We start from the raw sequence: 48,099 nt of genomic DNA, 5'->3' as shown, positions 1-48,099 counted from the left end.
TTGTACATACAAGCATATGCAATCAAGCGGCCAACTTTGCGCGCAAGGTTTGAAGATTTTTCCGGGACGAGGGTGGAAGCCTTGGAAAACAAGGCTTCGCAGCATGATGAATTTTCTTACGGGGGATTTTTACAGTGCGGGACACTTGTCATCGAGGCAGGGCTTTGCGCCATGCTGGGGCGTTCGGTAACAAGTTGGTGCGGGAAGAGGGAAACAAAATGTGGGGGAAGAAACCCCCACCTGTTCAGGCGGCGGCAGTCAATTCGATAACGCAGCAACGGCCAGTCACACTGACATCCAGCAGGCCGGTGTTACCGTCCAGTTGCAGGCAGTCGTGACGGTTCAGCCGCTCACCGAGCACCTTCACTTCATCGGCCACGCTGAACACCAGCACGGTGTGCGCGGCACTGAAGAAACGCTGCGTGCCGTCCATCCATTGCAACCGCGCTTGATAGCGCTGCGGCGAATAGATGAGGTTGAAATCGCGGATCGGCCCGCCGATCAAGCGGCAGGACACCTGGCTGTCACCCTTGAACGGGAATGGCTGCAGCGGTAACAACCCGAGTTGTTCCTCGCCATCCACCGTCAGCACCATGCCCGAGCCTTGCAGCACGGTGATAATGCGCTGGTACCCGGCAAAGGTGGAGAACCCGCCCGACTCGGCGATATCGGCAATCGACAGGCGCCAGCCGAAACCGTCCAGGCCCTCCCCCGCGTCACGGGTGATTTCTTCAGTGCTGCCGCCACCGTTTTTCCACGGCATGCGAATGTAATCGGTAGCGCGCCAGACTTTCATCGAACTCATTTACTGAAACGTCCTTCCAGGCTATGACGGGAACCGGGGTGGATCAAACGTGCGGCCGTGACCGGCTGGCGGCCAGACCAGGTGCGGCGGCGAATCAGCAGGCATGGCTCGCTGGTTTCGATTTGCAGCAGCTTGCATTCGTCGGCGTCGGCCAGGATCGCCTCGACCACGTGCTCGCCTTCGGTCAGCGGCGCCACCTGGTTGAGGTAGGCATAGGGCGTTTGCTGGGTGAAATCCTGCTGCAGGTATTCCGGTGCTACCAGGGCGTTGACGAAACGGTCTTCGATTTGCACCGGAATGTCGTTTTCGTAGTGCACGATCAACGAGTGGAACACCCGCCCGCCTTCGCGCATTTCCAGCGCGACGGCGCGCTCGGAGCCGGCGGCTTCTTCACCGAGGGTAATGACCCTGCACGTATGGCGATGACCGCGGGAGGCGATCTCATCGGCAATGTTGTGCACTTCAAACAGCGCCGACTGGCTCTTGGGCTCGGCGACAAAGGTGCCCACACCTTGCATGCGTACCAGCAGGCCTTCGGCAGTCAACTCGCGCAGGGCGCGGTTGATGGTCATGCGGCTGAAGCCCAACTGGTTGACCAGTTCGCTCTCCGAAGGCACGCGATAATGCGGCGGCCAGTTGCCGTTGAGAATCTGCTGGCTGATCATCTGTTTGACGCGGGCATACAAGGGCGCCGGACTTTCGTCCATGTGGGCAGCCAGTGGAGACTTGGCGGGCGGAGTCGACACAGGAAATCCTTGTAGGTGAAAAAGAAGCATAGCTTGCCGGAGTTTACCGAGCAGGCAAACGTCTGTATATGTATATACAAATAAACACACGACTGGGGTGCCTGAATCATGTCCGCTTTCTTTGCCGAACGCGCGCTGCTGCCTAATGGATGGGCCAACGATGTACGTCTTGAAGTCAGCGCCGATGGCCTGCTGACCAAGGTTGAGCCCAACGCCAGTGCAGACGGTGCCGAACGGCTCAGGGGCCCCGTGCTGGCGGGCATGCCGAACCTGCATTCCCACGCTTTCCAGCGCGCGATGGCCGGGCTGGCGGAAGTGGCCGGCAACCCGAATGACAGTTTCTGGACCTGGCGCGACCTGATGTATCGGATGGTCGGCAAGATCCGCCCCGACCAGTTGCAGGTCATCGCGCGCCAGTTGTATATCGAAATGCTCAAGGCCGGCTACACCTCGGTGGCCGAATTTCACTACGTGCACCACGACGTCAGCGGCCAGCCCTATGCCGACCCTGCGGAGCTGTCGCGGCAAATCAGCCAGGCCGCCGCCAGCAGCGGTATCGGCCTGACGTTGTTGCCGGTGCTCTACAGCCACTCCGGTTTCGGCGGCCAGGCACCCAATGAAGGCCAGCGCCGCTTTATCAACAGCACCGAAAATTACCTGAGCCTGCAATCACGCCTGCAACCGATTCTGGCCGCGCAACCGGCACAACGGCTGGGCCTGTGTTTCCACTCGCTGCGCGCCGTCACACCGCAACAGATCAGCGAAGTGCTGGCCGCCAGCGACAAGGCGTGCCCGGTGCATATCCACATCGCCGAGCAGCAGAAGGAAGTCGACGACTGCCTGGCCTGGAGCGGCCAGCGCCCGCTGCAATGGCTGTATGACCATGTTGAAGTGGATCAGCGCTGGTGCCTGGTGCACGCCACCCACGCCAATCCGGAAGAAGTGACGTTGATGGCCAGGAGCCGGGCGATTGCCGGGTTGTGCCTGACCACTGAAGCCAACCTGGGCGACGGGATTTTCCCGGCGGTGGACTTCCTGGCCCAGGGCGGGCGCATGGGGATTGGTTCCGACAGCCATGTATCACTGAGCGTGGTGGAAGAATTGCGCTGGCTGGAATATGGGCAGCGGCTGCGGGACCAGCGGCGCAACCGGCTGTATCGCAGCGATCAGCCGATGGTTGGGCGTACGCTGTTCGATGCCGCGCTGGACGGCGGTGCCGAAGCGTTGGGGCAGCCGATTGGGCGCCTGGAAGTTGGCAAGCGTGCGGACTGGCTGGTGCTGGACGGTAACGATCCGTACCTGGCGACAGCGAACGAAGACGGGATCCTCAATCGCTGGTTGTTTGCCGGTGGTGATCGCCAGGTGCGCGACGTGCTGGTCAACGGAAAGTGGGTGGTGCGCGACGGGCATCACGCCGCCGAAGAAGACAGCAGCCGGGCGTTTACTCAGGTCCTGCGGGATTTGCTGGGCTGACAGACGACACATAACAAATGTGGGAGCGGGCTTGCTCGCGAAAGCAGTGGATCAGTCAATACATCCGGTGACTGTCACACCGCCTTCGCGAGCAAGCCCGCTCCCACATTGGATTGGCGCTGTTTCGTATTACTGCGAGGTCTTCGCCATCTGCTTGTCCGACGTACGCCAGATCAAACGTGTGGTGTCATACCCCTGCTGCCGCGCCCTGCTCAGCAGGTCTTCGCGGGTGTCGGCGCTGACCGTCGGTGTGCGCGACAGCAACCACATGTAGCGCCGGCTCGGGCTGCCGACAATGGCGGTCTTGTAGTCATCGCTGACGTACAGCACCCAGTAATCGCCCTTGGCCACGCCCGGCAACAGCGAGGTGAACCAGTTATTGAATTCGACCCACAGTTTGTCGGTCTTGCCGGCGACCTGCGGCGTTGCGGTGCCCTTGGCTTCCTGCCACTTCCACTCAGGGGTCAGGCAGCGGTTGAACACCGACATGTTGCCATCGGGCAACAGCGTGTAGCGGGCTTCGGACTGCGCACAATTGCGCTGGAAGTACATCGGCAAACGGGCCAACTCATACCAGGTGCCCTGGTAACGCTTGAGGTTGACGCTGCCAACAGTCTTGGGTTGCAGATCATCGCCAGAATGGCTGGCGCAGCCCGCCAAAAACAGGCTGGCGCAGAGGTATAGAACGAAACGCATCATGTTGTTTTTCTCCCGCAGGCTTTCGCCCCGGTTTACTTCAGGCCTTGCCCGGAAAAAATCAGTACTTTGTCACCGGCATATTGCACGCTGATAAAGCTGTTTTTATCGCCCCAGGTGCAACTGGACATACCCAGCGCGCCAGAACAATCAGTCGGCTTGCCCAACAACGACTCCACCTCGGCCTTTGGCATGCCGGCCGACAGTTTTGCGTAATTTTCTTGAGTGACCTTGCTGCAAGCGGCCAGAAGCACGCAAAACGACAACAGGGCGAGACGGCGTAACGACATGGAAAAACTCCTGGAGAGACGAAGCAGCTTGGGGGTCTGCCAGAAGCTTAGAAGGGAAAAGAGGTGTCTGGTTCCCGACGAGCGAAAACAAAAAAGCCCCGAAAACGCTGAAACGTTTCGGGGCTTTTGCTTACCGCAAGGACTTACGCCTTGTGGTAGCCGGTCACACGCTCAACTTCTTCCTTCGAACCCAGGAACACCGCTACGCGCTGGTGCAGGCCTTCAGGCTGGATGTCGAGGATGCGCTGGTGGCCGTCGGTGGACGCACCGCCCGCCTGCTCAACCAGGAACGACATCGGGTTGGCTTCGTACATCAGGCGCAGCTTGCCCGGCTTGGACGGCTCGCGGCTGTCGCGTGGGTACATGAACAGGCCACCACGGGTCAGGATGCGGTGCACGTCGGCAACCATCGCAGCCACCCAGCGCATGTTGAAGTTCTTCTTCAACGGGCCTTCCTCGCCGGCCATCAACTCGCCCACGTAGCGGGTAACCGGCTCTTCCCAGTGACGCTGGTTGGACATGTTGATTGCAAATTCCTGGGTGGACGCAGGAATGGTGATGTCTTCGTGGGTGAGCACGAAGCTGCCCATTTCGCGGTCCAGGGTGAAGCCCTTGACGCCGTCGCCCAGGGTCAGCACCAGCATGGTCTGTGGGCCGTAGATCGCGTAACCGGCAGCTACCTGCTCGGTGCCCGGCTGCAGGAAGGCCTTTTCGTTCAGGGCTTCGTTCTGGCTCAGGTATTCGTTCGGGCAACGCAGTACCGAGAAGATGGTGCCGACTGGCGCGTTGATGTCGATGTTCGACGAACCGTCCAGTGGGTCGAATACCAGCAGGTACGCGCCTTTCGGGTATTTGCCCGGGATCTGGTAGGCATTGTCCATTTCTTCGGACGCCATGCCGGCCAGGTGACCGCCCCACTCGTTGGCTTCGAGCAGGATTTCGTTGGAGATCACGTCAAGCTTCTTCTGCACTTCGCCTTGTACGTTTTCAGTGCCCATGCTGCCCAGGACACCACCCAGCGCGCCTTTGGACACGGCGTGGCTGATTTCCTTGCAAGCACGCGCCACCACTTCGATAAGGAAGCGCAGATCGGCAGGCGTGTTGTTGCTGCGGGTCTGCTCGATCAAATAGCGACTCAGGGTAACGCGGGACATGGAAGGCTCCGGAAATGGGGGGCTAAAAACCCGCGCAGTTTAACGCGAGTCGGGGCGTATTTCCTCCTATCAGAGGATTTAAACCCAATAGAGTTCATGGACTTTATTTAACGTGCCACCGGTGGCTTGCGCAGCAAACTGTAGGCCATGGCGCCCAGGGCCGCCACACCGAGCAGCAGCACGGCCCAAAGACCGAGCTTTTTCCAGTTCGGCCCGGCATCAACCGGGGCCGCGACCGCAGGCGATGTCACCACCGCCTCGCCCGCCACCTTGGCCTGCCCAAGCCCCGCGAGACGTTCGGCGCTGTAGTCCGGAATCAGGGTCGACAGCGGCAAGTTCGCGCCTTTCACCGACGGATTGCCGAGCACAAGGGTGAACGGTGGCTCGCCCCGCGCCAGGAACACCAACTGCGTGGCCCGCACCGCAAAGCTCAAGGTCGGCGCCTCCACGCCCAGGCCACCGCCACGTTCGTCCACGTCGAGCTTGAGCTGCGCAACAGCCTGGCCCGGCAACTGCAGTTCGTTCTGTAAAACGTCCTGGCCATTTTGCGTCAACCGGTAGAGCAAACCGCTGCTCATGGGTTGCCAGGCCTGATTAGTTTCCCGGCGGCCCGACAAGGTGACCGGCGCCAGGCTGTTGGGTTGGCTCAAGTCGATTCGCAAGCGTTCGACGTTCAGTGCGTTGGGTAACTGCCAGCTGTATTCCCCGGCCTTGAGCCGGCTGCCCGACAACGGCTGCGACCACACCAGCGGCAACGGCAGGTTGTGGGCGCTGACACTCTCCAACTGCGCCGACGTCAGCGCCGGTGCCGCCTGGCCTTTCCACAGCAGACGCAGATACCGCGCCGACTGCCCCGGCAAACTCACTTCATGCTGCTCGACGCGCTCATCGGCAAACGACAACCGCGCCACCTGCCCTTCGCCCCACGCGCGCCAGTGCTGCAAGTCGTCGCTGGCTTCGATGCTGAAACGCTGGAAGCCGTCGCGCTCGCTCGTCCAGTCGAGGATCAGTTGCTGCAACGGGGCCTTGATCGCACTCGCGTCGAGCAACCAGCCGCGCAGCACTTCTTCGCCGGCCTCCAGTTGGCTCGGCGGCTGCACTTGCACCAGCGTGCCGGTGGACGTGGATTGCACACGCACGCTGGGCACGGCTTCGGAGGAGTCAGCCGCAGCGTACAACGGGAACCACTTCACGTTGGACAGGCTGCGGCTTTCGGTGCTTTGCGCCGACTGCCGCGCCAGTGCGTAAGCCTGGGGCTCGCCAGCGGCGTTGAACACCCGCACATCACCCAGGTCGGCCTGACGGGCGCTCAATTGCACCGCCAGCGGCAGTTCCAGGCGGTACCACGGGCCTTCGCCACTGATCGTCAGCGGTACCCGCGTGGTGAAATCGGCGGGCGTCTCCTGGGCCCAGGCCGATAACGTCGTGCACAACCCCAACAGCGCCACACTCAGCTTGCCCATCAAGAGGCCACTCCTTCAGTTTCAACCACCGGCTCGGGGCGCTTGGGGGGCAGCGGGGCGAAATAGCCCACCACCAGCAACAGCCCGCCCACACCGATAAACGATACGATCCGCGCCAGCCCGCCACGGTTGCTCAATTCGACGAAGAACAATTTGGCCACCACCACGGCAATCAATGCCGCACCGATCAGCCACACCTCACGCCGATGACGCAGATGGCCGCCGATCATCAGGCTCAGGGCAATCAGGGTCCACACGATCGACAGCCCGGCCTGCACCAGCATCGACTCCAGCAACGCATCCAGATGGAACGGCACGCCACCCCAGTGATGAGCCGTGCGCATCACCAGCGCGGTGAAGAAGGCGAACAACGAGACACCGGCGACCGCCTGGGCGACCAGTTCGGCGCGCGGCCCGCGTTGCGGTGCGGCACTGCGGGACCACAGGTACACACCCAACAGCGCGAATAGCAATCCAATATCCAGCGGGTTAAGCAGCGGCACATATGGCAGCGGCTCGGCGGTGCCGTCGCTGAAGATATTCGCCAGCCAGAACCAGCCGAGCATCAACACCGCCAGCGGCAACGCGGCATACAACCGGTACTCGCGCGGGTACGCCGACACCGGCCACGGCCAACTGCGCGGCGCGGCGGCCAGCACCAGGTATAGGCTCGGCAGGATCGCCCAGCCCAGCCAGCGCCAGGCGTTGTATTCCTCGGACAGCAGCAACAGGCCGTAGCGCAGCTCCAGCGCCAGCACGCCGATCAGCAGCCAGCAACCAAGCACATGCGCGGCGCTCAGGGCTTTCTCCGGAATGACCGAAGCCAGGCGTCGCAGCGACACGAAGTGCACCGCAAACACCGCCGCCCATGCCAGCCAGGCGAAGTTCGCCGCCGGGTGATAACGCGAGCCCCACGAGCCCAGCAACACCACGCCCGCCGCCGGCATCAACAGCGTGCACAGCAAGCCCAGCGACGCCCATTGCAGCCTCAGGGCCAATACCGCCCAGATCGCCACACTCACCGCCGCTACCGCCAACAGCCAGGTGCCTTGCAGCATCGACGGTGCAAAACGCAGCACTTCGCTGACCAACGCCAGCGTCCACCAACCCGCACCCCACACCAGCAGCACGTCGGACAGCCGCTGCAAACTCAACGCCTCGAACACCGGCGCATGAGGCCTGCGCTGCAAGCGCCAGGCACCGACCAGCGCCGCCAGCCCGAGCACCATTGGCGTCCAGAAACCGCTATGGCCCAAAGGACGCAAACCCTCGCTGGTCAGCGGCCCGAGCAGGTCCGGCACCGCGATCAGGAACGAAGCGCCGCCGATCACTTGCAGCAACAACCCGAAGACAAAACTGACGCGCTGTTGCAGGTACAGGCTCAGCCAGATGATCAACAAACCACTGGCCGCCCACACGCCGCTGGCGGTCTCCCACGGCAGCACAAACAGCACCGCCAGGTTGATCAGCACCAACCCGGCGAGCAACACCACCGACAGGCCACGCAACAACCGCACATCGCTGCGCACCATGGTGTCCCGCGCGGCCAGCAGCATGCCGCCGATCAATGCCAGGCCAATCAGCGATGCGGTGAGCAAGCCGCTCCAGCCCGCACTGAACACCGCGCCTGAATCAGCACCCGCTTGCAGGCGCAGCAGGAACAGCGCACCACCCAGCAGTTGCACGGCAAACGCGGTGAAGAGGAACGTACGCGAGCCGATGCGCAGGCCCACCAGCAAGGTCGCAAGACCGGCAAGCGCCCAACTGATGGCCGTGCCTTGGGTCCACAGCAGCAACGGTGCGAGCAGGTACAAGAAGCCCAGGCCCACACTGGCCAATACCGGCAAGCCTCGACGCTCCCACTGCGCCGCGTGCTCCACCGGCGCCTTGCGCAACTGGTCGAAACTGAACAGCAAGGCCGCCCCCAGCAACAACGCACCCAAGGGTGCACCGTCCAGCAGGCTGGTCTCGCCAATCCGCAATTCGCTGAGGAACGCCAGCGCCGAACCGACTTGCAACAGCAAGCCAAACGCCCGTGCCAAAGGCCGCTGCTGACGCAGGCCGAGCCAGAAAATCCCGGCGCCTTCCACGGCCCAGGCCGCCGCGGTCCAGCGTGCGTCGAGGCCCAACGGAATCGCCAGGCTGGCGAAGATCACACCCAGCGCCAGGCAAGTTTCCGCCAGCAGCAAGGCGCGCCCGCCACTCAGCAAACGAGCCAGGCCCATATAGATAATGCCCAGGGCCAGCGCGCTGAACGCAGCGGCAAATTCCAGGTGCTGCACCAGCGCAAACTGCAAACCGAAGCCCACCAGCGGCGGACCGAACAGCATGCTGCCGTCGACATAATCGCCCTTGGCCGCCGACCAGCGCAGCAACGCGCCGCGGCTGTCATCGTCCGGCGCGTCGCGCATCTCCAGCAACTTGCGCCGGGCGAACAACAGGCCGATGCCCAGGTACATCAGGAAAAATAGAATCAGGAACGGCTCGGTGCTCCACAGCAGCTCCGGTGTATAGGAGCGCATGCCCCAGGCGAAGCCGATGCCGAAGGTGCCGACAAAACCGATCAAATTGAGCAGGCGCCAGGCCTTGAACCAGGCGATGGCGAGAATGCCTGCGTTGAGCAGGGCGAAATAGCTGAACAGCGCCACATGGTTGCCGGCGCCGGTGGACGTGAGGATCGGTGCCGCAAAACCGCCGAGTGCAGCGGCGCAGGCCAGGCCGAGGGCGTCCTGGGTAATCGCCAGGATCGCCGAGAAAACGGTGACCGCCACCAGCAAGCCGAGTGCCGCGCCGGGGTCGAGCAACGGGTGCAGGCGCATCGCGGCGAACACAGTCAGGTACAACACGGCGATGCCGGTGCCCTGCAGCATCAACCCATAATTACTGTTGCGCAGCCGCAGCCACCAACCCAGGCCCAGCAGTGCCAATGCGCAACCGGCGACACCTGCGTAACGCAACTCGATTGGCACCACCATGCCTTCAGTGGCATAGCGCAGCAGGAAGGCCAGGCCGAGGAACAACAACACCACACCGACCCGCAGCACGGTGTTGCCACCGAACAGCCAGTTGCGGGCACCGCTGATTGCGCGCTCGATAAAGTTGGGGCCGCGAGGCACCGCAGGCGCGGCAGGTTGTTCAGGGATTTTCGCGCTCGGTTCGGCCCGCCACACATCAGCCGGCAATGGCTGGCTGGGTTCGGCCACCACACTTGCGTAGGCAGGTTCCAGTTCGGCGGGTAATTCCCAGACGAGTTCAGGCGGCGCCGCTACCGGCAGCGGCTCTTCGACAAACACAGGTCCGGGGGTTTCAACGGCGGCAGGCCTTTCCAGCAAGGCCAGGCGTTGCTCGACCACTTTCAGGGCGTTGCGGGCAGACTCCAGCTGACGGCCTTGTTCCTCCGTACGCGAGGCGAACATCGACAGGCGAATCGCCTGGCCAATGCCCAAACCGAGCAGCGCTCCAATGCCCGCATCACTGAACGACTCGTCGAGTGTCCAGCCGAGCACCAGGCCAATCAGCATGAAAATCCATTGCATGGCGGATATCCCTAAGCAGCCCGAAGCGGGCAAAGGCGATGCTCAGTATATCGACACGGACCCCATGTGGGAGCGGGCTTGCTCGCGAAGGCGGTGGATCAGTCACAAATTTGTCGACTGACGCTGCGCTTTCGCGAGCAAGCCCGCTCCCACATTTTTTATTGCAGTGTCTAATCCAACGCTTTCCAGATTTCCGTCGCGTATTCGCGGATGGTCCGGTCCGACGAGAACCAGCCCATGCGCGCGGTATTGAGCACCGCCGAACGCCACCATTCCTTGGAGTCGTGCCAATGGGCCTCGACCCGCGCCTGGGCATCCCAGTAGGAATCGAAGTCGGCACAGACCAGGAAGCGGTCGTAGTCGATCAGCGAATCCACCAACCCGGCATAACGGCCCGGATCATCCGGTGAGAACACCCCGCCACGAATCGCTTGCAGCACATCATTCAAGCGATGGGACGCGGCGATCTCTGGCCCGGCGTTGAATTCGCCCGCGTGTTTGCGCGCTTCCACCTGCTGGGCGCTGAGGCCGAAGATGAACATGTGGTCGGCACCCACGCGCTCGTGCATCTCGACGTTGGCGCCGTCCATGGTGCCGATGGTCAGCGCGCCGTTGAGGCCGAATTTCATGTTGCTGGTGCCCGAGGCTTCAAAGCCGGCGGTGGAAATCTGCTCCGACAAGTCGGCCGCCGGAATGATGCTTTCCGCCAGGCTGACGTTGTAGTTGGGCAGGAATACCACCTTGAGCAACCCGCGCACGGTAGGGTCGTTGTTGACGGTACGGGCGATGTCGTTGGTCAGCTTGATGATCAGCTTGGCCTGGTGATAGCTGGCCGCGGCCTTGCCGGCGAAGATCTTCACCCGCGGCACCCAGTCGGTGCCCGGCTCGGCCCGGATCGCCTGGTACAGCGCGACGGTGTGCATCAGGTTCAGCAGCTGGCGCTTGTACTCGTGGATCCGCTTGACCTGCACATCGAACATCGCCGCCGGGTTGACCGAAATCCCCAGGCGCTCGTGAATGATGTCGGCCAGTGCCCGCTTACTGTGCAGCCGCTGTTCGGCGAAGGCCTTGCGAAAGGCTTGCTTCTCGGCAAACGGTTCCAGGTCTGCCAGGCGCTGTTCGGGGTTATCCAGCACGTCCGGGCCCAGTGCTTCCACCAGCATCGCCGTGAGCTTGGGGTTGGCCTGGTACAGCCAGCGGCGGAAGGTAATGCCGTTGGTTTTGTTGTTGATGCGGTCCGGGTAGAGCTTGTGCAGTTCGGAGAACACCGTGCTGCGCATCAGTTGCGTGTGCAGGCCGGATACGCCGTTGACACTGTGGGAGCCGAGGAACGCCAGATTGCCCATGCGTACGCGGCGACCGTTGTCTTCTTCGATCAGCGAGACGGCACGCAGCACGTCGAAGTCATGGATGCCCTTGGCCCGCAGCGAGTCGATATGCTGGGCGTTGATCAGGTAGATGATCTGCATGTGCCGCGGCAGCATGCGCTCCATCAGGCCGACCGGCCAGGTTTCCAACGCCTCGGGGAGCAAGGTGTGGTTGGTGTACGACAGCGTTTCGACGGTGACGTCCCAGGCGGCATCCCAAGGGATGTCGTGCAGGTCCACCAACTGACGCATCAACTCGGCCACCGCGATCGACGGGTGAGTGTCGTTGAGTTGAATGGCCGCGTGCTCGCCCAGGCTCAATACCGAGCCGTGCATGTTCTTGTGGCGACGCAGCAGATCCTGCAACGAGGCGGAGACGAAGAAGTACTCCTGGCGCAGGCGCAGCTCCTGCCCTGCTTCGGTGCTATCGGCCGGGTAAAGCACTCGGGAGATGCTTTCGGCGCGGGCCACCTCGGCGACGGCGCCCAAGTGGTCACCGGCGTTGAAACGTTCCAGGTGCAGGTCTTCCACCGCACGGGCACGCCACAGGCGCAAGGTGTTGACGCTGGCGCCGCGCCAGCCGACGACCGGGGTGTCATACGCCACCGCACGTACGGTTTCATTCGGCGACCAGACCTGGATCGACTTGCCGGACGCGTCCAGCACGGTTTCCACACCACCGCCAAAGCCGATCGGGTAGATCACTTCGGCGCGCTCGAACTCCCAGGGGTTGCCGAAATCCAGCCAGCGTTCGGTTTGCTCCTGCTGCCAGCCATCGACAATCGCCTGGCGAAACAGGCCGTGCTCATACCGAATGCCATAGCCATGGCCGGCAATACCCAGGGTCGACATGCTTTCCATGAAGCAGGCCGCCAGGCGGCCAAGGCCACCGTTGCCCAGGGCCGCGTCGGGCTCCAGCAGGCGAATGCGCTCCATGTCCACACCCAACTCGCTCATGGCCTCACGGGCCACGTCCAGCAAGCCAAGGTTGCTCAGGCTGTCGTAGAGCAGACGGCCGATCAGGAATTCCAGCGAGAGGTAATAGACCCGCTTCTGTCCCTTGCGGTAGATGTGCCGCGTGTGGTCCATCCAGTGGTCGACCATGTGGTCGCGGGCGGCCAGTGCGATGGCTTCAAACCAATCGTGGTCGAAGGCGTGGTCGGGGTCCTTGCCCACCGCATAGGTAAGTTTGGTCAAGACGGCATCGCGAAATGCGGCTACCTCTGCTTCTCGTACAAGCGGTTCCTGAGACATCGATGCGACCTCGGGCGAGATAGAAGGAGTTGCTAGAGCCTAGACGGTCTGACAGACGGTAGACGCTCTGGTTCGGCAGTTTTTTAACTCATTCACCTTTGCGGGAATTTGATGCAGGGGCCGTGCCCGTTTGTGGCCCGGCACAGCCTTCGAGCTGAAAGCTGGAAGATATTGTTCAAAAAACCACCAGTTCCGGTATGATCCCGCGCCGGATAACACCCCTCTTGGAAACCTGATGAAGCCTCAACTGATCGCCGCCGCGGAACTCGACCGTCTCGAGACCTGGCAGAAATACTCAAGCCATATGTGTGGCGGCTGTGTGTCGAGCTGCTGCACCCTGCCGGTTGAGGTGAAGATCAAGGACCTGATCCGCATCGGCATCGTCGATGAGTTCGAGCGTGGCGACCCGCCGAAGAACATCGCCAAGCGCTTGCAGAAGGAAGGCATCGTCGAGCGCTTCAACGCCAAATCCGAGATCTTCACCCTGCAGCGCATGAGCAACAACGATTGCCTGTACCTGGATCGTAAGAGCCGCTTCTGCACTATTTATGACAAGCGCCCGGATACTTGCCGCAATCACCCGAAAATCGGGCCGCGCCCGGGGTATTGCGCGTACAAGCCGAAGGAAGTGGTGCGCGAGACCAGGTTCAAGACCCTCGACAAGTTCTGATCCAGATTCTTTATTGCTTGAACTACCGCTTTCGCGAGCAAGCCCGCTCCCACACTTGACCTCATTCATCCTGAAAAAACGCGGTCGAATGTGGGAGCGGGCTTGCTCGCGAAGGGGCCCGCACAGTCACTACAGATATTGCAGGCATAAAAAAACGCCCCCGGCCTTTCGACCGGGGGCGTTTTTCATTCAGCCTGAGTTAACTCAGTTCTTGGCTTTCTTGGCAGCGCGGGTACGCTCGCCTTCGTCCAGGATCTTCTTACGCAGGCGGATCGACTTAGGCGTAACTTCGCACAGCTCGTCGTCCTGGATGAATTCCAGAGCCTGTTCCAGGGTGAAGCGAACAGGTGGAACCAGAGCGATGGTTTCGTCTTTACCCGAAGCACGCATGTTGTCGAGCTTCTTGCCTTTGGTTGGGTTGACGCCCATGTCGTTGTCACGGCTGTTCAGGCCAACGATCTGACCGTTGTAGATCTCTTGACCGTGTTCAACGAACAGCTTGCCACGCGCCTGGAGGGTTTCCAGGGAGTAGGTCAGCGCCTTGCCGGTTTCTACCGATACCAGAACACCGTTCTGACGGCCGGACATGTCGCCGGACTTCATGGTGTCGTAGCGATCGAAGATCGAGGTCAGGATGCCAGCACCGTTGGTCAGGGTCAGGAACTGGTTACGGAAACCAATCAGACCACGAGCAGGGATGTTGTATTCCAGACGCACACGGCCTTTGCCATCCGGCACCATGTTGGTCAGGTCGCCCTTACGCAGGCCCATCTCTTCCATGACCTTGCCCTGGGATTCTTCAGGGGTGTCGATGGTGACGTTTTCAAACGGTTCCTGCTTCACACCGTCAACCTGACGGATGATCACTTCAGGACGACCAACGCCCATTTCGAAGCCTTCGCGACGCATGGTTTCGATCAGTACCGAGAGGTGCAGCTCACCACGGCCGGAAACCTTGAACTTGTCAGCCGAGTCGCCTTCTTCAACGCGCAGAGCAACGTTGTACAGCAGCTCTTTGTCCAGACGTTCCTTGATGTTACGGGAAGTCACGAACTTGCCTTCTTTACCGCAGAAAGGCGAGTCGTTTACCTGGAAGGTCATGGAAACGGTTGGCTCGTCAACGGTCAGAGGCTTCATCGCCTCGACGTTGTCCGGCTGGCACAGGGTGTCGGAGATGAACAGCGAGTCCATACCGCTCACACACACGATGTCACCGGCAAACGCTTCTTCAACGTCGATGCGGTGCAGGCCGTGGTGACCCATCAGCTTCAGGATACGACCGTTGCGCTTCTTGCCGTCGGCGCCGATGGCGACCACCGGAGTGTTCGGCTTGACGCTACCACGAGCGATACGGCCAACACCGATAACACCCAGGAAGCTGTTGTAGTCCAGTGCCGAGATTTGCATCTGGAACGGGCCTTCACGGTCAACTTTCGGAGCCGGTACGTTGTCGACGATCGACTGGTACAGCGGGGTCATGTCTTCAGCCATGTCGGTGTGTTCCAGACCGGCAATGCCGTTCAGGGCCGAGGCGTAGACGACTTTGAAGTCCAGCTGTTCTTCGGTGGCACCCAGGTTGTCGAACAGGTCGAAGATCTGGTCCAGAACCCAGTCCGGACGCGCGCCTGGACGGTCAACCTTGTTGATGCACACGATCGGACGCAGGCCGGCTTCGAAAGCCTTCTTGGTCACGAAACGGGTTTGCGGCATAGGGCCGTCTTGAGCGTCAACCAGCAGCAGAACGGAGTCAACCATCGACATTACGCGTTCAACTTCGCCGCCGAAGTCGGCGTGGCCCGGGGTATCCACGATGTTGATGTGGTAGCCGTTCCAGTTGATGGCGGTGTTTTTCGCCAGAATGGTAATACCGCGCTCTTTCTCCTGGTCGTTGGAGTCCATCACGCGCTCGTCGTTGAGCTCGTTGCGCTCCAGGGTGCCGGATTGACGCAAGAGTTTGTCTACCAGGGTGGTCTTACCATGGTCAACGTGAGCAATGATGGCGATGTTGCGTAGATTTTCGATCACTTGTGTATCTCGATCAGAGGATTCGGTGTGCTGACAGGTCGTGGCAGCGATTAACAGTAGAGTCAGGCCTTGCCGTTACAGCTTGACGGCAGAGTCGGGGGGCCGGTGACGCAGGCCACAGGCAAACAGCCCCGGGCTCTTAGCTCGGTCGATAAACGCGCACATTGGCATGCCCCTCACTGAGCAAATGGTGGGCATGCAGGCGACTCATCACGCCTTTGTCGCAATACAACAGGTACTGACGGCTGTCATCCAGTTCCTTGAAACGCGCATTCAATGCATAGAACGGCAGCGTTTGTACGTCGATGCCAGCAATTTCCAGCGGCTCGTCTTCAGCGGCATCCGGGTGACGGATGTCGATGATGATCTGACCGGCCAGAGCCTCGCTGACTTCTTCGATCTGCAAATCCTGGCCCAATTCGTCGATAACCCGATCGATCGGCACCAGCTTGGCGTTCTCAAGCGCACGCTCGAGCACCGCCATATCGAACTGTTGTTCTTCGTACTCCACGCGGTTGCGCTTGGCGTGGGTCTTGGGGTTCACCGAGATGACCCCGCAATATTCCGGCATGTGCTTGGCGAAATCCGCCGTGCCGATCTGGGTCGCCAGGTCGATGATGTCTTGCTTGTGACTGGCGATCAGCGGGCGCAGTACCAGCTTCTCGGTCACAGAGTCGATCAACGACAGGTTCGGCAGGGTCTGGCTGGACACCTGGGAAATCGCTTCACCGGTGACCAGTGCGTCGATTTCCAGCCGATCCGCGATTCGGGACGCAGCGCGTAACATCATACGCTTCAATACTACGCCCATATGACTGTTATCGACTTTCCCGAGAATTTCTCCCAGGACTTCCTCGAACGGTACGCTGACAAACAGCACCCGTTGCGAGCTGCCGTACTTCTTCCAGATGTAATGCGCGACTTCCATCACGCCCAATTCGTGTGCACGCCCGCCCAGGTTGAAGAAGCAGAAGTGGCTCATCAGCCCGCGGCGCATGATCTGGTAGGCCGCGACAGTGGAATCGAAACCGCCGGACATCAATACCAGGGTCTGTTCCAGGGCACCCAGCGGGTAGCCGCCGATGCTGTCGTGCTGGCTGTGGATCACAAACAACCGTTGGTCGCGAATTTCCATCCGCACTTCAATTTGCGGCTCTTTCAGGGAAATTCCGGCAGCGCCGCACTCGCGACGCAGCTTGCTGCCCACATATTTCTCGACATCCATGGAGCTGAACGGGTGCTTGCCGGCGCGTTTGCAACGCACTGAAAACACCTTGCCTGCCAGCACATCGCCGTAGTGCTGCTTGCACTTTTCGGTGATGTCGTCGAAGTCGCCCAGCGGGTACTCGTCGACCTGCAGGAAATGCGCGATGCCCGGCACGCAGCTCAGGCGCTCGGTCATGTCCTTCAGGGCCTTGGGGTCTGTGAGGCGGGTTTCCAGCTCGAGATTGTCCCACACACCATTCACCACCACAGCCGGGTCCAGATCGCGGAGCACGGCACGGATGTTCTTGGCCAATTGACGGATGAAACGCATCCGTACCGGTCGGCTCTTGATGGTGATCTCGGGGAAGACTTTAACGATTAATTTCATGAAAACAGCGCGCGCAGGCCCAGCCGAAAAAGGGGGGCGCGGATTATAGCGGAAATCGCTCAAGGTTTAACCAGTTAATATGCAACTGACCTTTCGCGCACCAAAACGGGTCATAAACCAAAATAAGCGCTACATTGCGGTGCGCAATTTCTTCCGTTTCAGCGGATTGCACCTTTATAGGGGCGTTTTTGTGGCAAAAAACCCATGTCGGGGCACTGGCATGCAATTTGCTCTCTTGTGAGGCAGGTTGCCTTGGTCGAGTATTCGCGCCGGCATCACCCACATTCTAAGGGCTACTCCACTACCCCAGCCCGAAGCCACCCGGAGGACACTATGTCGAAGTCGGTTCAACTCATCAAAGATCATGACGTCAAATGGATTGATCTGCGCTTCACGGACACCAAAGGCACTCAGCACCACGTGACCATGCCGGCTCGCGACGCGCTGGATGACGCCTTCTTCGAAGAAGGTAAAATGTTCGACGGCTCCTCCATTGCCGGCTGGAAAGGCATCGAAGCTTCCGACATGATCCTGATGCCGGACGACAGCACTGCCGTACTCGACCCGTTCACCGAAGACCCAACCTTGATCATCGTCTGCGACGTGATCGAGCCTTCGACCATGCAGGGCTACGACCGTGACCCACGTGCGATCGCCAAGCGTGCCGAGGAATACCTGAAGTCGACCGGTATCGGCGACACCGTATTCGTAGGCCCGGAACCAGAATTCTTCATCTTTGATTCGGTCAAGTTCAAGTCCGACATCTCTGGCTCCATGTTCAAGATCTTCTCCGAACAAGGTTCGTGGATGTCCGACCAGGACGTGGAAGGCGGCAACAAAGGCCACCGTCCAGGTATCAAAGGCGGCTACTTCCCGGTTCCTCCGTTCGACCACGACCACGAAATCCGTACCTCCATGTGCAACGCCATGGAAGAGATGGGCCTGGTCATCGAAGTTCACCACCACGAAGTGGCGACTGCCGGCCAGAACGAAATCGGCGTGAAGTTCAACACCCTGGTTGCCAAGGCTGACGAAGTTCAGACCCTGAAGTACTGCGTACACAACGTGGCTGATGCCTACGGCCGTACCGCTACCTTCATGCCTAAGCCTCTGTACGGCGATAACGGCTCGGGTATGCACGTTCACCTGTCCATCGCCAAAGAAGGCAAGAACACCTTCGCTGGCGAAGGTTATGCCGGCCTGTCCGACACTGCCCTGTACTTCATCGGCGGTATCATCAAGCACGGTAAGGCCCTGAACGGCTTCACCAACCCATCGACCAACTCCTACAAGCGTCTGGTCCCAGGTTTCGAAGCTCCGGTAATGCTCGCCTACTCGGCTCGCAACCGTTCCGCTTCGATCCGTATTCCTTACGTGTCCAGCCCTCGCGCTCGCCGTATCGAAGCCCGTTTCCCGGATCCGGCAGCCAACCCGTACCTGGCCTTCGCTGCCCTGGTAATGGCCGGCCTGGACGGCATCCAGAACAAGATCCACCCTGGCGACGCCGCCGACAAAAACTTGTACGACCTGCCGCCTGAAGAGGCCAAAGAGATCCCACAAGTATGCGGTAGCCTGAAAGAAGCCCTGGAAGAGCTGGACAAGGGCCGTGCGTTCCTGACCAAAGGCGGCGTGTTCAGCGACGACTTTATCGATGCCTACATCGCCCTGAAAAGCGAAGAAGAAATCAAGGTCCGCACCTTCGTACACCCACTGGAATACGAGCTGTACTACAGCTGCTGATCCGGTAGCGCTGCGTAACGCGGCGTGATGAAAAAGGCCTCCTTCGGGAGGTCTTTTTTTTGCCCGCAAAACCCTGTGGGAGCCGGCTTGCCCGCGAAAAATTCAAAGGCACCGCATTTCTTCAATACTTACGCGTTATCGTTAACGACCTTCGCGAGCAAGCTCGCCCCTACAGAAGAGGGATCTGCCTTGAAACTCAAAATTGGGTTCATCTTGCTGGCCATCAGCGCCAATGTATTCGCAGCACCACCCACCCTCGCCCCGCTGCTCGACAGCATTGCCGAACGCCTGGCGATTGCCGACCAGGTGGCCCTGAGCAAATGGGACAGCCACAAGCCCGTCGAAGACCGCCCACGGGAGCAGGACGTGATCGCCAGCGTCGTCGCCCAGGCGCCGAGCTACAAACTGGCACCGGCACAGGCCGAGCAGTTTTTCTCGGCCCAGATCGAGGCGAACAAACTGGTGCAGTACGCCCACCTTTCCGACTGGCAGCTGCAAGGCAAGGCGCCGAATGACCCACGCCCGGATCTGGTCGGCCAGATCCGCCCTAAACTGGACCTGCTGCAAAAACGCCTGCTGCAACAGCTGGCGGACTTCACCCCGGAGCGCACCAACCCGCAATGCCCGCAATGGCTGGCCCAGGCCAATCACGCACCTGCCAAAGACGCGCTGCACCAGCTGGCAATGATCCGCGCCACTGCTGAGCTGTGTATCTATAAAATCTAAAATTGCGAACCCCATCAAAATGTGGGAGCGGGCTTGCTCGCATGGCGGTGTGTCAGTTGATATATGCATGACTGACACGCCGCCTTCGCGAGCAAGCCCGCTCCCACAATTTAGATCCGACCCATTCAGCCAATCAGTCGCTGCCACCAGCTTCCTGAACAGACTTTTCAAAACCGCACTATATTGGTGCGATACGCTGCACCCTTCCCACTTACGCAACCCATTTTGGTTCGAAACTTCCCGTCCAAGCTGGCAGAACGCCACAGTTTCGCGCCTTAAGCCCCCATTTCAGGGCTTTAACGCTTCTTTTCGGAGCTTTGGTTTGGTTTTTGCATTTTCCTTGTATCAGCGTGTGCCTCAAGCCCGCGCCTTGCTCCAAAAGAGGTCCTAATGACCATCAGCGACGCACTGCACCGCCTGTTACTCGACAACCTGACCACCGCGACCATTCTGCTCAATGACGAACTGCGCCTTGAGTACATGAACCCGGCGGCGGAGATGCTGCTGGCCATCAGCGGGCAGCGCAGCCATGGGCAATTCATCAGTGAGCTGTTTACTGAGTCGGCCGAGGCCTTGAGCTCGTTGCGCCAGGCCGTGGAGCAGGCGCACCCGTTCACCAAGCGCGAAGCGATGCTCACCGCCCTCACCGGCCAGACCCTCACCGTCGACTACGCGGTAACACCGATCCTCAGCCACGGCGCCACCTTGTTGCTGCTGGAGGTGCATCCCCGCGATCGCCTGCTGCGCATCACCAAGGAAGAGGCGCAGCTGTCCAAGCAGGAAACCAGCAAGATGCTGGTGCGCGGCCTGGCCCATGAGATCAAGAACCCCCTGGGCGGGATTCGCGGTGCCGCACAGCTGCTGGCCCGCGAGCTGCCGGACGAGAACCTCAAGGATTACACCAACGTCATCATCGAGGAAGCCGACCGCCTGCGTAACCTGGTAGACCGCATGCTCGGCTCCAACAAGCTGCCGTCGCTGGCAATGACCAACGTGCACGAAGTGCTGGAGCGGGTTTGCCAGTTGGTGGAGGCCGAAAGCCAGGGCTGCATCACCTTGGTGCGCGACTACGACCCAAGCATTCCCGACGTATTGATCGACCGCGAGCAGATGATCCAGGCGGTGCTCAATATCGTGCGCAACGCCATGCAGGCCATCAGCAGCCAGAACGAACTGCGCCTGGGCCGCATCAGCCTGCGCACCCGTGCCCTGCGCCAGTTCACCATTGGCCACGTGCGCCATCGCCTGGTGACCAAGGTCGAGATCATCGACAACGGCCCCGGCATCCCTGCAGAACTGCAGGAAACCATCTTTTTCCCGATGGTCAGCGGCCGCCCGGACGGTACCGGGCTCGGCCTGGCCATTACCCAGAACATCATCAGCCAGCACCAGGGTTTGATCGAATGTGAGAGCCATCCCGGTCACACCACCTTCTCGATCTTTCTGCCACTGGAACAAGGAGCCCCATCGACATGAGCCGTAGTGAAACTGTCTGGATCGTCGATGACGACCGTTCTATCCGCTGGGTCCTGGAGAAAGCCTTGCAACAGGAAGGCATGACCACCCAGAGCTTCGACAGCGCCGACGGGGTGATGAGCCGCCTGGCTCGCCAGCAGCCCGATGTGATCATCTCCGACATCCGCATGCCCGGCGCCAGCGGCCTGGACTTGCTGGCGCGGATTCGCGAGCAGCACCCGCGCCTGCCGGTGATCATCATGACCGCGCACTCGGACCTGGACAGCGCTGTCGCGTCCTATCAGGGCGGCGCCTTTGAATACCTGCCAAAACCGTTCGACGTGGACGAAGCGGTGGCGCTGGTAAAACGCGCCAACCAGCACGCCCAGGAACAGCAGAACCAGGAAGCCCCGCCGGCCCTGACCCGTACCCCGGAAATCATCGGCGAAGCGCCGGCGATGCAGGAAGTGTTTCGCGCCATCGGGCGCTTGAGCCACTCCAACATCACCGTGCTGATCAATGGCGAGTCGGGTACCGGTAAAGAGCTGGTGGCCCACGCCCTGCACCGTCACAGCCCACGGGCGGCGTCGCCGTTCATTGCGCTGAACATGGCGGCGATCCCGAAAGACTTGATGGAGTCGGAACTGTTCGGCCATGAAAAAGGCGCGTTCACCGGTGCGGCCAACCTGCGCCGTGGCCGTTTTGAACAGGCCGACGGCGGCACGCTGTTCCTCGATGAAATCGGCGACATGCCGGCCGACACCCAGACGCGCTTGCTGCGGGTCCTGGCCGACGGAGAGTTTTATCGGGTAGGCGGGCACACGCCAGTCAAGGTCGACGTACGTATCATCGCGGCGACGCACCAGAACCTGGAAACCCTGGTGCACGCCGGGAAATTCCGTGAAGACTTGTTCCACCGCCTGAACGTGATCCGCATCCACATCCCACGGATGTCGGACCGCCGCGAGGACATCCCGACCCTGGCCCGTCACTTCCTCAGCCGCGCCGCCCAGGAGCTGGCCGTCGAGCCGAAGCTGCTGAAAAGCGAGACCGAGGAATACCTGAAGAACCTGCCATGGCCGGGCAACGTGCGTCAGCTGGAGAACACCTGCCGCTGGATCACGGTGATGGCTTCGGGGCGCGAAGTGCATATCAGCGACCTGCCGCCTGAGCTGCTGAGCCTGCCGCAGGATTCGGCACCGGTGACCAACTGGGAGCAGGCGCTGCGCCAATGGGCCGACCAGGCCCTGGCACGTGGCCAGTCGAACCTGCTGGACAGCGCTGTGCCGGCTTTCGAGCGGATCATGATCGAAACCGCCCTCAAGCATACCGCTGGACGTCGTCGCGACGCCGCCGTGCTGCTGGGCTGGGGCCGCAATACGCTGACACGCAAGATCAAGGAGCTGGGGATGAAGGTTGACGGTGGGGATGATGATGAGGGCGATGAAGGCTGATTGATCCCTCAAGTACACCGAAGATCCAGTGTGGGAGCGGGCTCGCTCGCGAAGGCGATGGTTCAGTCAACATACGTATCGACTGACGCGCCGCCTTCGCGAGCAAGCCCGCTCCCACATTTGGATCTCCACAAGGTTTCAGCACTGTGCACCGCTTCAATGCACCACGAACCGGCATCGCGCACTTATCCAACGCCTGAAACACATGCCTTGTTAAGAAAATATTAAAACCCAAAAAAGCCAAAGCCCCGTATTCCGGGGCTTTGCGCTTTCTGAAGAAATTTTTTGGCGCCACTTCGCAATTCTGGCACGCGCCCTGCAATAACCCTGTTACTACCCAGTTTCGGGGACCTTGGTACAGGCAGGCCGAGAATCCCCTCTTTAACACCCGGGGTGCTTGATGCGGATCGCGTCGCGCCCCACACCCGTTTCGGGAACCTCGGTACAGGCAGGCCGGGGATTCCCTCTTTAACACCGAAGCCTTTGGCTTCACCCCGTTTTGGGAGCCCTGGTACAGGCAGGCCGGGAACTCCCTTCTTTACACCCGGGGCTTATGAGGCAACGCGCCCATAGCCCCAGCCCGTTTTGGGAACCTTGGTACAGGCAGGCCGGGGATTCCCTCTTTTATTGCTCCTGGAGATGGATCTCCACCCGCCAGCGTCCATCGGCCTTCTCTCCCGACCACTCCCCGCGCAACGGCCGAGCCGCCACCAGGTTCAGCAGCAAGCCGCCATCGGTCTTGCGTACGCGCCAGTTCACATCCTTGTCATTGACCTTCAATTGGCCGCCCTGGGCCTTGCCAAGCGCATCGAACAGCAGCGCCACGGTGCCGTCGATATGCTCGCCGTGCAGCTTGGGTTCGCTGTTGAACCACACCACCAGGCCATCGACGGCGGGCTCTACCTGCTGCAGCTCAACCGGGTCTGGCGTGGTCAGCCGGCCGATCATCAGGCCTACCATCAAGCCGACAATCGCCAACGAGCCTAAAACCCGTGGCAATAGCTTCGGCCTGGGGTCTTCTTCAGGGGTAGAATGCAGCGCATCTTTGCCTTCGGAGCCGTGCATGTTTCACGTCATCCTTTTTCAACCAGAAATTCCGCCGAATACCGGCAACGTTATCAGGCTGTGCGCCAACAGTGGCTGCCACCTGCATTTGATCGAGCCCTTGGGTTTCGACATGGACGACAAGCGCCTGCGCCGCGCCGGGCTGGACTACCACGAGTACGCCACCCTGCAACGCCACGCCGACCTTGCCAGCTGCCTGGAAAGCCTGAACCACCCACGGTTGTTCGCGTTTACCACCAAGGGTTCGCGGCCGTTTCATGATGCCAGCTTTGCCGAAGGCGACGCCTTCCTGTTCGGCCCGGAAAGCCGCGGCCTGCCGGCAGACGTGCTGGACGCCCTGCCAGACGGCCACCGCCTGCGCCTGCCGATGCGCGAAGGCTGCCGCAGCCTGAACCTGTCCAATACCGTGGCCGTCGCGGTTTACGAAGGTTGGCGGCAACTGGGGTTCAAGTAACACTGCATAACGAATGTGGGAGCGGGCTTGCTCGCGAAAGCGGAGTGCCAGTCAACGAAGATATCGACTGAAGTACCGCATTCGCGAGCAAGCCCGCTCCCACATTGGATCGGCGTCGTTGCTCAGAACAGCTTACTGAACCGTTGGCGAGCCTTCCTGTTGCATGCGCTGCAGCTCTTGCGCATACAGGGCATCGAAGTTCACCGGAGCCAGCATCAGCGCCGGGAACGAGCCACGGGTGACCAGGCTATCCAGGGTCTCACGGGCATACGGGAACAGAATGTTCGGGCAGAACGCGCCCAGGGTGTGGCTCATGGACGCTTCGTCCAGGCCCTGGATCAGGAAGATACCGGCCTGTTGCACTTCAGCAATGAAGGCCACTTCTTCGCCGTTCTTGACGGTGACCGACAGGGTCAGCACGACCTCGTGGAAGTCACCTTCCAGGGCCTTCTGACGGGTGTTCAGGTCCAGCGCAACGCTCGGGGTCCATTCCTGACGGAAGATGGCCGGGCTTTTCGGCGCTTCGAACGACAAGTCACGCACGTAAATACGCTGCAGGGAAAATTGTGGGCCTTGAGCTTCTTCTGCTGCCGCTTCGGTGTTCTGTTGGTCAGTCATCGCAGATCCTTCGTGATCTTGGGGTCTTTTAGGGGTTAGGAGTCAGACGTGAAGCAGCGCATCCAGTTTACCGGCGCGCTCGAGTGCGAACAGGTCATCGCAACCACCGACATGCTTGTCACCGATCCAGATCTGCGGCACGGACGTGCGTCCCGCTTTCTTGGTCATCTCGGCGCGCACCTGGGGCTTGCCATCAACCTTGATCTCTTCGAAGGCAATGTCCTTTTTCACAAGCAGGGCCTTGGCCCGCATGCAATAAGGGCAATAATCGCTGGAATAAACGACAACCTGGCTCATATCACTTCACCAGCGGCAGGTTATCGCCACGCCAGCTGGAAATACCACCCGACAGTTTGGCGGCGTTGAAGCCGGTTTTCAGCATCTCGCGGGCGTGGGTGCCGGAGTGCTGGCCCTGGGCGTCGACCAGGATAATGGTCTTGGCCTTGTGCTTTTCCAGCTCGGCCAGGCGCGAAATCAGTTTGTCCTGGGGAATGTTCAGCGCGCCGACAATGTGACCGGCGGCGAAATCCTTGGCGGGACGAATGTCCACCACTACGGCCTCATCCTTGTTGACCAGCGCGGTCAGCTCGGACGTGCTGAGGCTGCGGCCACCGCGGCTCAATTCGTGAGCGATCAGCAGCGCCAGCAGTACGACGAACGCACCAGCGAGCAAATAGTGGGTAGTGGCAAATGCAATCAGGTGATCAACCATCAAGGAGGTTCCAGGGCGTTAAAATGGCGGTAAGTATACACAGCCGCCATGGTCGGCCAACCCCCGTAAAGCGGTGACGTGGTCGGAACTTCGCTTTAAACTGCCACTCCCTTTTCTATTCCCTTCATTCATTACCGCCGCGAGAGGATCTATGACTACTACGCCTAAACCTTTGGTCCTGATAATTCTCGATGGCTTCGGACACAGTGAAAGCCACCACGACAACGCCGTGTACTCGGCCAGCAAGCCAGTACTGGACCGTCTGAGCGCTACCGTTCCGAACGGCCTGATCTCGGGCTCGGGCATGGATGTTGGCCTGCCGGACGGCCAAATGGGCAACTCGGAAGTCGGCCATATGAATCTCGGTGCCGGACGAGTGGTCTATCAAGACTTCACCCGCGTGACCAAAGCGATCCGCGACGGTGAGTTTTTCGAGAACCCAAACATCTGCGCGGCAGTGGATAAAGCGGTCAAGGCCGGCAAGGCCGTGCACTTCATGGGCCTGCTGTCGGACGGCGGCGTCCACAGCCACCAGGACCACCTGATCGCCATGGCCGAACTGGCCTTCAAGCGCGGCGCCGAGAAGATCTACCTGCACGCGTTCCTCGACGGCCGCGACACCCCGCCGAAAAGTGCCCAGTCCTCCATCGAACTGCTGGATGAAACCTTCAAGACCCTCGGCAAAGGCCGCATCGCCAGCCTGGTTGGCCGCTACTTCGCCATGGACCGCGACAACCGCTGGGACCGCGTGGCACAGGCCTACAACCTGATCGTCGACGGCCAGGCCGAATTCAACGCCGCCACCGCCCAGGAAGGCCTGGAAGCCGCCTACGCCCGTGGCGAGAGTGACGAGTTCGTCAAGGCCACCACCATCGGCGAACCGGTCAAGGTCGAAGATGGCGACGCCGTGGTGTTCATGAACTTCCGCGCCGACCGTGCCCGCGAGCTGAGCCACGTATTCGTCGATGCCGGCTTCAAGGACTTCGAGCGCGCCCGCCAGCCGAAAGTCGAATTCGTGATGCTGACCCAATACGCCGCCAACATCCCGGCCCCGTCGGCATTCGCCCCGGGCAGCCTGGAAAACGTGCTGGGGGATTACCTGGCGAAAAACGGCAAGACCCAACTGCGCATTGCCGAAACCGAGAAGTACGCCCACGTGACCTTCTTCTTCTCCGGCGGTCGTGAAGAACCGTTCCCGGGTGAAGAACGCATCCTGATCCCGTCGCCGAAAGTCGCCACCTACGACCTGCAGCCGGAGATGAGTGCCCCGGAAGTCACGGACAAGATCGTCGACGCCATCGAGCACCAGCGCTACGACGTGATCGTGGTCAACTACGCCAACGGTGACATGGTGGGCCACAGCGGCAACCTGGAAGCGGCGGTAAAAGCCGTGGAATGCCTGGACCTGTGCGTCGGCCGCATCGTCGACGCCCTGGACAAGGTGGGCGGCGAAGCGCTGATCACCGCCGACCACGGCAACTGCGAGCAAATGTCCGACGAATCCACCGGCCAGGCCCACACCGCCCACACCACCGAGCCGGTGCCATTCATCTACGTCGGCAAACGTGACTTTAAAGTACGTGATGGCGGCGTGCTGGCCGACGTGGCACCGACCATGTTGATGCTGATGGGGCTGGAGAAGCCGAAAGAGATGACTGGCACTTCGATTCTGGTCTGACACAGTTCAGGGGTTGCTCAAAACAGGCAGCCCGTCAATAATGGACTCGAGCGCGAAACCAGTTGCCTCCAGCGGCGATAACTGGCGTAGGAACCCCGCAGATGGCTGGATATCCGCGTAGGGTGAGACCTCCACACCCCTGCTTGAGGGTGTGTATATGAATATCAAGCAAGCACTACTTAGGGCAGTTCGAAAGAGCTGCCCTTTTCTTTGGGCGTCACAAAAGCTCGTAACGCTTGTAGAGCAACTCACCATGACGATGCTTGTTCAAGGCCTTGGCGCCTGTCTGCATGAAGTTCCACAGCACATTGCCAGCCTGAATATTGACCACCACCAGCATCTGCCTCCTGGATTCATAAGCCCCAATGAATGCTAAACGAGCGGAGCAATCGCTATAAGCAACACGCCATATTTCCAGAGGCCCCGTCAATGTGTCCAAGGCGAACCTGACATAACGTTCTCTGGCGTCCTGCCGCTTTTCAACAATGTGCTGCAGACAGCTACGCCTGATCGCTATTTGCCCCAAAGGCGAAGTAATTTCCACAGCTGAAGAGCTCGAATGGGCAATGCCAAAATGCATTGCGACTATATCGATGGCCGCTGCGACATCGTTGCCGGCGGCCACTTCCTCAAGTGGACGCGCTCGCAAAGCCCGATCCAGACTACGAAGGTCGGGAAGCCCATAATCAAGCCACGTTTGCTGGCCTTTTGACTCGTGAATACAAGGCATTACTGACTATGCCGACCGTCGGATTAACAGGGCCGAAGAGTCTATTCCGAGCGCAAATGCACCGTCAGGGCGGAGCATTTCAAGGCATTTCGCGAAGCACACAAAACAACTGCAGAAGCACGACACGACGCTCTCTACCGCTCGTCGCCTTCAAAGGGCTATGGGACTTGCCCACAATTGCTTGCAGAATGCGGCCACTGGGCACCTAACTTGCCTGCCAAGCCGAATTGGGCGTTTTTTTTGCAGCGCTTGGCGGGCATACTAGGCCGTCCCTTTCCCTGGTGTCGCCCGCCTCTATGCTTCGCGCCTTGATTACCCTTGCTCTTGTCTGCCTGCTCCAACCGGCGTTTGCCGATGAGCGCGCACAAACCCAACAACAGTTGGACGCTACGCGTCAGGACATTACCGAGCTGAAGAAGCTGCTCGGCAAGCTCCAGGAAGAGAAGTCCGGCGTGCAGAAAGACCTGCGCGGCACGGAAACCGAGATGGGCAAGCTGGAGAAGCAGGTCCAGGAGCTGCAAAAAGAACTAAAGAAGAGCGAGTCGGAACTGGAGCGACTCGACGCTGAGAAAAAAAAACTCCAGAGCGCCCGCGTTGAACAGCAACGCCTGATCGCGATCCAGGCCCGCGCCGCTTACCAGAACGGCCGCCAGGAATACCTCAAGCTGCTGCTCAACCAGCAGAACCCGGAAAAATTCGCCCGCACCCTTACCTATTACGACTACCTGAGCAAGGCCCGCCTGGAGCAACTGAAAAGCTTCAACGAGACCCTGCGCCAGTTGGCCAACGTCGAGCAGGAAATCGCCAACCAGCAGTCGCAGTTGCTCGACCAGAAAACCGCCCTCGACAGCCAGCGCGACGAGCTGGACAAGGTCCGCAAGGAGCGCCAGCAGGCGCTGGCCAAGCTGAATGACGACGTGAAAGCCCGTGACGCCAAGCTCCAGGCCCGCGAGCAAGACCAGGCCGACCTCGGCAAAGTCCTGAAAACCATCGAGGAAACCCTGGCGCGCCAGGCCCGTGAGGCAGAGCAGGCGCGACAAAAAGCGCTGCTGGCCCAGCAGGAAGCCGAAAAAAAGCGCGAGCGTGAAGCCGCCGAGGCAGTCGCCAGCGCCACTACCGACGCCCCGGCCCCGCGTAAACCGGCGCGTGCAGCGCCTGGCCCGCTGGTTTCCAGCGCCGGCGAATCCTTCGGCGGACCTTTTGCTTCAGCTCGGGGCAAACTTCCATGGCCAGTTGATGGTCGATTACTGGCACGCTTTGGTGAAACCCGTGGCGATGACACCCGCGCCAAGTGGGACGGTGTGATGATCAGTGCCGGTGCCGGCACCCAGGTCCACGCTATCCACGGCGGCCGCGTGGTATTCGCCGATTGGCTGCGTGGCGCAGGTTTGTTGGTGATTCTTGACCACGGCAATGGCTATTTGAGCCTTTACGGCCACAATCAAACTTTGCTTAAAGCGGCAGGTGATGTTGTAAAAGCCGGTGAATCCATCTCCACTGTCGGTAACAGTGGTGGCCAGGACACCCCGGCGCTGTACTTCGCTATTCGTCAGCAGGGCCGCCCGAGCGACCCGGCACAATGGTGCCGTACCCAAGGATAAGGGTCGCATCTACATTAGGAGTTCGTTCGACATGCTGCATTTGTCCCGCCTCACATCGCTGGCCCTGACGATCGCTCTGGTGATCGGCGCGCCTTTGGCATTCGCCGACCAGACCGCCCAGTCGGCCACGGCCGCGACCACCAAGGCCCCGCTGCCGCTGGACGAGTTGCGCACCTTTGCCGAGGTCATGGACCGGATCAAGGCCGCTTATGTCGAACCTGTGGACGACAAGACCCTGCTGGAAAATGCCATCAAGGGCATGCTCAGCAACCTTGACCCGCACTCCGCCTACCTGGGCCCGGAAGATTTCGCCGAGCTGCAGGAGAGCACCAGTGGTGAATTCGGTGGCCTGGGCATTGAAGTCGGCGCCGACGACGGCAACATCAAGGTCGTTTCGCCGATCGATGACACCCCTGCGTCCAAGGCCGGCATCCAGGCCGGTGACTTTATCGTCAAGATCAACGGCCAGCCGACCCGCGGCCAGACCATGACCGAAGCCGTCGACAAGATGCGCGGCAAGATCGGCCAGAAAATCACCCTGACCCTGGTGCGCGACGGCGGCACGCCGTTCGACGTGACCCTGACCCGCGCCACCATCACGGTCAAGAGCGTGAAGAGCCAGCTGCTGGAGTCGGGCTACGGCTACATCCGTATCACCCAGTTCCAGGTCAAGACCGGCGACGAAGTGGCCAAGGCCCTCGCCAAGCTGCGCAAAGACAACGGCAAGAAACTCAGCGGCATCGTGCTCGACCTGCGCAACAACCCGGGCGGCGTGCTGCAGGCAGCGGTGGAGGTGGTCGACCACTTCATCACCAAGGGCCTGATCGTCTACACCAAGGGCCGTATCGCCAACTCCGAGCTGCGCTTCTCGGCCACCGGCAACGACCTCAGCGAAGGCGTGCCGATGGTTGTGCTGATCAACGGCGGCAGCGCCTCGGCTTCGGAAATCGTCGCCGGCGCCCTGCAAGACCAGAAACGCGGCGTGCTGATGGGCACCACCAGCTTCGGCAAAGGCTCGGTGCAAACCGTGCTGCCGCTGAACAACGAGCGTGCCTTGAAGATCACCACGGCGCTGTACTACACGCCGAACGGTCGCTCGATCCAGGCCCAGGGCATCGTGCCGGACATCGAAGTGCGCAAGGCCAAGATCACCAACGAAGCCGACAGCGAGTTCTACAAGGAAGCGGACCTGCAAGGCCACCTGGGCAATGGCAACGGCGGCGCCGACCAGCCGACCGGCAGCGGCTCGAAAGCCAAGCCGATGCCGCAGGACGACGATTATCAGTTGGCCCAGGCGCTGAGCCTGCTCAAGGGCCTGAGCATTACGCGCAGCCGTTGATATGCGCCGTGGACTGATCATCGCTTTGCTGTGCTGTCTGGCGGGAGTCGCCCAAGGCAACCCCGCCAGTGCAGCCCCCGCTGAACACAAAGCCTACCTGACCCTGATCATCGACGACCTGGGGCAAAACCTGCCCCGGGATCGTCGTGTGCTCGCCCTGCCCGGCCCGGTGACCACGGCGATCATGCCCGACACACCCCACGCCGCCGAATTCGCCCGCGAAGCCCACAAGGCCGGCAAGATCGTCATCCTGCACATGCCCATGGACCCGGCCACCGGCCCGTTCGCCTGGCACCCCGACCTGCCTATCGAAGAGCTGGGCAAACGCCTGGACGCGGCCTTCAAGGCCGTGCCCTACACCGCCGGCATCAACAACCACATGGGCAGCCGCATGACCGCCCAGCCGGAGGCCATGGCCTGGTTGATGGGTGAGCTGCAACGACGCCACAAGTTCTTCGTCGACAGCCGCACCAGCGCTAAAACCGTCGCCGCCGCCGAGGCGCAAAAGATTGGCCTGGCCAGCGTCTCGCGGGATGTGTTCCTCGACGACGAACGCACCGAAGCGGCCATCACCACCCAGCTGCAGACCGCGATCAAGCTGGCCCACAAACAGGGGTCGGCGGTGATGATCGGCCACCCTTATCCACAGACCCTGGCGGTACTCGAACGTGAGCTGCCCAAGCTCAAGGCCCAGGGCGTCGAGTGGATCGACATCAAGTTGATGATCAGCCTGCGCAGCAACCAGGCCATGGCCGGCCACGGAAAAAACGGCACTTACCGCTAGTGCTATATAGCTACCGCGCCTGACCGAGCGGACTCTTCGATAGTGGATCTTCGTATCCACTGGAGAGTCTGTAGATGAACTCACTGCAATACAAAGACCTGCTGATCAACTTCACCACCGAGTTCGTTCCTGTATGGAACGACAAAGGCACTCGCGCCGAGAAACCCGTGACCTTCTGGCGCCCGAGCACATCCTCCGACGCGCTGGGCAACTTCGTCCCGCTGGGTGATGTGGCGGTGGCGGGTTACCACAACATCAATCAACTGAACATCGTCGCTGTTGTCAGCGAAGTTGACCGGGAGAATGGCACCGCCTTGCGGCCCCCCGTCGACTTCGAGAGAGTCTGGGAACACTCGGGACCAAGGGCACGCGCCAATTTCTCAATCTGGCGGCCCACCGCTCCAGAAGGTTATGTGGCGATGGGGCTGGTCTGTGGCCTCGGTAACGACAAACCACCACGCAATACCATCCGCTGTGTCAGAGAAGACCTGGTGACTCAGGCCTATGTCGACCAGTTGATCTGGAGCGACCAAGGCAGCGGCGCCCACCGGGACTTCAGCGCCTGGGGTGTCTCCCCGTCGCAAGCAGCGCCTGGTCAAGCCTACCTGGCACCGGGCACCTTTACCGGCGCCGAGGGCTATGCCAAGCCAACCAGGCAACGCCCGGTGCACGCCCTGCGGCTGGACCTTGCGCTTCATTCCGAAGATTTGCCGCCACTTTCACCCGAAATGGCACCAGGACGCACGATGCCGGAGCAGGTAACAGAGGGCATTCATGTGTGCGAACTGCCCTGGTTTACCGTGAACGACCCGACCCTGACGCCCCTGGAAAAACTGCAAACCTGCCCGGTATATCGGTTGAAAAGAATCGACCAGTACAGCTTGGTGGCCAGCGGTCAAAACACCACGCCAGCAAGCCAAACCTTCAGTTGGGTATTCGCAAAAGGAGAGATCAGTGACTTCTCCATGGGCCTGCGCTCCTTGACCGGCGTCGATATAAAGGCTGCCTGGGCACCCCGGCATCCGTTGAGTATCAGTGCCAACCTCAATCGCGACTTCACGCATACGGGCTTGACCGCACAAGGCTGGGAACGGGAGGGCGTGGCGGATGTGATGGCTTACATCCCGGCGAATAAATCCATCGCTGCCTACCTGGTCAAAAGCCGATACGAGCTATTGCGGGCTGACGGCAGCCAGCTCGGGCCAACCCTGACCTATGCCAGCGGAGATAACGTCTACTTCAGCGAGCTGCTGCAACCTGAAGCGGCGGTTACTGCTGTTGAGGAGCCAGAGGAAGTACCAGCAGAGGTGCCCGAGCCCACAGAAAACAACCTAGAGATAACGCCCCATGATTTCATCGATGACACCCTCCTGCCGTAACTGATCGAGGGCCGCCTGGAGTTTCGCCACTACGTCATCCGGCACGTTTTTGTTCAGCGCCAGGTACAGCTCCGCGCTGTTGAAACGCAACACAGTCTTGAGCCCGGTCACCCCGACCTGGCGTGCCAGATAACGGCCCGCCGGGTCCCCGGTGGCCCACAGGTCGATCTGGCCATCCACCAGCTTTTTCGCGTTGTCCTGATCCCGCAACACGATCACCGGCTTGAGCCCCTGCTTCTCCAGGCTCTCGGCGATGGCGTCGCCCTTGTAGGCGCCGATCTTGTAGCGCCGCGCCTGCTCAAGGTCGCTCAGCTGGATCTTGCTGTCAGCCTTGGCCAGCAGCACCCAATCGTCCGGGCCGATGGGGCCGACCCATTTGAACAGCGCCTCACGGTCCGGCAAGCGCGCCATCACGAACACGCCGTAACCGGGTTTTTCCAGGGCGAGTTTGTAGATCCGGTCCCAAGGGAACCGCAGGGTCAGGTTGTAGGAAATACCGGCACGCTGGAACGTCTCGCGGACGATGTCCACGGCAATGCCTTCGATGTTCTCTTCCTTGGCGAAGTTCTTGCCGTTTTTCGCCATGTTGTACGGCGGGAAGTTTTCCGTCAGCAACACCAGGGAAGCGCCGTCGGACGGTTCATCAGCGTAAGCCGAACCCGTCAGCAGAACGGTGGTACTGGCGAGGGCGAGCAGCAGGTCTTTGAACATGAAAGTCACCGGAATCCATGGCAAGCCCAGAGAGTGCCGCGAGCCTGCCATGGTGTCCAGTGACGTTTAGCGTACGACGATACCGCGCGCCGCCATGTAGGCCTTGGCCTCAGGCACGGTGTATTCGCCAAAGTGGAAAATACTCGCCGCCAGCACTGCGCTGGCGTGGCCTTCGATCACGCCGTCGGCCAGGTGCTGCAGGTTGCCGACGCCGCCGGAAGCAATCACCGGGATGCCCAGCGCGTCGCTGATGGCGCGGGTCACGCCCAGGTCGAAGCCGTTTTTCATGCCGTCCTGGTCCATGCTGGTCAGCAGGATTTCACCGGCACCCAGGGCTTCCATCTTCATCGCCCACTGCACGGCATCCAGCCCGGTCGGCTTGCGCCCGCCGTGGGTGAAGATCTCCCAGCGCGGAGTTTCGCCCGGGCCGGAGACTTTCTTGGCGTCGATGGCAACCACGATGCATTGCGAACCGAAGTGCTGTGCGGCTTCGCCGACAAATTCCGGGTTGAACACCGCGGCGGTGTTGATCGAAACCTTGTCCGCGCCGGCATTCAGCAAGTTGCGAATGTCCTGCACGGTGCGCACGCCACCGCCCACGGTCAGCGGGATAAACACCTGGCTGGCCATGCGCTCCACGGTATGCAGCGTGGTGTCGCGACCATCGACGCTGGCGGTGATGTCGAGAAAGGTAATCTCGTCGGCACCCTGTTCGTCGTAGCGACGGGCGATTTCCACCGGGTCGCCGGCGTCACGGATGTTCTCGAACTTGACGCCCTTGACCACGCGACCGTTGTCGACGTCCAGGCAAGGGATGATGCGTTTGGCCAGCGCCATGGTCAGTCCTCAGCCGTTGTAGGCGTCGCAGTAAGCCTGGGCTTCAGCGACATCCAGGGTGCCTTCATAGATCGCCCGGCCGGTGATGGCGCCGATGATCCCCGGCGCCTTCGCGTCCAGCAGCGACTTGATGTCGCCGAGGTTGTGGATACCGCCGGAAGCGATCACCGGGATCCTGGTGGCCGCAGCCAGCGCAGCGGTGAACGGTACGTTGCAGCCCTGCATCATGCCGTCTTTGGCGATGTCGGTATAAACGATGGCGGAGACGCCGTCGGCTTCAAACTGCTTGGCGAGGTCGATCACCTGGACGGTGCTGATCTCGGCCCAGCCGTCGGTGGCGACGAAACCGTCCTTGGCGTCCAGGCCCACGATCACTTTGCCGGGGAACGCACGGCAGGCTTCGGCGACGAAGGCCGGGTCTTTCACGGCCTTGGTGCCGATGATCACGTAGCTCACGCCCGCTTTCACGTAGTGCTCGATGGTTTCCAGGGAGCGGATACCGCCGCCGATCTGGATCGGCAGGTTCGGATAGCGCTTGGCGATCGCCGTGACGACTTCACCGTTGACCGGCTGGCCTTCGAACGCACCGTTCAAGTCCACCAGATGCAGACGACGGCAACCGCCTTCCACCCACTTGGCAGCCATGCTCACCGGGTCATCGGAGAACACCGTGGAATCTTCCATGCGGCCCTGGCGCAGACGTACGCAGGCGCCGTCCTTGAGATCGATTGCGGGAATAATCAGCATCTGGCAAACCTTATTCGATATTCAGCGTTGCTCGGGAAATCAGGGTTTCTCGAGCGCCCACAAGTCGCTTTCGATGCTTTCGAACCTTTCTTTAAGGTGCGTCTGCACATCGAAAATCGCCCTGTTGTAATAGTGCGGAGCAATTTCAGTGGTGAACAGTTCGAGGATTTCTGCGACCTCGAACGAGCCGAGCTTGAGCTCGAAGCGGTCTTCCATGAAACGCTTGATCTTGTCGGTGGCCTCACTCTCCTGCTGGGGAGTGAGGTTCAAGATCGGCGGCTTGACCTTCTTGGCCATTACCAGCGCCCGTCCCACGCGGCGAAGTTCTGCAGCAATTGCAGGCCATGGGTATGGCTCTTCTCCGGGTGGAACTGCACGGCAAAGCGCGAACCGTCGGCCAGGGCCGCGGCGAAGTCGACGCCATAGTGCCCGCCACCCACCACCTGGCGCGGGTTACCGGCGGCGATGTAATAGCTGTGTACGAAATAGAAACGCGCCAGGTCCGGCACTTCGTGCCACAGCGGGTGATCCACGGTCTGGCGCACTTCGTTCCAGCCCATGTGTGGCACCTTCAGGTGCTCGCCGTCTTCGTGCAGGTCCTTGCCGAAAAACTTCACCTGGCCCGGAAACAGACCGATGCAGTCGACGCCGTCGTTCTCTTCACTGCTGTCGAGCAAGGCTTGCATGCCCACGCAGATGCCGAGGAACGGCCGGTCCTGGCTGACTTCACGCACCAGGCTGTCGAAGCCCAGGCGACGAATCTCGGCCATGCAGTCGCGAATCGCGCCAACCCCCGGGAACACTACCCGGTCGGCTTCGCGAATCACGTCGGCATCGCTGGTGATCAGCACCTTGCCGGCACCTACGTGCTCGAGGGCCTTGGCCACCGAGTGCAGGTTACCCATGCCGTAGTCGATAACCGCGACCGTCTGCATTACAGGACGCCCTTGGTCGACGGCATTTGCCCGGCCATGCGGTCATCCAGCTCCACGGCCATGCGCAGGGCACGGCCGAAAGCCTTGAACACGGTCTCGATCTGGTGGTGGGTGTTGGTGCCACGCAGGTTGTCGATGTGCAGGCTGACCAGGGCGTGGTTGACGAAACCCTGGAAGAATTCCTGGAACAGGTCGACGTCGAAGCCGCCCACGGTGGCGCGGGTGTACGGCACGTGCATCTGCAGGCCCGGGCGGCCGGAGAAGTCGATGACCACACGCGACAGCGCTTCATCCAGCGGGACATAGGCGTGGCCGTAGCGACGGATGCCTTTCTTGTCGCCGATGGCTTTGGCAAATGCCTGGCCCAACGTGATACCGACGTCTTCCACCGTGTGGTGGTCGTCGATATGCAGGTCGCCCTTGCTGACGATATCCAGGTCGATCAGCCCGTGACGGGCGATCTGGTCCAGCATGTGCTCAAGAAAAGGTACACCGATATCAAATCGGGCCTTTCCGGTGCCATCCAGGTTGATCGAGGCTTTGATCTGGGTTTCCAGAGTGTCGCGCTCGACGGACGCCTTACGTTCGGCCATCACCAGCTCCGCAAAATCATTGGGCGAAAAAGGCAGCCATTATAGGGGCGCGGGCGCTAAACAGAAACATCGGAGGGGATAAGACTGATGGAGTGTCGGGGATAGACATGTCAGTACAAGTGTGGGGGCAGCTTTGCGTGGGAGCGGGGTTGCTCGCGAAAGCGGTGTGTCAGCCAATACATGTGCTGACTGATCCATCGCATTCGCGAGCAAGCCCGCTCCCACAAGGGTTACGCGGTGTTAGTGGAACAGGACTGCGGTTTTCTGCAGGGTGACCCACACGCCCCACGCCAACGGAATGCCCACCACCAGCCAGGCAGCCACCGCCAATGGCACGCTGCCGGAGGAGGCTTTCCACTCCAGCACGGTGCTGGAATCGGCGCCCTTGTCATGGCCCAGCGCCTGCTCGGCAGCCAGTTCGGCGTCGGTCATGAAGTACTTGTCTGCCACCGGCCGTACCAGCAGGTTGCAGATAAAGCCCAGCACCAGCAGGCCGGCGAGGATGTACAAGGTGATGTCGTAGGCGGCAGCGCGTTCAACGCCGATGCTCAACTGATACTCACGCAGGTAGTTCACCAGCACCGGGCCCAGTACGCCCGCCGCTGCCCAAGCGGTCAGCAGGCGACCGTGGATCGCACCCACCATTTGCGTACCGAACAGGTCCGCCAGGTAAGCCGGCACCGTCGCAAAACCACCGCCGTACATCGACAGGATGATGCAGAACGCCGCCACGAAAAGCGCGACGTTACCCAGGTGACCCAGGTTCGGGATCAGCGCGTACAGGGCAAAGCCCAATGCGAAGAACACGAAGTAGGTGTTTTTACGGCCAAGGTAGTCGGAGAACGATGCCCAGAAGAACCGGCCACCGATGTTGAACAGGCTCAACAGACCGGTAAAGCCGGCGGCGATGGCCGCGATGGAAGCCAGTTGGCCGGCATCCAGTTGGCCAAATGCCAGGCCGTTACCCAGCAACTTGCCGCCGAACACTTCCTGCAGCAGCGGCGAAGCCATGCCGAGGATGCCGATGCCGGCAGACACGTTCAGGCACAGCACCAGCCACACCAGGCGGAATTGCGGGGTTTTCCAGGCCACGTTCACGTGCACGTGACGGTGGGTGATCATCGCGTTGCTGGCTTTTTTCGCCGGGGCAGTCCAGCCCTCAGGCTTCCAGCCGGTCGGCGGAACGCGATAGGACAAGGCGCCGCCGATCATGAACACGAAGTAGATCACGGCCATGACCACGAAGCTCTGCCACACGCCAACGCTGGTCGGCGAGGCAAAGTGGCCCATCAAGGCGGCTGCCAGCGGGGCACCCACCATCGCGCCGCCGCCGAAGCCCATGATCGCCATGCCGGTGGCCATGCCGCGCTTGTCCGGGAACCACTTGATCAGGGTCGAGACCGGCGAGATATAGCCCAGGCCCAGGCCGATACCACCAATGACCCCGGAGCCGATCCACATCAGCCAGATCTGGTGGGTATAGATCCCCAGCGCGGAGATCAGCAGGCCGCCACACCAGCACAAGGCCGAAACGACACCAGCCTTGCGTGGCCCGGCGTGTTCCAGCCAGCCGCCCCAGATCGCCGCAGAGCAGCCGAGGAAGATGAAGAACAGGGTGTAGATCCAGCCCAGCATGGAGATGGGCCAGTCGCATTGTGACGAGAAGACCTGGCTGATGAAGCTCATGTCCGGCGCGCAGGCGACCGGTGCGGTGATCCCCAGCGCCTTGGACAACGGCAGCCAGAACACCGAAAAACCGTAGGCCATGCCGATACACAGGTGGATCGCCAGGGCGGCCGGTGGTACCAGCCAACGGTTGAACCCGGGCTTGGCGATAATGCGTTCCTTGGACAGGAACGCAGGCTGTGCAGCAGTATTACCCGCCGCAGTGCTAGTGCTCATTGGTGTTTCCCCCAGTTATTAGTATGTGTCCGTCGGGCGCTCTCTCCCTCGGCCTTACACGCAAGGCGTGGCCGTTTTGTTGAGTAAAGCTCCTTTTAAACGCGACGTTTAGTCGCAGACGGCAGACGAACATGCGCAGATTAGCATCTGTGGATGACAGAAAAACCAAACTGATATCACCTTTCTGGAGTTATCTGATTTGTTTGACGCCATGTAACGATCCCTAAACAGCCATAGGGCTACGAGCGTTATACTCTTCGGCTAAATTTTAAAATCGACATACAAGGACTCGCCCATGAAAGCGTTCGGCAAAATCCTGGGTCTGGTACTTCTCGGGCTGTTGCTGATCATTGTGGCTCTAGGCTTTGCCCTGACCCATCTCTTCGATCCCAACGACTACAAAGACGAGATTCGCCAGATTGCCCGCGACAAGGCCCACATCGAGCTGACGCTCAATGGCGACATCGGCTGGAGCCTGTTCCCCTGGCTCGGTCTTGAATTGCACGAGGCCAGCGTTGCGACCCTGACCAATCCGAGCCAACCGTTTGCCGATCTGCAGATGCTCGGCCTGTCGGTGCGCGTGCTGCCGCTGCTGCGCCGTGAAGTGCAGATGAGCGATGTACGTGTCGAAGGCCTGAACCTGCGCCTGAACAAAGACGTGCATGGCCACGGCAACTGGGAAGACATCGGCAAGAATGTGCCGGACCCGGCTACCGCCGCCACCACGCCTGCCGTGGCTGAAGCGGCCACACCGCCCAAGCCTGAAAAGCCGCCGCAGCCGATCCGCCTGGACATCGACAGCCTGACCATCAACAACGCCCGCGTCGAATACAACGACGAGCAGACCGGCAAGCAGTTCAGCGCCGAAAGCATCCAGCTGAGTGCCGGCGCCGTGCACGAAGGTGCAAGCATCCCGGTCAAACTCACCGCGTTCTTCGGCACCAACCAGCCGCTGATGCGCGTCAAGACCGAGGTCAACGGCAACCTGCGCATTCAGCGCGCCCTCAAGCGCTACCAGTTCGAAGACATGAAGGTCACTGGTGAAGCCACCGGCGAGCCGCTGCAAGGCAAGACCGTGACCTTTTCGACCCAGGGCCAATTGCTGGTGGACCAGTCTGCGAATATCGCCGAATGGACCGGCATGAAGTTGTCGCTGAACCAACTGCGCGCCCTGGGCGAGCTGAAGGTCAACGACCTGGACAAGACTCCACAGCTCAGCGGCGCCCTGTCGATTGCCCAGTTTGACCTGGCCAAGTTCCTCGACAGCGTCGGCAACCCGCTGCCACCGATGGCCGCCGGCAGCCTGAGCAAGGTCGAACTGGTCAGCCGCCTCAAGGGCACGCCGACCAGCCTGGCGCTTGAAGACCTCAACCTGAAACTCGACGACAGCACCTTCACCGGTCGCGTGGCCGTGGATGATTTCGCCAGGCAATCCCTGCGGGTGCAGCTCAAGGCCGATACGTTCAACGCCGACAACTACCTGCCGGCCAAGTCCGAAGCCGCCAAGGGCGCTGCGGCCGCGCGCCAGGCTGAAGTGCAGAACAGCGAAGCCGGCGCCATGGCGGCCGGTGGCACCACACCGCTGCCGGACGCCCCGACCAAGGCCGCCTGGAGTACCGACAAGCTGCTGCCGCTGACCCGCCTGCGCACCCTGGACGTAAACGCCGACCTGTCCTTTGGCCAACTGACCCTGAGCAAGCTGCCGATCCAGAATGCCGCCCTGAAAGCCTCCGGCCTCGATGGCCAGCTCAAGCTCGAAACCTTGAGCGGCGGCCTCTACAACGGTACCTTCCAGGCCAACGGCAACCTTGACGTGCGCCAGGACATACCGCTGCTGGCGCTGCAAACCCGCATCAAGCAGGTACCGGTCGAACGCATCCTGCAAGCCCAGGGGCAGAACCCGCCGGTGAAGGGCCAGCTCACCCTCGACAGCAACCTCAACGGCCGCGGCAATAGCCAGAAAGCCCTGATCGACAGCCTCAACGGTACCGCCAGCTTCGCGATCAACAACGGCGTGCTGCTCAACGCCAACATCGAGCAACAGCTGTGCACCGGCATCGCCCTGCTCAACCGCAAGACCCTCAGCGGCGACCAGCGCGGCAAGGACACCCCGTTCCAGGAACTCAAGGGCAACCTGACCTTCCGCAATGGTGTGGCCAGCAACCCCGACCTGAAAGTGCGCATCCCGGGCCTGACCGTCAACGGCGACGGTGACGTCGACCTGCGCGTGCTGGGCATGGACTACCGCGTCGGCATCATCGTCGAAGGCGACCAGCGCGACGTGCCGGACCCGGCTTGCCAGGTGGGCTCCAATTTCCAGAACATCGAAGTCCCGCTGCGCTGCCGTGGCCCGCTGGAACTGGGCGCCAAGGCCTGCCGCCTGGACAAGGACGGCTTGAGCCAGGTCGCCATCAAGGCGGCGGGCAACAAGCTCAGCGAGAAGCTTGAACAGAAGCTCGACAAGGTCAATCCACAGCTGAAAGACGCGCTTAAAGGCCTGTTCAAACGATGAGAAACGAGCAGTTTTCAACGGCGGTGCTCGACTGGTACGACCGCCACGGTCGCCATGACCTGCCCTGGCAACAGGGCATCACGCCTTACCGGGTGTGGGTCTCGGAGATCATGTTGCAGCAGACCCAGGTCAGCACCGTGCTGAACTACTTCGACCGGTTCATGGCGTCCTTGCCAACGGTCGAAGCCCTGGCTGCCGCGCCGGAAGACGAAGTGCTGCACCTGTGGACCGGGCTGGGTTACTACACCCGGGCGCGCAACCTGCAAAAGACCGCGAAGATCGTCGTTGCCGAATATGGCGGCGAGTTTCCCCGTGACGTCGAAAAACTCACCGAACTGCCCGGCATTGGCCTGTCCACCGCGGGTGCGATTGCCAGCCTGAGCATGGGCCTGCGAGCGCCGATCCTCGATGGCAACGTCAAACGCGTGCTGGCGCGCTTTACCGCGCAAGAGGGTTACCCGGGCGAGCCGAAGGTCGCCAAACAGCTGTGGGCCACCGCAGAGCGCTTTACGCCCCATGACCGCGTCAACGCCTACACCCAGGCCATGATGGACATGGGCGCCACGCTCTGCACCCGCAGCAAGCCCAGCTGTCTGCTGTGCCCGCTGGAAAAGGGCTGCGAAGCGCACCTGCTCGGCCTGGAAACCCGCTACCCGATCCCCAAGCCACGCAAGACCGTGCCCCAGAAGCGCACGCTGATGCCGATGCTGGCCAATGGCGAGGGTGCGATCCTGCTTTACCGTCGCCCCTCCACAGGCCTGTGGGGCGGTTTGTGGAGCCTGCCGGAGCTGGATGACCTGGCCGACCTGGAACACCTGGCCAACCAGCACTCGCTGGCGCTGGGCAAACACCAGGAGCTGCCGAGCCTGATCCACACCTTCAGCCACTTCCAACTGGCTATCGAACCCTGGCTGGTCCAGGTCCAGGAGTCTGCCCATCACGTGGCCGAGGCTGACTGGCTCTGGTATAACCTCGCCACCCCGCCGCGCCTGGGCCTTGCCGCCCCGGTGAAAAAACTGCTGAAGCGCGCGGCTGAAGTATTGAACGCAGGAGTTCCGTCATGACCCGCACCATCATCTGCCGCAAGTACCACGAAGAACTGCCCGCCCTGGAGCGCGCCCCGTTCCCTGGCGCCAAGGGCCAGGACATTTTCGACAACGTCTCCGCCAAGGCCTGGGCTGACTGGCAAAAGCACCAGACCCTGTTGATCAACGAAAAGCGCCTGAACATGATGAACGCCGAAGACCGCAAATACCTGCAGGGCGAGATGGACAAGTACTTTTCCGGCGAGGATTACGCCAAGGCCGACGGCTACGTGCCACCTGCTGAATAATTGATCAAATGTGGGGGTTGGCCCGTAAGCGACGGTAATAATTAAATATTTTTTGAAAACTTGCTTGACGACCCCCTGAAAAACCCGTTTAATGCGCCCCGTTGCCCAGATAGCTCAGTCGGTAGAGCAGGGGATTGAAAATCCCCGTGTCGGCGGTTCGATTCCGTCTCTGGGCACCACTAATTAGTTTCAGGTGGTGCAAATGTCATCTGAAACACACAAAAAACCCGCCTGGTGCGGGTTTTTTGTTGCCTGCCGTTTTTGACTCCTTCAGCCCCCGCCCCGCATCAACGTCAACACCGCAACCCGCTCCTGCTCGGAGATGTGAAAACCACTCTCCTCCACGCGCGCAATCCAATCCTGCGCCGAGAGCGACTCGCCAAAACGCACCAGGCGTCCGTAGCGCCTGAATACAGCCTCCAGCACGCTGATCATCGAGGGGTAGCTGCAGCCTCCGTCAAAACAGATGCTGAGGCCGCCAAGCCAGGAACGGCCGATCACGTGGGCACTACCGACGCTCTCGGCACCGGCATACTCAAAATCCATTTTTACTGCTTCCATGTCGCACCCAAACTCATCACCACGAAAGTACCCAAGCCTGGCAGGCGCCTGTTTTGCGGCAGGCTGCAAAGCGCTCCAATCAGACCAACCGGTCATCCAGGCGGCGACCATACAGTAAGACGATCCAAAGCGCCGGTTATCAACACCTCATTCCGACCCCATTGATCCATCCTTAATTCCCCAGTGATCGCCACTCTCGTCGGCGTCACCACCGACAAGGATGTCAAGGCGACTGAGTCACTTCACCAGGAACACCAGCAGCGGGTTGTCATTCAACCGCCCATTGAACACCGGCGCCATGTGTTCCAGCGGCGTGCCGCTGAGCAGTGCGGTTTGCTTGCGCTCCACAATCACCCAGGCGGGGCGCGGTAGCGTATCCACCAGCAAGGGTTGGTTGCGCCCGATGAACAGCGGCTGCTCGTCGTGATCCAGGTTCATGATGTAGCGAATCGCCCAGGTGTCCTTGGCCAGATCGACGAACACCAGGGTCCCGGGATTATCGGCACGCAGCTTTTCTACCGCGCTTACGAAGTTCCTGGTGTCGAATTGCAGGTCCTTGGCCGGCTCCACAACCTTCATCAGCACCAGCCATTGGGTGGCCAGCGCAATCAGGCTGAGCACCACCAGGCGCTGGCCGAGATTGCCCTGCAAACGGCGCCAGGCAACCACGGCTGCGAGTTGCAGCACGATCAGCACACCCACCAGCGCCGGCACTGAAACGTCCGGCCAGTAGCCGTGCTTGTGCCACAGATGCCGACAGACAAACACCACGGCAATACCCAGCACCGGCAGGACCGCCACCAGCCACTCATAGCCACGCCGCACGCCGAGCAACCAGCCCTGGGCCTGGAGCAAGCCATAGGCGGCCACCGCGGCAAACATCGGGACCATGGGCACGATGTAATAGGCGCGCTTGAAGTGCGGCACCGACAAGCCCAGCAAAATCATCAGGCCGCAGGCGGCCAAGCGCAGCATCAACTGCACATCGGCATCGTCGTGGCGGGCCGACCATTTGTGGCGCAGGGCAATCATCGTCGCCAGGGCCAGCGGCACCACCGGGAAATAGCGGTACAGGCTCAGCTTGAAGTAGAAGTAGAACGCCTCACCGGTTTCATCAAGGCGCCCGGTGAATTGCATCCGCAGCACATCATCGACGAAAGCATCGCCCCCGCTGATCCGCGCCAGTTTCAACAGCGCCCACCAACAGCCGGCCAGCAGGATCAAACCGACCACGCCGTGGGCAATCACCTTTTTCAGCAGTGCAATCCGCTCTTGCCGCGTACGAGCGGTGCCCAGCGCCCAGTAGACACAGGCCACCCCGCACACCTCGATCAACCCCAGCGGCCCGCGAATGGCAAACGCCACCACGAACAACGGAAAGATCGCATATTGGCGCAGCCGCGAGCCCAGGCGCTCACCGGTATGCAGCAGGTAGAAACACCCCAGGCACAACAACGAGATCATCTGGTCCAGGCACACCGAGCGCGACTTCTCCAGCAACTGGGCAGTCAATGCGGTGAGCAGCACCGTCAGCAGCGCCCACGCCCGGCCCGACGGCACCAGCAAGCGGTAGATCAGCGCCATGACCCCGGCAGACGCCAGGGCGGTGGGCATCACGTTAGCCAGGTCGTTGGGCGCGCCGAATAAACGGGCAAAGAGGTAGCTGAGGTAGGTCGCGGTGCCCGGATAGTCCGGGTAAGGCTCACCGTAGGTGGTTGGAAACAGGCTCGCACCGTGGCGAAACATCTCTTGCATGAACACGGCCCAGCGACCGTCGAAGCCCTGTGGCTGCTGGTCCCAGATGCCCAGGGTGAACAGCAGCAAGGCGATAAGGAAAATACCCAGCGATTCCATTCGAAAGCGATTGTGTTGATCCATTATTCAGCCTGTCAGGTGGGGTAAACCGGCTCATGTTGCCGAACGCCACCCTGAATAAGCCCTGAACGGAATCAAACATTCATCCGCCTAACGACGAGCGGGCCAGATCAGCAGCGGCAGCAGGCGGATATAGAGTAGCTCCCCTACCAATTCCACCAGGGTTTGCGTGATCACTGCGGCAGCAGCGAGCCCACGGATCTCTTCGGGTAACGCCAGCGCCAGCGGCAGCACCACCAGGGAATTACGCGTGGAGGCGCTGAAGGTGACCGCCCGCGCCGTGGGCGCCGATAGCTTGAACAGGCGCGAAGCCAGCGCCCCCATCAGCGGGGCCAGCAACAGGAAGCCGATATACACCGGGATCACCGGCGCCAGCAGGCCGATATCGCGGACCACGGCGGTGATCTGCGAACCGATCACCACCATCAGCACCAGCGCCATGGCCGGCACGGGCAGCCAGGCCCAGGCATCGTTCCAGGCACTGACGACCGGTGAGCGCCGGGACAGGGAAGTGGTCAGCACCGCCAGAATCATGGGGGCAACGATCAGCAGCAGGAAGGCCTCGACAAACGGCCCCACTGCAACCGCCACCTGCGACTGCGCCCCCAGCATCAACCCCAGGTAGACCGGCAACAGCAGCAGTTGCAGCAACAATAGAATCGGGGTCGCCGCCAGCATCAACCGCGAGTCACCCTTGCCGATATGGGTAAACACCACCACGTAGTCGATGCACGGCGTCAATAGCACCAGCAACGCACCCACCAGGATCGCCGGGTGTTCCACCAGGCCCCGAGTCAGCGCCCACACCAGCAGCGGAATCAGGATGAAGTTGGCCAGCAGCAATGCGGCCATAAAGCGTTTGTTGCCCAAGCCCTGGCGCAGGTCCAGAAAGGGGATTTGCAGAAACATCGCGTACATCAGCACGGCGATGGCGGGCGTAACCAGGGCAGCCACACCTTGAACCATGGAGGGCGCCAGCAGGCCGACAACGGCAGCCAGCACCACGCTGGCGAAGTAGATCGGGATCTGGTTTTGTTCGAGGGTGTCGCGGGTCATGGGCCGGCTCTGGTGGGCGAAAGGGTCTAAGCCTAGGCATCTGTGCCGCTCAGGTCGAGCCTCAGAAAAATCCCCGGGGTCTTCATAGCAGAAATTTGTTAGTTTCGACTTCTCATAAAACTGCGCACGGGCCTTTGACACCCCATCGAAAGCGCAATGATCGAGCCTGTTCATGAACCTGCCAGTCCGACCTCAAGCCGAAGCATTCCGCGAGCCCACAGCCGATGGGCATTCCATCGGCGGCTTCACATGGCGCCATCCGCGCACAGACGTTGAACGCCCGGTCGTCATCATCAACGCCGCCACCTCCGTACGCTGCCGTCACTACTCACGGTTTGCCGATTACCTGTTTGCCAATGGCTTCGACGTCATCACCTACGACTACCGCGGCATCGGCGAATCCCGCAGCGGCTCGCTGAAAGGGTTCAAGGCCTCATGGTCCGATTGGGGCGTGCTGGACTTCGAAGCGATCCTGCAGCGGGCCCAGCGGGAGTTTCCCGGGCAGCCGATTGATGTGGTCGGGCACAGTTTTGGCGGATGTGCGGCGGGGCTCGGGGCTTCCGGCGCAGTGATTCGGCGCCTGGTGACGGTAGGCGCGCAGTTTGCCTACTGGCGCGACTACGAGGCGAGCGGGCGCTGGCGGATGCTTGCCAAATGGCATGTGGTGATGCCGCTGGTGACAGCGGTTTTTGGCTACTTCCCGGGCAAGCGCATAGGCTGGCTGGAGGATACCCCGGCGGGCGTGGTACGCGACTGGAGTACGCCGACGCCGAGTTATGAAAAACGTCCGAGTGGGCGAGCCTTGCCCGAGTTGCCGTTTTCGCGGGTGAAGGCACAGATATTGGCCATCAGCATTACCGACGACCCGTTTGGCACGGTGGCGGCAATCGAGCGCCTGCTGGGTTACTTCGACGGCAGCGAGCGCACGCACCTGCGGATCGCCCCTGAAGATATCGGCGAAAAAGAGGTCGGACACTTCGCATTCTTTCGCAGCCAGTATCAAGATCGGTTGTGGCCGATTGCATTGGCTTGGCTGCAAAGGGGAGAGTTGGCCAACGGCACGCCGGGGCGCCAAGTGACGGATCGCACCTAGAAAGCCTTGGGATTTCTCCAGACCTGCGCTTCAATACCCCACCCCCAGATCCTGACACCAAGGACGTGAGCCCATGGCTTCGCCGAACAAGCAGCAAAAACGCGCCCACCGGGCAAAAGCCAAGGCCAAGCAGAATCGCACCCAACGCGCCGTCGCCACCAAGCCGGATGCCTTTGCCGGCGATGACAGCCGCATTGATCTTGAATCGGTGGATTTGACCGAGCTGTTCCTGGAGATGCGCACCGCTGGCGAAACCAGCCAGCAGGCGCTGTGTGCCGTGTTCCTGGCGCACCCGCTGCTGGCAGTGGTACTGGAGCAGGAAGGCGAAGAAGAAGCGACGGACTTTATCCTCGCGGCGCTGATCGAGTATCGCCAGTGGGCCACGGATACCGAGGATGAAGCGGCAGCGCTGGCGTGGATTGAATCGCCGGAATTCCAGGCCGATTACGTCGCGGCGTCACAGGCGCTGGTTAGCTCCGAAGACTGATACAAAACGAAATGTGGGAGCGGGCTTGCTCGCGAAGGCAGTGTGTCAGTCAGCTCAAATGTCGACTGATCCACCGCATTCGCGAGCAAGCCCGCTCCCACATTTGATCAACGGTATTGCGACGAAAGCACTCCGTCAGTTAAGCACCGCAGCCCCAACCTTCCGGCCCTTGCGCCGACGCGACACCATCAGCCCCGCCGCAACGACCAGCAAGCTCAGGATCCCGGTGGCAATGATCTCCACCTGATGCGCTTCCTGGAACAACATGATCGTCAGCACGCCCACGATGAACACGATCACCGCATACGTCAGGCCCGGGAACAGCCACATCTTGAAGGCAATCTTCTCGCCCGCTTCCGTGCGTTTCTGGCGCATGCGCAGTTGCGACACGGCGATCACCAGGTACACCAGCAGCGCGATGGCGCCGGAGCTGGCCAGCAGGAATTCAAACACCGCCGCCGGCGCCACGTAGTTGGCGAATACCGCCAGGAACGCCGCGCCGGTAGACAGCAACACCGCCCAGTAAGGCGTGCCGCTCTTGTTGGTGATCTTGGACACCGCCGGTGCATCACCGCGACGGCCCAGGGAGAACATCATGCGCGAAGCGGTGTACAGCGCCGAGTTCAGGCAACTGGTCACGGCCACCAGC

General features: G+C 61.0%; 44 protein-coding genes and 1 tRNA gene (1 of these 45 running past the window's edge). 19 read left to right on the top strand and 26 right to left on the bottom strand.

The features are described from left to right. Nucleotides 1-270: hypothetical protein (locus HX801_RS31880; RefSeq protein WP_218166072.1), on the top strand; the 270-nt coding region annotated here is incomplete at its 5' end. Here the strand turns inward: HX801_RS31880 and HX801_RS09155 are convergent. Both HX801_RS09155 and hutC read right to left on the bottom strand, forming a co-directional pair. Then, nucleotides 245-805 carry a HutD family protein gene (locus HX801_RS09155; RefSeq protein ID WP_003217978.1) on the bottom strand — a complete coding sequence of 187 codons (561 nt, stop codon included), beginning with the start codon at nucleotides 803-805 and terminating at the stop codon, nucleotides 245-247. The genes HX801_RS31880 and HX801_RS09155 overlap by 26 nt on opposite strands. Then, nucleotides 802-1,581, bottom strand: coding sequence for a histidine utilization repressor (hutC, locus tag HX801_RS09150; protein ID WP_177021925.1), 780 nt, complete (start codon nucleotides 1,579-1,581; stop codon nucleotides 802-804). The genes HX801_RS09155 and hutC overlap by 4 nt, the downstream gene beginning before the upstream one ends. A 78-nt stretch (nucleotides 1,582-1,659) precedes the next feature. Between hutC and HX801_RS09145 the strand changes: the two genes are divergently transcribed. Continuing rightward, nucleotides 1,660-3,024 (top strand): formimidoylglutamate deiminase, encoded by a 1,365-nt coding sequence (locus HX801_RS09145; protein ID WP_087693348.1) that lies wholly within the window; start codon nucleotides 1,660-1,662, stop codon nucleotides 3,022-3,024. 129 nt (nucleotides 3,025-3,153) lie between these two features. On the opposite strand, the gene HX801_RS09140 is transcribed toward HX801_RS09145, so the two are convergent. The 6 genes from HX801_RS09140 to HX801_RS09115 form a co-directional block, all read right to left on the bottom strand. Next, nucleotides 3,154-3,723, bottom strand: a complete 570-nt coding sequence (locus tag HX801_RS09140; protein WP_003217984.1) for a lipocalin family protein — start codon at nucleotides 3,721-3,723, stop codon at nucleotides 3,154-3,156. Between the two features lie 32 nt (nucleotides 3,724-3,755). Further along, nucleotides 3,756-4,010, bottom strand: a complete 255-nt coding sequence (locus tag HX801_RS09135) for a hypothetical protein (RefSeq protein WP_003217986.1) — start codon at nucleotides 4,008-4,010, stop codon at nucleotides 3,756-3,758. A gap of 143 nt (nucleotides 4,011-4,153) precedes the next feature. Next, complete coding sequence (locus HX801_RS09130) at nucleotides 4,154-5,164, bottom strand: class 1 fructose-bisphosphatase (RefSeq protein ID WP_003217989.1); 1,011 nt, start codon at nucleotides 5,162-5,164, stop codon at nucleotides 4,154-4,156. Between the two features lie 107 nt (nucleotides 5,165-5,271). Continuing rightward, entirely contained in the window at nucleotides 5,272-6,627 is a 1,356-nt protein-coding gene (locus HX801_RS09125; RefSeq protein WP_177021924.1) for a DUF3999 domain-containing protein, read from the bottom strand. Continuing rightward, nucleotides 6,627-10,163 carry a DUF2339 domain-containing protein gene (locus HX801_RS09120; RefSeq protein ID WP_177021923.1) on the bottom strand — a complete coding sequence of 1,179 codons (3,537 nt, stop codon included), beginning with the start codon at nucleotides 10,161-10,163 and terminating at the stop codon, nucleotides 6,627-6,629. Before HX801_RS09120 ends, HX801_RS09125 begins: the two co-directional genes overlap by 1 nt. 170 nt (nucleotides 10,164-10,333) lie before the next feature. After that, nucleotides 10,334-12,784, bottom strand: coding sequence for a glycogen/starch/alpha-glucan phosphorylase (locus HX801_RS09115; RefSeq protein WP_003217995.1), 2,451 nt, complete (start codon nucleotides 12,782-12,784; stop codon nucleotides 10,334-10,336). 235 nt (nucleotides 12,785-13,019) lie between these two features. Between HX801_RS09115 and HX801_RS09110 the strand changes: the two genes are divergently transcribed. Next, nucleotides 13,020-13,454, top strand: a complete 435-nt coding sequence (locus HX801_RS09110; RefSeq protein WP_003217996.1) for a YkgJ family cysteine cluster protein — start codon at nucleotides 13,020-13,022, stop codon at nucleotides 13,452-13,454. 204 nt (nucleotides 13,455-13,658) lie between these two features. Here the strand turns inward: HX801_RS09110 and typA are convergent, their stop codons facing one another. Both typA and thiI read right to left on the bottom strand, forming a co-directional pair. Next, a complete protein-coding gene (gene typA, locus HX801_RS09105) occupies nucleotides 13,659-15,479 on the bottom strand; it encodes a translational GTPase TypA (protein WP_003217997.1) in 1,821 nt (606 codons plus the stop codon). Nucleotides 15,480-15,618: 139 nt separating this feature from the next. Continuing rightward, a complete protein-coding gene (thiI, locus tag HX801_RS09100; RefSeq protein WP_023659343.1) occupies nucleotides 15,619-17,073 on the bottom strand; it encodes a tRNA uracil 4-sulfurtransferase ThiI in 1,455 nt (484 codons plus the stop codon). A 333-nt stretch (nucleotides 17,074-17,406) separates the two neighbouring features. Between thiI and glnA the strand changes: the two genes are divergently transcribed. The 4 genes from glnA to ntrC all read left to right on the top strand — a co-directional run bounded on the left by glnA (nucleotide 17,407) and on the right by ntrC (nucleotide 22,448). Continuing rightward, a complete protein-coding gene (gene glnA, locus HX801_RS09095; RefSeq protein ID WP_003217999.1) occupies nucleotides 17,407-18,813 on the top strand; it encodes a glutamate--ammonia ligase in 1,407 nt (468 codons plus the stop codon). 189 nt (nucleotides 18,814-19,002) lie between these two features. After that, complete coding sequence (locus tag HX801_RS09090) at nucleotides 19,003-19,539, top strand: chorismate mutase (RefSeq protein ID WP_177021922.1); 537 nt, start codon at nucleotides 19,003-19,005, stop codon at nucleotides 19,537-19,539. Nucleotides 19,540-19,929: 390 nt separating this feature from the next. Further along, nucleotides 19,930-21,015 carry a nitrogen regulation protein NR(II) gene (gene glnL, locus HX801_RS09085; protein WP_003218001.1) on the top strand — a complete coding sequence of 362 codons (1,086 nt, stop codon included), beginning with the start codon at nucleotides 19,930-19,932 and terminating at the stop codon, nucleotides 21,013-21,015. Beyond that, the gene (ntrC, locus tag HX801_RS09080; RefSeq protein WP_003218003.1) at nucleotides 21,012-22,448 is read left to right on the top strand and encodes a nitrogen regulation protein NR(I); all 1,437 of its coding nucleotides are present in this window, start codon (nucleotides 21,012-21,014) and stop codon (nucleotides 22,446-22,448) included. Before glnL ends, ntrC begins: the two co-directional genes overlap by 4 nt. Before the next feature lie 624 nt (nucleotides 22,449-23,072). Here ntrC and HX801_RS09075 read toward each other — a convergent pair. After that, entirely contained in the window at nucleotides 23,073-23,513 is a 441-nt protein-coding gene (locus tag HX801_RS09075) for a hypothetical protein (protein WP_177021921.1), read from the bottom strand. On the opposite strand from HX801_RS09075, the gene HX801_RS09070 reads away from it, so the two are divergent. Continuing rightward, on the top strand, nucleotides 23,512-23,967 hold the full coding sequence (locus HX801_RS09070) for a tRNA (cytidine(34)-2'-O)-methyltransferase (protein ID WP_003218007.1): 456 nt from the start codon (nucleotides 23,512-23,514) through the stop codon (nucleotides 23,965-23,967). The two genes, HX801_RS09075 and HX801_RS09070, sit on opposite strands and share 2 nt — an antisense overlap. 132 nt (nucleotides 23,968-24,099) lie before the next feature. On the opposite strand, the gene secB is transcribed toward HX801_RS09070, so the two are convergent. Genes secB through HX801_RS09055 form a run of 3 tightly spaced genes read right to left on the bottom strand, consistent with a single transcriptional unit; the run spans nucleotide 24,100 to nucleotide 25,297 of the window. After that, nucleotides 24,100-24,585: a protein-export chaperone SecB gene (secB, locus tag HX801_RS09065; RefSeq protein WP_003218009.1), complete on the bottom strand. Its 486-nt coding sequence runs from the start codon at nucleotides 24,583-24,585 to the stop codon at nucleotides 24,100-24,102. A 42-nt stretch (nucleotides 24,586-24,627) separates the two neighbouring features. Continuing rightward, nucleotides 24,628-24,882 (bottom strand): glutaredoxin 3, encoded by a 255-nt coding sequence (gene grxC / locus HX801_RS09060; protein ID WP_087693339.1) that lies wholly within the window; start codon nucleotides 24,880-24,882, stop codon nucleotides 24,628-24,630. 1 nt (nucleotide 24,883) lies between these two features. Next, nucleotides 24,884-25,297, bottom strand: a complete 414-nt coding sequence (locus tag HX801_RS09055; protein ID WP_003218014.1) for a rhodanese-like domain-containing protein — start codon at nucleotides 25,295-25,297, stop codon at nucleotides 24,884-24,886. 151 nt (nucleotides 25,298-25,448) lie between these two features. Here HX801_RS09055 and gpmI point away from each other — a divergent pair, with 151 nt between their 5' ends. Beyond that, nucleotides 25,449-26,975 (top strand): 2,3-bisphosphoglycerate-independent phosphoglycerate mutase, encoded by a 1,527-nt coding sequence (gpmI, locus tag HX801_RS09050; protein ID WP_087693337.1) that lies wholly within the window; start codon nucleotides 25,449-25,451, stop codon nucleotides 26,973-26,975. A 217-nt stretch (nucleotides 26,976-27,192) separates the two neighbouring features. Here the strand turns inward: gpmI and HX801_RS09045 are convergent, their stop codons facing one another. Beyond that, nucleotides 27,193-27,705 carry a PBECR2 nuclease fold domain-containing protein gene (locus HX801_RS09045; RefSeq protein WP_177021920.1) on the bottom strand — a complete coding sequence of 171 codons (513 nt, stop codon included), beginning with the start codon at nucleotides 27,703-27,705 and terminating at the stop codon, nucleotides 27,193-27,195. A 296-nt stretch (nucleotides 27,706-28,001) separates the two neighbouring features. Here HX801_RS09045 and HX801_RS09040 point away from each other — a divergent pair, with 296 nt between their 5' ends. The 4 genes from HX801_RS09040 to HX801_RS09025 all read left to right on the top strand — a co-directional run bounded on the left by HX801_RS09040 (nucleotide 28,002) and on the right by HX801_RS09025 (nucleotide 32,808). Continuing rightward, nucleotides 28,002-29,306, top strand: a complete 1,305-nt coding sequence (locus tag HX801_RS09040; protein ID WP_003218021.1) for a murein hydrolase activator EnvC — start codon at nucleotides 28,002-28,004, stop codon at nucleotides 29,304-29,306. A gap of 31 nt (nucleotides 29,307-29,337) precedes the next feature. Then, nucleotides 29,338-30,645 carry a S41 family peptidase gene (locus tag HX801_RS09035; protein WP_003218023.1) on the top strand — a complete coding sequence of 436 codons (1,308 nt, stop codon included), beginning with the start codon at nucleotides 29,338-29,340 and terminating at the stop codon, nucleotides 30,643-30,645. Between the two features lies 1 nt (nucleotide 30,646). Then, nucleotides 30,647-31,429, top strand: a complete 783-nt coding sequence (locus tag HX801_RS09030; protein WP_008435686.1) for a divergent polysaccharide deacetylase family protein — start codon at nucleotides 30,647-30,649, stop codon at nucleotides 31,427-31,429. Nucleotides 31,430-31,503: 74 nt separating this feature from the next. Next, nucleotides 31,504-32,808 (top strand): Vps62-related protein, encoded by a 1,305-nt coding sequence (locus HX801_RS09025; protein WP_177021919.1) that lies wholly within the window; start codon nucleotides 31,504-31,506, stop codon nucleotides 32,806-32,808. Here the strand turns inward: HX801_RS09025 and HX801_RS09020 are convergent. From HX801_RS09020 to HX801_RS08990, 7 genes are all read right to left on the bottom strand, one after another. Further along, complete coding sequence (locus HX801_RS09020; RefSeq protein WP_177021918.1) at nucleotides 32,761-33,519, bottom strand: ABC transporter substrate-binding protein; 759 nt, start codon at nucleotides 33,517-33,519, stop codon at nucleotides 32,761-32,763. The genes HX801_RS09025 and HX801_RS09020 overlap by 48 nt on opposite strands. A gap of 66 nt (nucleotides 33,520-33,585) precedes the next feature. Further along, nucleotides 33,586-34,356, bottom strand: a complete 771-nt coding sequence (gene hisF, locus HX801_RS09015; protein WP_003218030.1) for an imidazole glycerol phosphate synthase subunit HisF — start codon at nucleotides 34,354-34,356, stop codon at nucleotides 33,586-33,588. 9 nt (nucleotides 34,357-34,365) lie between these two features. Continuing rightward, nucleotides 34,366-35,103, bottom strand: a complete 738-nt coding sequence (gene hisA / locus HX801_RS09010; protein WP_008435688.1) for a 1-(5-phosphoribosyl)-5-[(5-phosphoribosylamino)methylideneamino]imidazole-4-carboxamide isomerase — start codon at nucleotides 35,101-35,103, stop codon at nucleotides 34,366-34,368. A 39-nt stretch (nucleotides 35,104-35,142) separates the two neighbouring features. Beyond that, the gene (locus tag HX801_RS09005; RefSeq protein ID WP_003218033.1) at nucleotides 35,143-35,400 is read right to left on the bottom strand and encodes a DUF2164 domain-containing protein; all 258 of its coding nucleotides are present in this window, start codon (nucleotides 35,398-35,400) and stop codon (nucleotides 35,143-35,145) included. Continuing rightward, entirely contained in the window at nucleotides 35,400-36,038 is a 639-nt protein-coding gene (hisH, locus tag HX801_RS09000; RefSeq protein WP_003218034.1) for an imidazole glycerol phosphate synthase subunit HisH, read from the bottom strand. The genes HX801_RS09005 and hisH overlap by 1 nt, the downstream gene beginning before the upstream one ends. Continuing rightward, the gene (gene hisB / locus HX801_RS08995; RefSeq protein WP_003218037.1) at nucleotides 36,038-36,631 is read right to left on the bottom strand and encodes an imidazoleglycerol-phosphate dehydratase HisB; all 594 of its coding nucleotides are present in this window, start codon (nucleotides 36,629-36,631) and stop codon (nucleotides 36,038-36,040) included. Before hisB ends, hisH begins: the two co-directional genes overlap by 1 nt. A gap of 240 nt (nucleotides 36,632-36,871) precedes the next feature. Further along, nucleotides 36,872-38,533 carry an OFA family MFS transporter gene (locus HX801_RS08990; RefSeq protein ID WP_102367922.1) on the bottom strand — a complete coding sequence of 554 codons (1,662 nt, stop codon included), beginning with the start codon at nucleotides 38,531-38,533 and terminating at the stop codon, nucleotides 36,872-36,874. Between the two features lie 295 nt (nucleotides 38,534-38,828). Between HX801_RS08990 and HX801_RS08985 the strand changes: the two genes are divergently transcribed. From HX801_RS08985 to HX801_RS08970, 4 genes are all read left to right on the top strand, one after another. Beyond that, nucleotides 38,829-41,045 carry an AsmA family protein gene (locus HX801_RS08985; protein WP_177021917.1) on the top strand — a complete coding sequence of 739 codons (2,217 nt, stop codon included), beginning with the start codon at nucleotides 38,829-38,831 and terminating at the stop codon, nucleotides 41,043-41,045. Further along, nucleotides 41,042-42,109, top strand: coding sequence for an A/G-specific adenine glycosylase (mutY, locus tag HX801_RS08980; RefSeq protein ID WP_008435691.1), 1,068 nt, complete (start codon nucleotides 41,042-41,044; stop codon nucleotides 42,107-42,109). The genes HX801_RS08985 and mutY overlap by 4 nt, the downstream gene beginning before the upstream one ends. Beyond that, a complete protein-coding gene (locus HX801_RS08975) occupies nucleotides 42,106-42,378 on the top strand; it encodes an oxidative damage protection protein (RefSeq protein ID WP_087693327.1) in 273 nt (90 codons plus the stop codon). The genes mutY and HX801_RS08975 overlap by 4 nt, the downstream gene beginning before the upstream one ends. 103 nt (nucleotides 42,379-42,481) lie before the next feature. Next, nucleotides 42,482-42,557 (top strand) — tRNA-Phe (locus HX801_RS08970). A gap of 91 nt (nucleotides 42,558-42,648) precedes the next feature. Here HX801_RS08970 and HX801_RS08965 read toward each other — a convergent pair. The 3 genes from HX801_RS08965 to HX801_RS08955 all read right to left on the bottom strand — a co-directional run bounded on the left by HX801_RS08965 (nucleotide 42,649) and on the right by HX801_RS08955 (nucleotide 45,870). Next, nucleotides 42,649-43,050: a hypothetical protein gene (locus tag HX801_RS08965; RefSeq protein ID WP_003218048.1), complete on the bottom strand. Its 402-nt coding sequence runs from the start codon at nucleotides 43,048-43,050 to the stop codon at nucleotides 42,649-42,651. A gap of 126 nt (nucleotides 43,051-43,176) precedes the next feature. Beyond that, on the bottom strand, nucleotides 43,177-44,817 hold the full coding sequence (locus HX801_RS08960) for a glycosyltransferase family 39 protein (protein WP_177021916.1): 1,641 nt from the start codon (nucleotides 44,815-44,817) through the stop codon (nucleotides 43,177-43,179). 87 nt (nucleotides 44,818-44,904) lie between these two features. Further along, nucleotides 44,905-45,870, bottom strand: a complete 966-nt coding sequence (locus HX801_RS08955) for an arsenic resistance protein (RefSeq protein WP_177021915.1) — start codon at nucleotides 45,868-45,870, stop codon at nucleotides 44,905-44,907. A gap of 172 nt (nucleotides 45,871-46,042) precedes the next feature. Here HX801_RS08955 and HX801_RS08950 point away from each other — a divergent pair, with 172 nt between their 5' ends. Next, on the top strand, nucleotides 46,043-46,963 hold the full coding sequence (locus HX801_RS08950) for an alpha/beta fold hydrolase (RefSeq protein ID WP_177021914.1): 921 nt from the start codon (nucleotides 46,043-46,045) through the stop codon (nucleotides 46,961-46,963). A gap of 73 nt (nucleotides 46,964-47,036) precedes the next feature. After that, complete coding sequence (locus HX801_RS08945) at nucleotides 47,037-47,450, top strand: hypothetical protein (protein WP_063033519.1); 414 nt, start codon at nucleotides 47,037-47,039, stop codon at nucleotides 47,448-47,450. A gap of 135 nt (nucleotides 47,451-47,585) precedes the next feature. Here the strand turns inward: HX801_RS08945 and gabP are convergent, their stop codons facing one another. After that, nucleotides 47,586-48,099: the end of a GABA permease gene (gene gabP, locus HX801_RS08940; protein ID WP_003218057.1), read on the bottom strand. It continues 878 nt past the right edge of the window; the window shows 514 of its 1,392 coding nt (coding positions 879-1,392); its start codon lies off the right edge, out of view; its stop codon occupies nucleotides 47,586-47,588.

Source organism: Pseudomonas sp. G1002 (assembly GCF_013385455.1).
Classification (GTDB): Bacteria; Pseudomonadota; Gammaproteobacteria; order Pseudomonadales; family Pseudomonadaceae; genus Aquipseudomonas.
This window is presented reverse-complemented; position numbering and strand designations above follow the sequence as displayed.

What these genes read in the sequence shown, in the direction of transcription:
- HX801_RS09155 (WP_003217978.1), bottom strand. Translation starts at nt 805, where the DNA reads ATGAGTTCGATGAAAGTCTGGCGCGCTACCGATTACATTCGCATGCCG.
- hutC (WP_177021925.1), bottom strand. Translation starts at nt 1,581, where the DNA reads ATGCTTCTTTTTCACCTACAAGGATTTCCTGTGTCGACTCCGCCCGCC.
- HX801_RS09145 (WP_087693348.1), top strand. Translation starts at nt 1,660, where the DNA reads ATGTCCGCTTTCTTTGCCGAACGCGCGCTGCTGCCTAATGGATGGGCC.
- HX801_RS09140 (WP_003217984.1), bottom strand. Translation starts at nt 3,723, where the DNA reads ATGATGCGTTTCGTTCTATACCTCTGCGCCAGCCTGTTTTTGGCGGGC.
- HX801_RS09135 (WP_003217986.1), bottom strand. Translation starts at nt 4,010, where the DNA reads ATGTCGTTACGCCGTCTCGCCCTGTTGTCGTTTTGCGTGCTTCTGGCC.
- HX801_RS09130 (WP_003217989.1), bottom strand. Translation starts at nt 5,164, where the DNA reads ATGTCCCGCGTTACCCTGAGTCGCTATTTGATCGAGCAGACCCGCAGC.
- HX801_RS09125 (WP_177021924.1), bottom strand. Translation starts at nt 6,627, where the DNA reads ATGGGCAAGCTGAGTGTGGCGCTGTTGGGGTTGTGCACGACGTTATCG.
- HX801_RS09120 (WP_177021923.1), bottom strand. Translation starts at nt 10,163, where the DNA reads ATGCAATGGATTTTCATGCTGATTGGCCTGGTGCTCGGCTGGACACTC.
- HX801_RS09115 (WP_003217995.1), bottom strand. Translation starts at nt 12,784, where the DNA reads ATGTCTCAGGAACCGCTTGTACGAGAAGCAGAGGTAGCCGCATTTCGC.
- HX801_RS09110 (WP_003217996.1), top strand. Translation starts at nt 13,020, where the DNA reads ATGAAGCCTCAACTGATCGCCGCCGCGGAACTCGACCGTCTCGAGACC.
- thiI (WP_023659343.1), bottom strand. Translation starts at nt 17,073, where the DNA reads ATGAAATTAATCGTTAAAGTCTTCCCCGAGATCACCATCAAGAGCCGA.
- glnA (WP_003217999.1), top strand. Translation starts at nt 17,407, where the DNA reads ATGTCGAAGTCGGTTCAACTCATCAAAGATCATGACGTCAAATGGATT.
- glnL (WP_003218001.1), top strand. Translation starts at nt 19,930, where the DNA reads ATGACCATCAGCGACGCACTGCACCGCCTGTTACTCGACAACCTGACC.
- ntrC (WP_003218003.1), top strand. Translation starts at nt 21,012, where the DNA reads ATGAGCCGTAGTGAAACTGTCTGGATCGTCGATGACGACCGTTCTATC.
- HX801_RS09070 (WP_003218007.1), top strand. Translation starts at nt 23,512, where the DNA reads ATGTTTCACGTCATCCTTTTTCAACCAGAAATTCCGCCGAATACCGGC.
- HX801_RS09075 (WP_177021921.1), bottom strand. Translation starts at nt 23,513, where the DNA reads ATGCACGGCTCCGAAGGCAAAGATGCGCTGCATTCTACCCCTGAAGAA.
- secB (WP_003218009.1), bottom strand. Translation starts at nt 24,585, where the DNA reads ATGACTGACCAACAGAACACCGAAGCGGCAGCAGAAGAAGCTCAAGGC.
- grxC (WP_087693339.1), bottom strand. Translation starts at nt 24,882, where the DNA reads ATGAGCCAGGTTGTCGTTTATTCCAGCGATTATTGCCCTTATTGCATG.
- HX801_RS09055 (WP_003218014.1), bottom strand. Translation starts at nt 25,297, where the DNA reads ATGGTTGATCACCTGATTGCATTTGCCACTACCCACTATTTGCTCGCT.
- gpmI (WP_087693337.1), top strand. Translation starts at nt 25,449, where the DNA reads ATGACTACTACGCCTAAACCTTTGGTCCTGATAATTCTCGATGGCTTC.
- HX801_RS09045 (WP_177021920.1), bottom strand. Translation starts at nt 27,705, where the DNA reads ATGCCTTGTATTCACGAGTCAAAAGGCCAGCAAACGTGGCTTGATTAT.
- HX801_RS09040 (WP_003218021.1), top strand. Translation starts at nt 28,002, where the DNA reads ATGCTTCGCGCCTTGATTACCCTTGCTCTTGTCTGCCTGCTCCAACCG.
- HX801_RS09035 (WP_003218023.1), top strand. Translation starts at nt 29,338, where the DNA reads ATGCTGCATTTGTCCCGCCTCACATCGCTGGCCCTGACGATCGCTCTG.
- HX801_RS09030 (WP_008435686.1), top strand. Translation starts at nt 30,647, where the DNA reads ATGCGCCGTGGACTGATCATCGCTTTGCTGTGCTGTCTGGCGGGAGTC.
- HX801_RS09025 (WP_177021919.1), top strand. Translation starts at nt 31,504, where the DNA reads ATGAACTCACTGCAATACAAAGACCTGCTGATCAACTTCACCACCGAG.
- HX801_RS09020 (WP_177021918.1), bottom strand. Translation starts at nt 33,519, where the DNA reads ATGTTCAAAGACCTGCTGCTCGCCCTCGCCAGTACCACCGTTCTGCTG.
- hisF (WP_003218030.1), bottom strand. Translation starts at nt 34,356, where the DNA reads ATGGCGCTGGCCAAACGCATCATCCCTTGCCTGGACGTCGACAACGGT.
- hisA (WP_008435688.1), bottom strand. Translation starts at nt 35,103, where the DNA reads ATGCTGATTATTCCCGCAATCGATCTCAAGGACGGCGCCTGCGTACGT.
- HX801_RS09005 (WP_003218033.1), bottom strand. Translation starts at nt 35,400, where the DNA reads ATGGCCAAGAAGGTCAAGCCGCCGATCTTGAACCTCACTCCCCAGCAG.
- hisH (WP_003218034.1), bottom strand. Translation starts at nt 36,038, where the DNA reads ATGCAGACGGTCGCGGTTATCGACTACGGCATGGGTAACCTGCACTCG.
- hisB (WP_003218037.1), bottom strand. Translation starts at nt 36,631, where the DNA reads ATGGCCGAACGTAAGGCGTCCGTCGAGCGCGACACTCTGGAAACCCAG.
- HX801_RS08990 (WP_102367922.1), bottom strand. Translation starts at nt 38,533, where the DNA reads ATGAGCACTAGCACTGCGGCGGGTAATACTGCTGCACAGCCTGCGTTC.
- HX801_RS08985 (WP_177021917.1), top strand. Translation starts at nt 38,829, where the DNA reads ATGAAAGCGTTCGGCAAAATCCTGGGTCTGGTACTTCTCGGGCTGTTG.
- mutY (WP_008435691.1), top strand. Translation starts at nt 41,042, where the DNA reads ATGAGAAACGAGCAGTTTTCAACGGCGGTGCTCGACTGGTACGACCGC.
- HX801_RS08975 (WP_087693327.1), top strand. Translation starts at nt 42,106, where the DNA reads ATGACCCGCACCATCATCTGCCGCAAGTACCACGAAGAACTGCCCGCC.
- HX801_RS08965 (WP_003218048.1), bottom strand. Translation starts at nt 43,050, where the DNA reads ATGGTCGCCGCCTGGATGACCGGTTGGTCTGATTGGAGCGCTTTGCAG.
- HX801_RS08960 (WP_177021916.1), bottom strand. Translation starts at nt 44,817, where the DNA reads ATGGATCAACACAATCGCTTTCGAATGGAATCGCTGGGTATTTTCCTT.
- HX801_RS08955 (WP_177021915.1), bottom strand. Translation starts at nt 45,870, where the DNA reads ATGACCCGCGACACCCTCGAACAAAACCAGATCCCGATCTACTTCGCC.
- HX801_RS08950 (WP_177021914.1), top strand. Translation starts at nt 46,043, where the DNA reads ATGAACCTGCCAGTCCGACCTCAAGCCGAAGCATTCCGCGAGCCCACA.
- HX801_RS08945 (WP_063033519.1), top strand. Translation starts at nt 47,037, where the DNA reads ATGGCTTCGCCGAACAAGCAGCAAAAACGCGCCCACCGGGCAAAAGCC.